Source organism: Streptomyces ruber, assembly GCF_014648075.1.
Lineage (GTDB): Bacteria > Actinomycetota > Actinomycetes > Streptomycetales > Streptomycetaceae > Streptomyces > Streptomyces ruber.
The window spans coordinates 1-57671 of record NZ_BMQK01000019.1 but is presented as its reverse complement, the minus strand read 5'-3'; the positions used below and the strand labels follow the sequence as shown (position 1 = coordinate 57671).

Annotated in this window: 43 protein-coding genes and 1 pseudogene (1 of these 44 running past the window's edge); 19 read left to right on the top strand and 25 right to left on the bottom strand. The window is 73.9% G+C overall.

The window, feature by feature from the left end; all coding sequences use genetic code 11:
- From IEZ04_RS29320 to IEZ04_RS29290, 7 genes are all read right to left on the bottom strand, one after another.
- Positions 1-157, bottom strand: partial view of an NADH-quinone oxidoreductase subunit B family protein gene (locus IEZ04_RS29320; RefSeq protein ID WP_189220012.1) — the start only. 638 nt of this gene lie to the left of the window's left edge; 157 of the gene's 795 nt are visible here — the first part of the coding sequence; the start codon lies at positions 155-157; the stop codon falls past the left edge of the window.
- A 1-nt stretch (position 158) separates the two neighbouring features.
- Positions 159-983: an FAD/NAD(P)-binding protein gene (locus tag IEZ04_RS29315; protein WP_189220011.1), complete on the bottom strand. Its 825-nt coding sequence runs from the start codon at positions 981-983 to the stop codon at positions 159-161.
- Positions 980-1435: a Crp/Fnr family transcriptional regulator gene (locus IEZ04_RS29310; protein WP_189220010.1), complete on the bottom strand. Its 456-nt coding sequence runs from the start codon at positions 1433-1435 to the stop codon at positions 980-982. The genes IEZ04_RS29315 and IEZ04_RS29310 overlap by 4 nt, the downstream gene beginning before the upstream one ends.
- On the bottom strand, positions 1432-2640 hold the full coding sequence (locus IEZ04_RS29305; protein ID WP_189220009.1) for a 4Fe-4S dicluster domain-containing protein: 1209 nt from the start codon (positions 2638-2640) through the stop codon (positions 1432-1434). The genes IEZ04_RS29310 and IEZ04_RS29305 overlap by 4 nt, the downstream gene beginning before the upstream one ends.
- A 155-nt stretch (positions 2641-2795) precedes the next feature.
- Positions 2796-3074, bottom strand: a complete 279-nt coding sequence (locus IEZ04_RS29300; RefSeq protein ID WP_189220064.1) for a HypC/HybG/HupF family hydrogenase formation chaperone — start codon at positions 3072-3074, stop codon at positions 2796-2798.
- A 5-nt stretch (positions 3075-3079) separates the two neighbouring features.
- A complete protein-coding gene (hypF, locus tag IEZ04_RS29295) occupies positions 3080-5389 on the bottom strand; it encodes a carbamoyltransferase HypF (RefSeq protein WP_189220008.1) in 2310 nt (769 codons plus the stop codon).
- On the bottom strand, positions 5386-5901 hold the full coding sequence (locus IEZ04_RS29290) for a hydrogenase maturation protease (RefSeq protein WP_189220007.1): 516 nt from the start codon (positions 5899-5901) through the stop codon (positions 5386-5388). Before IEZ04_RS29290 ends, hypF begins: the two co-directional genes overlap by 4 nt.
- 199 nt (positions 5902-6100) lie before the next feature.
- Between IEZ04_RS29290 and IEZ04_RS29285 the strand changes: the two genes are divergently transcribed.
- From IEZ04_RS29285 to IEZ04_RS29250, 8 genes are all read left to right on the top strand, one after another.
- Positions 6101-6985 carry a universal stress protein gene (locus IEZ04_RS29285; protein ID WP_189220006.1) on the top strand — a complete coding sequence of 295 codons (885 nt, stop codon included), beginning with the start codon at positions 6101-6103 and terminating at the stop codon, positions 6983-6985.
- A 2-nt stretch (positions 6986-6987) separates the two neighbouring features.
- Positions 6988-9372, top strand: coding sequence for a glycoside hydrolase family 65 protein (locus IEZ04_RS29280; RefSeq protein WP_373296377.1), 2385 nt, complete (start codon positions 6988-6990; stop codon positions 9370-9372).
- Positions 9373-9770: 398 nt separating this feature from the next.
- On the top strand, positions 9771-10106 hold the full coding sequence (locus IEZ04_RS35250; RefSeq protein WP_229821358.1) for a hypothetical protein: 336 nt from the start codon (positions 9771-9773) through the stop codon (positions 10104-10106).
- 154 nt (positions 10107-10260) lie between these two features.
- Positions 10261-11163: a universal stress protein gene (locus IEZ04_RS29270; protein ID WP_189220005.1), complete on the top strand. Its 903-nt coding sequence runs from the start codon at positions 10261-10263 to the stop codon at positions 11161-11163.
- Positions 11164-11253: 90 nt separating this feature from the next.
- A complete protein-coding gene (locus IEZ04_RS29265) occupies positions 11254-12150 on the top strand; it encodes a universal stress protein (protein ID WP_189220004.1) in 897 nt (298 codons plus the stop codon).
- A 1632-nt stretch (positions 12151-13782) separates the two neighbouring features.
- Entirely contained in the window at positions 13783-14013 is a 231-nt protein-coding gene (locus IEZ04_RS29260; RefSeq protein WP_189220003.1) for a hypothetical protein, read from the top strand.
- Positions 14010-14918, top strand: coding sequence for an XRE family transcriptional regulator (locus IEZ04_RS29255; protein ID WP_189220002.1), 909 nt, complete (start codon positions 14010-14012; stop codon positions 14916-14918). Before IEZ04_RS29260 ends, IEZ04_RS29255 begins: the two co-directional genes overlap by 4 nt.
- Positions 14915-15754 (top strand): hypothetical protein, encoded by an 840-nt coding sequence (locus tag IEZ04_RS29250; RefSeq protein ID WP_189220001.1) that lies wholly within the window; start codon positions 14915-14917, stop codon positions 15752-15754. The genes IEZ04_RS29255 and IEZ04_RS29250 overlap by 4 nt, the downstream gene beginning before the upstream one ends.
- 204 nt (positions 15755-15958) lie before the next feature.
- On the opposite strand, the gene IEZ04_RS29245 is transcribed toward IEZ04_RS29250, so the two are convergent.
- A complete protein-coding gene (locus tag IEZ04_RS29245; protein ID WP_189220000.1) occupies positions 15959-16600 on the bottom strand; it encodes a TetR/AcrR family transcriptional regulator in 642 nt (213 codons plus the stop codon).
- 106 nt (positions 16601-16706) lie between these two features.
- On the opposite strand from IEZ04_RS29245, the gene IEZ04_RS29240 reads away from it, so the two are divergent.
- Both IEZ04_RS29240 and IEZ04_RS29235 read left to right on the top strand, forming a co-directional pair.
- Positions 16707-17360 carry a CatB-related O-acetyltransferase gene (locus tag IEZ04_RS29240; RefSeq protein ID WP_189219999.1) on the top strand — a complete coding sequence of 218 codons (654 nt, stop codon included), beginning with the start codon at positions 16707-16709 and terminating at the stop codon, positions 17358-17360.
- A gap of 58 nt (positions 17361-17418) precedes the next feature.
- Positions 17419-18615, top strand: coding sequence for a macrolide family glycosyltransferase (locus IEZ04_RS29235; protein ID WP_229821357.1), 1197 nt, complete (start codon positions 17419-17421; stop codon positions 18613-18615).
- Between the two features lie 270 nt (positions 18616-18885).
- Here the strand turns inward: IEZ04_RS29235 and IEZ04_RS29230 are convergent, their stop codons facing one another.
- Entirely contained in the window at positions 18886-19863 is a 978-nt protein-coding gene (locus tag IEZ04_RS29230) for a helix-turn-helix transcriptional regulator (RefSeq protein ID WP_189219998.1), read from the bottom strand.
- A gap of 61 nt (positions 19864-19924) precedes the next feature.
- On the opposite strand from IEZ04_RS29230, the gene IEZ04_RS29225 reads away from it, so the two are divergent.
- On the top strand, positions 19925-20284 hold the full coding sequence (locus IEZ04_RS29225) for an epoxide hydrolase N-terminal domain-containing protein (protein WP_189219997.1): 360 nt from the start codon (positions 19925-19927) through the stop codon (positions 20282-20284).
- On the opposite strand, the gene IEZ04_RS29220 is transcribed toward IEZ04_RS29225, so the two are convergent.
- A complete protein-coding gene (locus tag IEZ04_RS29220) occupies positions 20235-21326 on the bottom strand; it encodes a saccharopine dehydrogenase NADP-binding domain-containing protein (protein WP_189219996.1) in 1092 nt (363 codons plus the stop codon). The genes IEZ04_RS29225 and IEZ04_RS29220 overlap by 50 nt on opposite strands.
- A gap of 91 nt (positions 21327-21417) precedes the next feature.
- Here IEZ04_RS29220 and IEZ04_RS29215 point away from each other — a divergent pair, with 91 nt between their 5' ends.
- Positions 21418-22347: an NAD(P)/FAD-dependent oxidoreductase gene (locus IEZ04_RS29215; protein ID WP_229821356.1), complete on the top strand. Its 930-nt coding sequence runs from the start codon at positions 21418-21420 to the stop codon at positions 22345-22347.
- Between the two features lie 53 nt (positions 22348-22400).
- Here IEZ04_RS29215 and IEZ04_RS29210 read toward each other — a convergent pair whose 3' ends face one another.
- The 11 genes from IEZ04_RS29210 to IEZ04_RS29160 form a co-directional block, all read right to left on the bottom strand.
- Positions 22401-24422, bottom strand: a complete 2022-nt coding sequence (locus tag IEZ04_RS29210) for a condensation domain-containing protein (protein WP_229821355.1) — start codon at positions 24420-24422, stop codon at positions 22401-22403.
- Positions 24419-25855: a class I SAM-dependent methyltransferase gene (locus IEZ04_RS29205; RefSeq protein ID WP_189219995.1), complete on the bottom strand. Its 1437-nt coding sequence runs from the start codon at positions 25853-25855 to the stop codon at positions 24419-24421. Before IEZ04_RS29205 ends, IEZ04_RS29210 begins: the two co-directional genes overlap by 4 nt.
- Positions 25852-27249: a class I SAM-dependent methyltransferase gene (locus IEZ04_RS29200; protein ID WP_229821354.1), complete on the bottom strand. Its 1398-nt coding sequence runs from the start codon at positions 27247-27249 to the stop codon at positions 25852-25854. The genes IEZ04_RS29205 and IEZ04_RS29200 overlap by 4 nt, the downstream gene beginning before the upstream one ends.
- On the bottom strand, positions 27227-28960 hold the full coding sequence (locus IEZ04_RS29195) for an ABC transporter ATP-binding protein (RefSeq protein WP_189219994.1): 1734 nt from the start codon (positions 28958-28960) through the stop codon (positions 27227-27229). The genes IEZ04_RS29200 and IEZ04_RS29195 overlap by 23 nt, the downstream gene beginning before the upstream one ends.
- Positions 28957-29814: an ABC transporter permease gene (locus IEZ04_RS29190; protein WP_229821353.1), complete on the bottom strand. Its 858-nt coding sequence runs from the start codon at positions 29812-29814 to the stop codon at positions 28957-28959. The genes IEZ04_RS29195 and IEZ04_RS29190 overlap by 4 nt, the downstream gene beginning before the upstream one ends.
- Positions 29811-30776, bottom strand: a complete 966-nt coding sequence (locus tag IEZ04_RS29185; RefSeq protein ID WP_189220057.1) for an ABC transporter permease — start codon at positions 30774-30776, stop codon at positions 29811-29813. The genes IEZ04_RS29190 and IEZ04_RS29185 overlap by 4 nt, the downstream gene beginning before the upstream one ends.
- On the bottom strand, positions 30773-32344 hold the full coding sequence (locus tag IEZ04_RS29180; protein WP_189219993.1) for an ABC transporter substrate-binding protein: 1572 nt from the start codon (positions 32342-32344) through the stop codon (positions 30773-30775). The genes IEZ04_RS29185 and IEZ04_RS29180 overlap by 4 nt, the downstream gene beginning before the upstream one ends.
- A 49-nt stretch (positions 32345-32393) precedes the next feature.
- On the bottom strand, positions 32394-39254 hold the full coding sequence (locus tag IEZ04_RS29175) for a type I polyketide synthase (RefSeq protein WP_189219992.1): 6861 nt from the start codon (positions 39252-39254) through the stop codon (positions 32394-32396).
- Positions 39251-43417 (bottom strand): non-ribosomal peptide synthetase, encoded by a 4167-nt coding sequence (locus IEZ04_RS29170; RefSeq protein WP_189219991.1) that lies wholly within the window; start codon positions 43415-43417, stop codon positions 39251-39253. Before IEZ04_RS29170 ends, IEZ04_RS29175 begins: the two co-directional genes overlap by 4 nt.
- A gap of 97 nt (positions 43418-43514) precedes the next feature.
- Positions 43515-44267, bottom strand: a complete 753-nt coding sequence (locus tag IEZ04_RS29165) for a class I SAM-dependent methyltransferase (RefSeq protein ID WP_189219990.1) — start codon at positions 44265-44267, stop codon at positions 43515-43517.
- A 1521-nt stretch (positions 44268-45788) separates the two neighbouring features.
- Entirely contained in the window at positions 45789-46409 is a 621-nt protein-coding gene (locus tag IEZ04_RS29160; protein ID WP_189219989.1) for a hypothetical protein, read from the bottom strand.
- Between the two features lie 676 nt (positions 46410-47085).
- Here IEZ04_RS29160 and IEZ04_RS35245 point away from each other — a divergent pair.
- The 3 genes from IEZ04_RS35245 to IEZ04_RS29145 all read left to right on the top strand — a co-directional run bounded on the left by IEZ04_RS35245 (position 47086) and on the right by IEZ04_RS29145 (position 49934).
- A complete protein-coding gene (locus IEZ04_RS35245; protein WP_229821352.1) occupies positions 47086-47337 on the top strand; it encodes a hypothetical protein in 252 nt (83 codons plus the stop codon).
- Between the two features lie 549 nt (positions 47338-47886).
- The gene (locus IEZ04_RS29150) at positions 47887-49371 is read left to right on the top strand and encodes an alpha/beta hydrolase (protein WP_189219988.1); all 1485 of its coding nucleotides are present in this window, start codon (positions 47887-47889) and stop codon (positions 49369-49371) included.
- A gap of 194 nt (positions 49372-49565) precedes the next feature.
- Positions 49566-49934: a hypothetical protein gene (locus IEZ04_RS29145; protein WP_189219987.1), complete on the top strand. Its 369-nt coding sequence runs from the start codon at positions 49566-49568 to the stop codon at positions 49932-49934.
- A gap of 63 nt (positions 49935-49997) precedes the next feature.
- On the opposite strand, the pseudogene IEZ04_RS35855 reads toward IEZ04_RS29145, so the two are convergent.
- The 3 genes and pseudogenes from IEZ04_RS35855 to IEZ04_RS29135 form a co-directional block, all read right to left on the bottom strand.
- Positions 49998-50604: pseudogene (locus IEZ04_RS35855) on the bottom strand (IS630 family transposase); the annotation flags it as partial.
- An 857-nt stretch (positions 50605-51461) separates the two neighbouring features.
- The gene (locus IEZ04_RS29140; protein WP_229821351.1) at positions 51462-51899 is read right to left on the bottom strand and encodes a DUF1203 domain-containing protein; all 438 of its coding nucleotides are present in this window, start codon (positions 51897-51899) and stop codon (positions 51462-51464) included.
- Positions 51900-52036: 137 nt separating this feature from the next.
- Positions 52037-52777 carry a GbsR/MarR family transcriptional regulator gene (locus tag IEZ04_RS29135; protein WP_189219986.1) on the bottom strand — a complete coding sequence of 247 codons (741 nt, stop codon included), beginning with the start codon at positions 52775-52777 and terminating at the stop codon, positions 52037-52039.
- Between the two features lie 225 nt (positions 52778-53002).
- Between IEZ04_RS29135 and IEZ04_RS29130 the strand changes: the two genes are divergently transcribed.
- Entirely contained in the window at positions 53003-53671 is a 669-nt protein-coding gene (locus IEZ04_RS29130) for a DUF4097 family beta strand repeat-containing protein (RefSeq protein ID WP_189219985.1), read from the top strand.
- Positions 53672-53713: 42 nt separating this feature from the next.
- Positions 53714-54490 carry an alpha/beta fold hydrolase gene (locus IEZ04_RS29125; RefSeq protein ID WP_189219984.1) on the top strand — a complete coding sequence of 259 codons (777 nt, stop codon included), beginning with the start codon at positions 53714-53716 and terminating at the stop codon, positions 54488-54490.
- Positions 54491-55032: 542 nt separating this feature from the next.
- On the opposite strand, the gene IEZ04_RS29120 is transcribed toward IEZ04_RS29125, so the two are convergent.
- Complete coding sequence (locus tag IEZ04_RS29120) at positions 55033-55563, bottom strand: GNAT family N-acetyltransferase (RefSeq protein ID WP_189219983.1); 531 nt, start codon at positions 55561-55563, stop codon at positions 55033-55035.
- A 72-nt stretch (positions 55564-55635) separates the two neighbouring features.
- Between IEZ04_RS29120 and IEZ04_RS29115 the strand changes: the two genes are divergently transcribed.
- On the top strand, positions 55636-56232 hold the full coding sequence (locus IEZ04_RS29115) for a TetR family transcriptional regulator (protein WP_189219982.1): 597 nt from the start codon (positions 55636-55638) through the stop codon (positions 56230-56232).
- A gap of 593 nt (positions 56233-56825) precedes the next feature.
- The gene (locus tag IEZ04_RS29110) at positions 56826-57614 is read left to right on the top strand and encodes an NsdA family TPR-like regulatory protein (RefSeq protein WP_487222068.1); all 789 of its coding nucleotides are present in this window, start codon (positions 56826-56828) and stop codon (positions 57612-57614) included.
- The last annotated feature ends 57 nt before the right edge of the window (positions 57615-57671 follow it).

Genomic DNA, 57671 nt, shown 5'->3' with positions numbered 1-57671 from the left:
CGACCGCGCCGGACGCCTCCAGGAAGTGGGCGATCCCGACGCGCCCGGTGAGGGCGAGGAGCTCGTCCTCGCAGTCGAGCAGGGTGAGCTGGCAGCCGTCGCAGGACGCCAGCTTGAACACCGCGAGCGTGGGCGCGGCCGGTGACGGAGCGGTCATGTCACAACTCCCTCACGGAGCACAGGGCTTCAGCCCGGTCCCAGCCGATCACCGGGCCGTCGCGGCACAGCAGGACGCCGCCGAGCTGGCAGTGCCCGCAGTGTCCGGTGGCGCAGCGCATGTTGCGCTCCAGCGACACCCGCACGCGCCGCGGAGGCAGTCCCCGGTGCAGCAGGTCCCGGGCGGTCGCCCGGATCATCACCTCAGGACCGCAGAGGAACGCCGTGGTGTTCTCCGGCGCGAACGCGGCGTGCTTCAGCAGGGCGGTGACCAGGCCCACGTGACCCCACCAGCCGTCCCCGTCCGCGGAGCGGTCGACGGTCACCGCGCAGTGCCGCAGAGCGCGCTGCGCCGTCCAGGACCGGAGCTGCCGGGCGTACAGCAGGTCACCAGGGGTGCGGGCGCCGACCAGCAGGTTCAGCCGCCCGTAACGGCTCCGGGCGGCGAGCGCCTGAAGCACCAGCGGCCGCAGCGGGGCCAGCCCGATGCCGCCCGCGACCACCAGGAGGTCCTGCCCGGCCGCCCGGCCGAGCTCCCAGCCGGTGCCGAAGGGGCCGCGCAGCCCGACCCGGGCACCCGGCCGCAGCGCGCACAGCGCCGCCGACACCGCGCCGACCGAGCGGACCGTGTGGTGGAGCGTCCGGCGGCCGATGCGGGACACCGAGACGGGGATCTCCCCGACCCCGAAGGCGTACACCATGGCGAACTGGCCGGGAACGAACGGCGCCGACGCCGCCGGACCGGCCGGCACGAGGGCGAGGGTGACCGTGTCGGCCGTCTCCCGGTGCACCCGGGTCACCCGGTACGGCAGGGGCACCTCGGTCATGGCCGGCTCCCGCTGCCGCAGGGCCCGTACAGGTCGAGCAGCCGGATCCGCGCCGCGCGCAGCCGGTCGGCGACCACCCGGCCGACCCACTCCGCGACCGCGCGGCCGAACGCGGCGTCCCGCGCGCACAGCTCCCGCACGGTTGCCGCGTCGAACTCCCACGCCCGCACCGGGCTCAGCGCCTCCGCGCCCAGGTGCCACACGTACGGCGGGACGTGCCAGGACCAGCCCACCAGTTCCCCGTGCCCCAGCGACTCCACGACGGCGGCCCGCCGGCCGGGGACGTGCACGTCGAGCACGACCGTCCCGGTGCGCACGATCCAGAACCGTTCGGCGCGCCGGCCCTCCTCGAACAGGCGGGCGCCCGCCGGGAAGGAGACCTCGCGGGCGAGCCGCATCAGCCGCTCGCGGTGCTCGGCCGGGAGGGCCGCGGCCAGGGTGGTGGAGGTCATCGCTCCGGCTCCTTCCGCTCGTACCGAACGTCCCGAACGCCTCGAGCGCCCCGTCCGCGCTGCCCGTCCTGCCGCAGCCGGGCGGCGAGCTCGTCGTGCAGGGCGGCGGCCTCCTCGGTGATGTCGATGCCGACCGGGCACCAGGTGACGCAGCGGCCGCAGCCCACGCAGCCGGAGCTGCCGAACTGCTCGTACCAGGTGGAGAGTTTGTGGGTGAGCCACTGCCGGTAGCGGCTGCGGGCCGAGGCGCGGACCGGGCCGCCGTGCAGGTGGGAGAAGTCCAGGTCGAAACAGGAGTCCCAGCGCTGCCACCGCTCGGCGTGGTCGCCGGTGAGGTCGGTGACCTCCTCGGTGGTGGTGCAGAAGCAGGTGGGGCACACCATCGTGCAGTTGCCGCAGGTGAGGCAGCGGGCGGCGACGTCGTCCCAGCGGTCCGCCTCCAGGCTGTCGCCCAGCAGCGTGCGCAGGTCGACGGGCGGCATGGCCCGGCCCATCCGCTCCCGTGCGGCATCCACCGCGCCGCGGGCCACGGCCTTGGTCTCCGGGTCGGCCGGCCGGTGGGGCACCTCGGCGAGGAGCTCGTCCCCGGCGTCGCTGCCCGCCCGGACGAGGAAGCGGTGACCGGCTTCGTCCACGACCTCGGTCAGGGCGAGATCGAAGCCCGCGTCGGCGCCCGGCCCGCCGCCCATGGAGACGCAGAAGCAGGTGGCGCCCGGTTCCGTGCACTCGGCGGCTATCAGGAGCGCTCCCGTCCGCCGCTCCTGATAGCCGCGGTCCCGGTAGCGGCCCCCGGCCAGCACCCGGTCCTGGACCGCGACGGCCCGCAGGTCGCAGGGGCGCACGCCCAGGAAGGCGTACGAGATGTGCGCACGAGGCGCCTCGGTGACCGACAGCTGCCCGTCGGCCGTCCGGTCGGCGTCCCACAGCTTCTCCCGCCCGGGGTGCAGGAAGGTCTTCCAGGACTGCGGTCCCGCGGTGTGCGCGAAGGCGGCGCCGTCCGCGCGGCGGACCAGCCGGTAGCGGCCCGCCTCCACCCGGGTGCCCCAGCCGAAGGGCAGCTCCTCGGCCGAGGAGAGCTCGGCCAGCACCACGGCGCCGTCCCGCACGGTCGGCCCGACGACGGTGCGCCCCCGTGCGCGCAGGGCCTGGACCAGGGCGTCGAGCCCGGTCCGCGCCAGGACGGCGGTCGTGCGGCGGTCCGACATCGTGCCCTCCCGAGAAAGGGGCCGGAAGGCTGCCGACTCCAGCATGGGCCCGCCCGGCACCGGGCACCACGGGCTGACCGGACCCGGCCAAGGGCCGAACGGCCCTCATCGGCCTCGAAGCCGCCGGAACCCCGCCGGCCGGGGGAGCCGACCCTTCAGCCGGGCGCTCCCGGACGAACCGGCAGCGGCTCCCCCAGTTCACCCGCCACCGTGTCCGCCATGGTCCGCAGCACCTCCAGCGTGCGCGCGGCCTCGGCCTCGTCGACCTCCGTGATGGCGAAACCGACATGCACCACGACGTACGCGCCGACGCCCGCCCGCGGCGTGCAGGCGAGGCACACCTCCCGGCGTACGCCGCCGAAGTCGACCGTGCCCATCCGCAGGCCCGCGTCGTCGCGGACGTCGAGGATCCGGCCGGGAATGCCCAGACACATCGCGCTCACCCCTTCCTGTCCTCGGCGAGCAGGGCGGACGCCACCGCCGCCTGCCCGTAACCGATGCCGCCGTCGTTCACCGGGACCGCACGGCCCGTCAGGACCCGCAGCCCCTGCGCGCGCAGCAGCCGCCGCACGTCGGTCAGCAGGCGCCGGTTCTGGAAGCAGCCGCCGCCCAGGCACACGGTGGGCGGGGCGCCGTCGGCCACGGCCCGTTCGACCAGTGCGGCGGTGACCTCGGCGACGGCCGTGTGGAAGGCGGCGGCGAGACGCGGCACCGGGGTGCCGTCCACGAGCCCTTCGAGGAGGGCGGTGAGGGTCGTGCTGGGGTCGTACACCCACAGACCGTCCACCCGCACCAGCCGCCACGGCAGCGCACCGGCCCGCAGGCCGCCCGCGGCGCTCTCCAGGGCGACGGCCGCCTGCCCCTCGTACGACACCGTGTCCCCGAGACCGAGCAGACTCGCCGCCGCGTCGAACAGCCGGCCCGCGCTGGAGGCCGGCGGGCAGTTGACCCGGCGCTCCACCACGGCCCGCACCAGAGGCGTCAGATGCGGGTCGAGGCGGTCGGTGAACGGCCGGGTGAGCCACGGCGCGGGCGGCGGGGCGCCCAGCGGCTCCGCGCCGAACAGGTAGCCGAGCGCCATCCGCGCGGGGTGCCGGACGGCGGCCTCGCCGCCGGGCAGCGGCGCCCGCGCGAAGCGCCCCACGCGGCGGTACCCCGTCAGGTCGGCGGCGAGCACCTCACCGCCCCACAGCGTGCCGTCGTCCCCGACGCCGAGGCCGTCGTAGGCGACGCCGACGAACGGCCCGGTCAGGCCGTGCTCGGCGGCGACGGCGGCCACGTGCGCATGATGGTGCTGCACCGGGACCCGGCGCTCGAAGGGCCCGGCGCGCGCCCACTGCGTGGACAGATAGCCGGGGTGCAGGTCGTGGGCGGCCACCCGCGGGACGATTCCGGTGAGGCGGCTCAGGTGCGCGTAGGAGGCCTCGAAGGCGTCGTACGTCGCCGCGTCCGCCAGGTCTCCCGTGTGTGCCGCGAGATGGGCCCGGCCGTGCTCGGCCAGCGCGAACGCGTGCTTGAGCTGGGCACCGGCCCCCACCAGCGGGAGCGGAGCGGGAACCGGCAGCACCAGGGGCGCGGGGGCGTACCCGCGCGCCCGCCGCAGCACGAGCACGTCGCGCCGTACGACGTGGACGACGGAGTCGTCGTAGCGGGCGCGGACGGGCCGGTCGTGGGTGAGGAAGCCGTCCGCGACCGCGCCCAGCACGCGCCGGGCTTCGGTGTCGTCCGTGGCGATGGGCTCGTCGGCGCGGTTGCCGCTGGTGACGACCAGCGGCCGGTCCAGCGCGCGCAGGAGGAGGTGGTGCAGCCCGGTGGTGGGCAGGAACAGGCCGACGCGCCCGGTGCCGGGACGCACCTGCGGGGTGACCGGCGTTCCGGCGCGCCGCGCCCGCAGCAGGACGACGGGCCGCTGCGGCGACGTCAGCACGGCCTCCTCCGTACGGCCGACGTACGCCAGGCGCCGGACGGCGTCGAGGTCGCGCGCCATGACGGCGAACGGCTTGGCGGGCCGGCGCTTGCGCTGCCGCAGCGCGGCCACCGCCGCCGGATCGGTGGCGTCGCACACCAGCTGGTAGCCGCCGAGCCCCTTCACCGCGACGATGCCGCCGTTCGCGACCGCCTCCACCGCCGCCCGCAGCGCCTCCTCCCCGGTCAGGCCGTCCCAGGCGAGCCGGGGGCCGCACGCCGGGCAGGCCAGCGGCTCGGCGTGGAAGCGCCGGTCGCCGGGGTCCGCGTACTCGGCCGCGCAGGCGGGGCACAGCGGGAAGCGGCGCATGGTGGTGCGCTCGCGGTCGTAGGGCAGGTCCTCGACGATGGTGGCGCGCGGACCACAGTCGGTGCAGTTGATGAACGGGTGGCGGTGGCGCCGGTCGTGCGGGTCGAGCAGCTCGCGCAGGCACGCGTCGCAGACGGCCGCGTCCGGCGGGATCTCCCGCGGCGCGGCGGCCGGGTCCGCCCGGCTGGGCACGACGGCGAACCCGCTGCCGGCGGGCGTCTCCTCACCGGGGAAGTCCGTCACCCGTACCCGGCGGACGACGGCGAGCGGCGGCGGATGCCCGCGCAGCCGCAGCACCAGCTCGTCGAGTGCGCCAGGGCTGCCGGCGGCGGCGAGTTCGACATGGCCGTCGACATTGCGGACCCATCCGTCCAGCCCGAGCCCGGTCGCCGCCCGGTGCACCCAGGGCCGGAAGCCGACGCCCTGGACGCGGCCGAACACCTCGATGCGCCGGGTCACACGCCGGCCCTTCACGACCCCTCCGCACCCGCGTCGTACCGTACGGCCTCCTCCACGACATCGCGGGCCAGCGCGTCCACGCGCGCCGCCACCGGGGCGGACAGGCCCTTGCCCGGCGACCGGTCGGCGCCCTCGACGGCGTACACCACGAGCCGGTCCGGCAGCCGGCCCAGGACCCGGGACAGTTCGACGGCGTCGCCCAGGCCCAGCCCGTGTGAGCTGGTCGCCGTGGCACTCCGGCCCGGCCGCGCGGCGTCCAGGACGAGCCGGTGGACGCGGCCGGGGCGGGACGGTTCGGCGCGCGCGGCGTCGACCACGACCGCGAGCCCGGCGTTCTCCCACAGCCCCAGCAGCCGCGCCGGATCGCCGTCGCAGGCCGTCAGCACGGTGCCGGGCGGCAGCGGTGGCAGCGGTGGCCGCCCGGCGGCGCGCTCCGCGAGGCGCGCGAGCACGGCACAGCCCACCCCGTCGTCGTGACGGAACTCGTTCCCGACGCCGATGACGACGATCCCGGAAGCCCCGTCCATGGCCTCGCTCCTTCACCTCGCATGCTTCGCACAGCACACAGGGCTGTGCGCTCACCCTGGGCGCCGACGGACGCGCGGCGGCAGGGGCCGAACGTCCCCGGCCGGGGCCGAACAGCCCCTCGCGCCCGGCCGCCCGCCGGGCCCACGGTGGGAGAGGAACGAGACCGCGGACGGCCCGACGACGAGGCGGTGGGGAACGATGACGCTGGAACTGCCCCTGGTCGTGGGCGTCGACGGCTCGGACGGCAGCCTCGCGGCGGTGGACTGGGCGGTGGACGAGGCCGCCCGGCACGGTCTCCCGCTGCGACTCGTGTACGCCTCCCTCTGGGAACGCTACGAGGGCATGGTGCCGTCGTACAGTCCCCAGCGCCCCGCCGAGCAGGTGATGGCCGAACACATCGTCGCCTCCGCCGCCGAGCGCGCCCGGCGCCGCAACCCCGAGGTGAAGCTCTCCACCGACATCGTCCCGGCCGCCGCGGCGGACGCCCTCCTCGACGCGGGCGACAACGCCACCGCCCTGATCACCGGGTCGCGGGGCCGCGGCGAGCTGGCGGGACTGCTGCTCGGCTCCGTCGGCCTGGCCGTCGCCGCCCGCGCGCACTGCCCGGTCGTCGTCGTCCGCGGCGACCGGCCCGGCCTGGCCGGCACCCACCGGCGCGTCCTCCTCGGTGCCGGAGACCCCGCCACCAGCGAGGACGCGACACGCTTCGCCCTCCGGGAGGCCGAGGCCCGCGGCTGCCCCCTCGACGCGGTCCGGACCTGGCGCTGCCCCGCGTACGAGACCGCCGCCGACGTGCCCGCACTCGCCGAACCACCGGCCCGGCACCACGAGGAGGAGGCCCGCACCCGCCTGGACGAGCTGCTCCGCGGCCCCCTCGCCGACCACCCCGGCGTGCAGGTGGACCGGACCACGGTCGAGGGGCCCGCCCGCAAGGTCCTGGTCCACCGCTCGGCCGCCGCCGACCTCGTCGTCGTCGGAGCACGGCGCCGGCACGGCCACGTCGGCCTCCAGCTCGGCCGGATCGCCCACACCCTCCTGCACCACGCCCAGTGCCCCGTGGCCGTCGTGCCGCAGCGCGTGTGAGCGTGACCGTGGCGACGGACCGGACCTGGGAGTACCACGGTTACCGTGCCGCGGAGGAGCGGCTGCGGGAGTCGCTGTGCACGCTGGGCAACGGATACTTCGCCACCCGCGGGGCGCTGCCCGAGTGCGCCGCGGACGACGTGCACTACCCGGGCACGTACGCGGCCGGCTGCTACGACCGGCTCACCTCCCACGTCGCGGGCCGCCGGGTGGAGAACGAGGACCTGGTCAACCTGCCCGACTGGCTGCCGCTGCGCTTCCGCCTCACGGGCGGCCGGTGGCTCACCCCGGACACGGCGACCGTCCTCGGCCACCACCAGATCCTCCACCTGGACTCCGGACTGCTGGAGCGCCGCACCCGGTACGGCATCGGCGGGGGAGGGGCGCTGTCCGTGCGGCAGCAGCGTCTCGTCCACATGGCCGACCCGCACCTCGCCGCCCTGCGTACCGAGTTCACGGCCGAGGGCTCCTCCGCTGCCGGTGAGCTGGAGATCGAGGCGGCGCTCGACGGGAACGTCACCAACGCCGGAGTGCCGCGCTACCGCGACCTGGACGGCCGCCACCTCACCCACGTGCACACCGGGACCGCCGCGCCCGGCACGGTGTGGCTGCGCTGCCGCACCCGCACCTCGGACATCCGGATCGGCATGGCCGCCCGGCTGACGGCCCGGGCGCCGGCCGAGGACGCCCCCGAGCCCTCGCGCGCCGTCCAGCGACTGCGCCTGCCCCTGCCACCCGGGCGGCCCGTCACCGTCGACAAGACCGTCGCCCTGCACACCTCGCGCGACACGGCGATCAGCGACCCGCTGCAGGCCGCCGTGGACCGGGCGGGCGCGGCGCCGGACTTCCGTGAACTGCTGGCCTCGCACCGGACGGCCTGGGGCCTGCTGTGGCGCCGGGCCGAACTGCGCGTGCCCGGGGAAGCGGGCCGCATCCTGCGCCTGCACCTCTTCCACGTACTGCAGACCCTCTCCCCGCACACCGCCGACCTCGACGTCGGCGTGCCGGCCCGCGGCCTGCACGGCGAGGCCTACCGCGGCCACGTCTTCTGGGACGAACTGTTCGTCCTGCCCTACCTGAACCTGCACTTCCCCGAGGTCTCCCGCGCGCTGCTGCGCTACCGCCACCGCCGTCTGGACCGGGCCCGCGCCGCGGCCCGGGAGGCGGGCCGCAAGGGCGCGATGTACCCGTGGCAGAGCGGCACCGACGGCCGGGAGGAGAGCCAGCGGCTCCATCTGAACCCGCGCTCGGGCCGCTGGCTGCCCGACCACTCCCACCTCCAGCACCACGTCGGCTCGGCGGTCGCGTACAACGTGGTGCGGTACTGCGAGGCGAGCGGCGACACCGAGTTCCTGCACACCGCGGGCGCCGAGATGCTGCTGGAGATCGCCCGCTTCTGGGCGGACTCGGCCACCTGGGACGAGCAGTTGGGGCGGCACCGCATCCGCGGGGTGGTCGGCCCGGACGAGTACCACGACGCCTACCCCGGCGCGGACCGGCCCGGCCTGGACGACAACACGTACACCAACGTCACCGCCGCCTGGGTGCTCCACCGCACCCTGCACCTGCTCCGCACCCTTCCCGAGCCGCGCCGCCGCGAACTCGCCGAACGCACCTGCCTGGACGACGCCGAGTTCGACCGGTGGGACACCGTCTCCCGCACTCTGCACGTGCCCTTCCACGAGGGCGTGATCAGCCAGTTCGCCGGCTACGGCGACCTGGCCGAACTCGACTGGGACGGCTACCGGAAGACGTACGGCGACATCCGGCGCCTGGACCGCATCCTGGAGGCCGAGGGCGACACCTCCAACCGCTACCGCGCGTCCAAACAGGCCGACGTCCTGATGCTCGGTTACCTCTTCGCCCCGGCCGAACTGCGCCGACTGTTCGCCCGGCTCGGCCACCGGCTCGACGAGGGGACCTGGCGGCGCACCGTCGACCACTACCTGGCCCGCACCAGCCACGGCTCCACGCTCAGCGGCCTGGTCCACGGCTGGGTCCTGGCCCGCGCCCGGCGCGCGGAGGCCTGGACCTTCTGCCAGGAGGCGCTGCGCGGCGACATCGCCGACGTACAGGGCGGCACCACCGGCGAGGGCATCCACCTGGGTGCCATGGCCGGCACCCTCGACCTCGTCCAGCGCGGACTGACCGGCATGGAGACCCGGCACGGCGCCCTCTGGCTCGACCCCGTGCCCCTGCCGGAGCTGTCCGCGTACGAGGTCTGCCTGCGCTACCGGGGACACTGGGGGATACGGCTGCGGCTGGAGCGCGGCCAGATGGAGATCGCCGTGCCGTCGTCCGACCGTGCGCCGGTCGACATCCGGCTGCCGGACCGCGCGGTCTGCGTCCGGCCGGGACGGACGTGCCTCCTGATGCTGCCCGAGTGAGGAGTGAAAGGCGCTGCGGAACCGGCCCCGACGCCGGGACCCGGCCCGTCCGGGCGCGTCGACGGAAAGCCGGGTAATGCGTGCGGTGAGGCGGTCTCGTGGCGTTCGGCCATGGACCGGCATGCCTGGCACGGCGACTACGACCGGACGGGCTCCCCCCTGGGGCGACGGCTGCGTGTCGTCCGGCAACGTGTCGGTGAGGCCCTGGACACCTGCCCACCGGGCCCGGCCAGGGTCATCAGCGTGTGCGGTGGGCAGGGACGAGACCTGACAGGTGCGCTGTCGCAGCACCCGAGAGCCGCTGACGTGCGCGCCCGCTCGGTCGGACCGGACCCGCGCAACGCTGCGGTGGCGCGGCGGGCGGCCGAGGCTGCCGGGCCGAGCGGGTCGAGGTGGCCGTGGGAGACGCGGCGTCGACGCATCTCTACGCCGGCATGGCCCCCGCGGACCTGGTCCTGATGTGCGGGGTGTTCGGCAACATCACCGACGAGGACGGCGAGACCACCGTGGACCACTGCACCGAGCTGTGCCGGAAGGGCGGTGTGCTCGTGTGGACCCGACACCGTAGGACTCCTGACCTGGTACCACGGATCTGTGAGTGGCTGGAGGCGCGCGGCTTCGCGCACCAGTGGCTGTCCGCACCGGACGCCGGGTTCGGCGTGGGCGCGCACCGCTGCGCGCGCGAGCCCCGACCGCTGACCATGGACGGCCATACGTCCACGTCCGTTCGGTGAGACCTCCCGCCGGCCTGCCGCCCGGGCCGGCGGAACTCGCGGGGCCCCGGGCCGGTCGGCCCCGGTACGAAGGCCTGACGGTCCCTCCCCGTGCACCGCGTGCGGCGCGAGGATGTCCTCGCGGGGATGAACCCGACGTTGGGGGGTGCACGCCATGCTGGAGCCCGTTGCCGCAGGAGTCGACGGATCCGCCGAGAGCCTGGCCGCCGCCGAGTGGGCGGCCCGCGAGGCCGCGCGCCGCGAGCGGCCGCTGATGCTGGTGCACGCGGAGAACTGGCGCCCTCGCCCGGACCATGACGAGGCGGCGCGGGCCGCGCGCCACTCCTCGGCGCGCCGTGTCCTGCGAGAGGCGGAGGCGCGGGCCCGGAGCGCGGCCCCCGGCATACGGCCGGCCGCCACGCAGGTCGAGGGCCCGGCCACGGCCGCCCTGGTGCAGGCGGCCGAGCAGGCCGAACTGCTGGTGCTGGGCTCGCGCGGGCTGACCGGCTTCACCGGCTTCCTGGTCGGCTCGGTGGCCCTCGGCGTGGTCGCCCGGGCCACGCGCCCCGTCGTCCTCGTACGAGCCGGCGAGGACGCGGTGGACGAACATCTCCCCGCGGAGGACGGGACTCCCTCCTCGCGCACCGGCTACCGGGACGTGGTGCTCGGCGTCGACCTGGGCGATCCGTGCGACGAGGTGATCCGGTTCGCCTTCGAGGCGGCACGGCTCCGTCGCGCGCGGCTGCGGGCCGTGCACGCCTTCCGCGCGCCGGGCCCGCTCGGCCTCGGCCCCGGCGACGTCGCCCTGCTCGACCCGCCGCGGCGGGCGGGGGAGTGGCAGGGGTTCCTGTCCGCCGTCCTCCAGCCGTGGCACGACAAGTATCCCGAGGTGGAGGTCCTGGCGACCGCGGTGGCGGACAGGGCGCCGAACGCACTGCTGCGGGCCGCGACCGGAGCGAGCCTCCTGGTGCTCGGGCGCCATCTGACGGAACGGCCCACCGGCCCGTGCACGGGTCCCGTCACGCACGCCGCGCTCCAGCACGTCGGCTGCCCCGTGGCCGTCGTCCCCCACGTGTGAGAGCCGCGGCGGCACGTACGGAACGCGCCCCGCACCGACACCACAACGGACACCGCACCCGACATCGCAACGACAGCGGAGGTGAGAACCATGACCAGGCCGGTGGTGGCGGGGCTGGACGGCTCACGCCAGAGCGTCGCGGCGGCCGACTGGGCGGCCCGTGAAGCCCTGCGCCGACAGCTGCCGCTGCGTCTGGTGCACGCCGGCGAGGGACTGCCCGACGACGGCGCCGAGCCGGCCCTGCCCGAGCTGCGCGTGCCGCGGGAGCACGCGCGCCACGTGCTGCACGCCGCGGCCGGACAACTCACCGAGCGGTATCCGCAGCTGCAGATCGCCGCGGACCGGATACGGATGCGGCCCGCTCCCGCGCTGCTCGCCGCCGCGGACGACGCCGAGCTGCTGGCCATCGGCAGCCGTGGCCCGGGCGGTGTCCGCGGCATCCTGTCGGGCTCGGTCGCCACGGCCGTCGCGGCCCGTGCCCGGCGCCCGGTGGTCCTGGTCCGTGCCGGCGACACGGCGGCACGGGAACACCTGCCGGACGCCTCCGGGCAGCCGTCGCCCCACACGCCCTGCCGCGACGTCGCGGTCGCCGTCGACACCGGCCGCCCCTGCGACGACCTGCTGGACTTCGCCTTCCATGCCGCCGCCCTGCGCCGGGCGCCGCTGCGGGCCGTACACGCCTGGCACGTGCCGCTCATGCGGGGCCTGCCGGACGCCGGGGAGCGCGCGCTCCTCAGGCAGCAGGCGCAACGCGACCTCGCAGCCCTGCTCGAACCGTGGCACGCGAAGTACCCCGACGTCTTCGTACGCGAGACGCTCGCCGAGGGACACCCGGTCCATGCCCTGGTACGGGCCGCGGCCGGAGCGGGCCTGCTGGTGGTGGGCCGCCGCAGGCACCGGGCCGCGGTGGGCCCGCACACCGGCCCCGTCGCGCACGCACTGATCCACCAGGTGACCGAACCGGTCGCGCTGGTCCCGCACGACTGACCACGGCGCACAGCGGCACGCGCGACGTACGCCGTGGCACCGAGAAGGCGAGCCTCGATGACGTCCCCGGAGGACGAGCGTGCCCAGTGACATGGCCAACCAGCCCCAGCCGCCCCGCGGCGACATCGACGGGACGAGGAGGAGTATCGGCGCCGGACGGCCGTCCTGCACGGGGAACGCAAGGACGCCGCCGGTCCGGCCCGCCGCGCGCCGTGACCTCTCGGCCGTCCGCCGCGCGCGGGGTCGGTGACGGCTCGCTGAGTCGACAACTCACCATGAGCGTCCCTTCGTTCGCCCCTTCACTCGTACGGGCCGGGACAGAGGGTGGTCTGCTGTCCGCAGTCGGGGGACGGAGTGCGCCGCGGGGTGCGCGGCGAAAGGCCGGAGGAAGAACCACGGGACCTGTCGAGATCAAGGGACTGCCCGCGCACGCACCGCTGGTGCACGCGGTGGTGGTGCTGCTTCCGCTGACCTGTCCGCAGCTGGTCGCCGGGGCTGTCTGGCGGCCCGGCTCCGACGGACGGGACCCGCGCTGCCCCTCCTGGCGGAGCGCCGACGGGACGCCGTACGCGGTGCTCGTCGCGGTCACCGGTCCGGGCGGGCATGTGATCACCGGGTCTACGGAATCCTCAATCCCGACGAACTCCTCAACCTGCCCGCTGGGGAGTGAGCCACCGGGGAAGGAGCCGACACTCGCGCGGGGGGAGCACGAATGCCGAGCCGGCCCAGCGACGACTGGGCCGGCCGCTCAAGCCCGAGGCCCACGGCACCGAAGGCGTGCTGCTTCGGCAGCCTGCGAAGGAGCAGCATCTTCGACGAGGCGCTCATCCCAGGCCGTCGACTACCGCACGCTCCCCGGGATCGGTGGAGTGGCGCGGCCTGTCCCGCGTTCTGCGGGATCGGGGTCGGGGGCCTGTACCGGGATGCGTGGAGCCGGGATGGCCGATCTCACGTACGGGTGTGGTGCGCAGTGCGTACCGCCGTTGATCGAGCAGCTCCCATCGGCCCTTGGGCCCGGTAGGCCGCCATCGGCGCGTTGCCGCACCGTTGCAGTACCGCCCCTGGGAGACAGCGGCCGGGGGCGGGCGCGTTCGGCGAAGGTTCAGGACTCCAACTCCTGGACCGCACCCGTGGCCGCCGGGGTTTCCCTGCGCCGGCGGAGCCGAGAGCTCGGGGAACGAGCCGAGAGCTCGAGATGTCCGTGTGGCGCGTCGTGTGGTGGAAGGGTCGGCTCCCGCCCGGCTCGGAGCCGGGCGGGAGCGGCGCGGTCCTCTCCGGTGGTTCCTCAGCACAAGAGGGCCGCGTGTCCTTCCAGACCAGGAAGGTGCGACGCCGGGGCAGGCGTCCGTCTTCCATGGTGCGCCATGCCCGCGGTGGTGCCGCAAGGAGAACTACGTTTCAAGCCGTCAAATGTACTCATTCAGGCATGGTTTGCCGCCCACGGTGACCGGGACCAAGCGGCTGGCGATCGTTCTTGCATAGGACACAGGTCTATTTGTTCCGAAACTCCATGATCACGTTGAGTGGCGGGTGGTCGACGGACCATGCTGGCGGTCCGGCTCTTCAGCGGCGCTTCAGCACCGCCGCAGAAGAGCCTTCCGGACCTGCTTCTTCGACGAAATGGAAGGTGAAATGCTCAGTAGGCAAGTGCTGGCCGTCGCCGTGCTGGTGGCGGTCTTCGCATGGAGCACGGTGATGACCGTGCTCGGGCATCTCGCGGCGGTGGCCGCGCTGCTGCCTTCGCTCGGACTGCTGGTCCAGCAGATCGTCGCCGTCCTCACCGGCACGGAGACGCGGCGGAACGCGGCAGCCGACATGGCGCCGGCTGCCAGAGCAGCCGGGTGTGAGGAGTCGCCGCGATGACACCGTCGCCCCTGCCCCGACAGCCCGGCGAAGAACCGCCGAGTCGACGCGGCCGCAGGCCGGAAGCGATCGAGGACCATGTCGGCGCCACCCACCGCGCGTGGCTGGAGCCGGTGCGCAGCCGGTTCTTCGCCAGCGGACTGACCCTCGACGACCTCGTCAAGTTATCCGGGTACTCCAAAGCCCGCATATCCGAACTCCTGCGCGGCAAGGGGTACTACCCGGGCTGGGAGATCACCTACAGCGTGGTCCGCGCCCTGGACATCCCCGTCTGGCCGCTGCGCCGCCTGTGGACGGCCGCCGCCCGCGACGCGAACAAGGACGACACCTGGATCCACAAGCGCATCCACGCAGTGCAGGTGCTGGAACCGGAGCAGCCACCCGTGGCCCACCGGGGCTTCAAAGAAGCCATGCGCCACCCCTACACCGCCTACGCCCGAACCCTCCTGCAGACCGACCGCCGTGCCCAATGGGTGGTCGCGCAGGCCTTCGACATCCTGTGGCTCGGCTGGGACGAAGCGGTGTCCAACTCCAACATGCCGCGCCATGCCTGGCGCATGCTGCGCTCCCGCGTCATGCTGCGCGCCGAGCACCACCCCGACGGACATCCCGATCTGCGTCCCGCCGCCTTCTTCACGGTCGCCCAGAACCGGATCGACGACCTCGACGCACGCTTCGCCCAGATCGACCGGCAGGCCGACTTCTTCGACGCCGTCGCCCGCCTGCCGCAGGACCAGATGGACGTCCTCGTCCTGCGATACCTGTGCAACATCCACCCGGACGCCATCCCCAACATCATCGGCCTGACCCCGGCCATGACACACACCCTCGACCACCATGCCCGAGGGGCACTGGAAGGCACCTACCTCCGACGTGACGCCCCGGGAGGGATCACCCCGCGATGACCGCCATCGACGACCTGCTCGCCCAGTCCCTCTTGCTGCAGGATCCACAGGTCCCGTCAGACACCATCGCGTACGAGGACACCGCCTACCCCGCTTCCACCGGTGAGGGCACATCCCTGTGGGACGGCTACGGCCACGATCCGGTGGACGACGCCGCCGCGCAACGCCTGCGCGCTCTGTGCGAGGCAGCGGTCGCCCACTGCGCACCCGGCCAGCTCGCCGACTTCATCACCGACCAACTGCCCGCCCCGCGCGGCGCCTGGATCCTCGGCTGCGTCCTGCAGCTCGCCGACGCCTCCGACGGCGCACGCTTCTGGTGGCAGTACGCCGCCGGAGCCGGCGACCCCGCCGCCTCCTACTGCCTTCATCTGCACCACCTCGCGTCCGGCGACGTCTACGCGGCCGCCTTCTGGCAGGAGCAGACCGGTAGCGAAGCCCAGCAGGACTCACCCGCCACCGGGAACGATCGGCCGACCTACGACCTCAACGCCAACACCAGCATCCCCACCGTTCTGCATGTCCTCAGCCGCCTTGCATCCGTCACACGACGCAAGCACACCGAAACCACCGCCGCGGTCATCGACTTCGTAGCCGCAGCCGTCGCCAGCGGCTACGACCTCAATCCCGACTGCGAGATCCCTACGCCCGGAGAGGGCTTCGCCGAACAACTAGAGATCATCATCGCTGCCACCCTGGCCAGCACCCCGTCCACCCGCCACAGCGAAACGTCGGCCAGAACCCTGCCCCACCGCCCCCCGCACATGCACGCCATCCGCAGCCTCAACGAGAAACGCGCCCAACAGCCAGAGACCTCGACCAGAAGGCACGCCCCATGACACCCCGCCCTCACACCTGAATCGGTGAGACACCACCAGGTGGCAGCAGCCCGGCCGTACCGCCTACGACACCGGCGACGAACGACCGGCGCGAGCGAACAGCAGTTGCGCGACAGCACCGGCCGAAGACCTCGGCGAAATGTACGTCCGCGACGGCGGCCGCCGCGCCCACGGCCACACCAGCTGGACGAGGATCACAGACCGTCAGGAGGGAGCGCCGGGATCACATGCGCTCCGGCGGGCGGAGAAGGCGCCCGCGGCAGCCGCCAGGACTGCTGCCTCCGCAGCCCGTTCCGGCAGTTGCGGGTCGGGATCGGCGCGCAGGAGCACCAGCTGGTGGTAGAGCGGCGCCGTGGCGGCGATCAGCAGGCTCCGCGCGTCCGTGAGCCGTGCGGGGAGCTCGCCGCGCGCGATGGCGCGCTCGACGACGATCTCGCACTGGGCATACCGGTCCGCCCATAGCCGTGTCTGGGCCCGCGCGGCCTGGTCGGAGTGGAACGAGGCGGCCATCAGGGCGACGGCGAACGACGGCTGTACGACCAGGGATTGCTGGATCTCCTGGTTGAGGGCCGTCAGATCGCCGCGCAGCGAGCCGGTGTCCGGCGGCCGCCAGTCGATCTCACCGGCGGCCTCGATGACGTCGACGAGCAGGCCGCCCACGTCGCGCCAACGCCGGTAGACCGTGGTGCGGTGCACTCCCGCGCGGGTCGCGACGCCCTCCATCGTGAGTCCTTCGTGACCGTTCTCGGCGAGTTCGGCGCGCACCGCGTCCAGGACCTGGGTGCGGACGCGGGCGGTGCGGCCGCCCGGACGGCGGTCCGGCGTGATGGCCGTCGGGTCTGTCATCGGGGATCCCATATCCGGTTGATCGCGTGCCTGGGCTGTGTCAGCATCTTAAAGCAACAGTTGTTGCAGTAGTGGCCCCGCCCTCCCGAGAGGAACCGCCTTCCCGATGCCGCTTGTCCCCGCCGACCCCACCGTGCTCCACCCGATGCCCGAGCACCCGCGCGTCGTCCTGCTCAAGCCGTTGGTGAAGTCGCCGCTGATCGAGGTCGGTGACTACTCGTACTACGACGATCCGGACGAGCCGACCGCGTTCGAGACGCGCAACGTGCTGTACCACTACGGGCCCGAGCGGCTCGTCATCGGCAAGTACTGCGCGCTGGGCGCGGGCACGCGGTTCATCATGAACGGCGCCAACCACCGCATGGACGGCCCGTCCACGTTCCCCTTCCCCACCATGGGGGGCTCCTGGGCCGAGCACTTCGACCTGATCACCGACCTGCCGGGCCGGGGCGACACGGTCGTGGGCAACGACGTGTGGTTCGGGCACGGCGCCACCGTCATGCCCGGTGTACGCATCGGTCACGGCGCGATCATCGCCGCCGGCGCCGTGGTCACCGGCGACGTCCCCGACTACGGCATCGTCGGCGGCAACCCCGCCCGGCTCGTCCGCACCCGCTACGACGCCGCGGACATCGCCCGGCTCCTCGCCGTGGCGTGGTGGGACTGGCCCGTTCAGCAGATCACCAGGCATGTACGGACGATCATGTCGGGGACCGTCGCCGACCTGGAGGAGGCCGCCGCACAGGCCGACCAGCCCTGACACCGCGTTCTCGCCGCACCGCCCGCACCCGTCCCGCGTCAGAAACGAGTGATCGCCCATGCCCCGTCGCCGCGCCCACATCGCGATGGTCGGCGTCCCCGTCGTCAGCCATGTCCTGCCCAGCCTCGCGCTCATCCGTGAGCTGGTGGCCCGCGGGCACCGGGTCACCTACGCCAACGACCCGTTCGTGGCCGACCGGATCGAGTCCGCCGGCGCGGAGCTGGTGCCCTGCACCTCCACGTTGCCCGTCGCGGACAACGACTGGCCCGCCGATCCCATCGCCGCGGCGAGCCTCTTCCTCGACGACGCCATCCAGGCGCTCCCGCAACTGCGCGCCGCCTACGACGCCGATCCGGCCGACCTGTACCTCTACGACATCGGCGCCTACGCCGCACGCGCCCTCGCCGAAGCGCAGGGCCGTCCCCTCGTGCAGCTGTCCCCGACGTTCGTCGGCTGGGACGGCTACCAGGAGGAAGTCGCGGCGCATCTGCGAAAGCTGCCGGGCGCCGACGCGTACCGGGACAGGTTCGCACGGTGGCTCGCCGACTGCGGTGCGACCACCACGGACGTGGACACGTTCTCCGGCCCGCCCGCCCGGGCCCTCGCCCTGATCCCGCGAGCGATGCAGCCGCACGCCGATCGAGTCGACACCGACACGGTGACCTTCGTCGGCCCCTGCTTCGACACCCGAGCGGACACGGGCGGCTGGACCCGCCCGGCGGCCGCGGACCGTGTGCTGCTGATCTCGCTCGGCTCGACGTACACCCGCCGGCCCGCGTTCTACCGCCAGTGCATCGCCGCCTTCGGCGACCTGCCCGGCTGGCACGTCGTCCTCCAGATCGGCAAGTACACCGACATCGAGGAACTCGGCACCATCCCGTCCAACGTCGAAGTGCACCCCTGGGTCCCACAGCGGGCGATCCTGGAACAGGCCGACGCCTTCGTCACCCACGCCGGGATGGGCGGCTGCGGCGAGGGGCTCCTCGCCGGCGTTCCCATGATCGCGGTGCCGCAGGGAGCCGAGCAGTTCATGAACGCCGACCGGCTCGTGGAGCTCGGCGTCGCCCGCCGCGTGGACACCGCTGACGCCACCGCTGAAACCCTGCGCGCGGCCCTGCACGACCTGGTCACGGATCCGGAGCGCATCGGACGGTCCCAACAGCTGCAGGCCGCCGCCCGGACCGAGGGCGGCACCCCGCGCGCCGCCGACATCCTCGAAAGCATGCTGGCCACCGCCGACGGCCCCGCGCTCTGAACACTGCCGCGTGCCTCGCCCGTCTGGCGCCGTCCCCATCCACGAGCGGGGTGACCGATCGGGGTGGGGCGTCACGGGTTCGGGGCCGCGATCAGCACGTCACGGCCGCACGAATCCCGCCCCGACCAGACTTGTGCGGGCTGGCGGCCGGCTGGTCAGGTATGCGGCTGGGGTGATCGGGTAGCTGGTGCAGTGGTGCAGTGGTGCAGTGGTGCAGTGGTGTGGGCCCGTGGATGCCGAGCAGCGGCTGCCGCGGCGGCGCCGCACGCGCTACCCGGCCGCCGCCGTGGTGTCGCCGGGCGTCGGCCGTGCCGCGTTCACCGCGTTGAGACAGCGGGTGCCCTGAACCCGCAGGGCCTCGGCGAGTTCGGGCGGTGCGTCGCGGAGGGTGAAGCGGGTGTCCACCGACGTGATCATCCAGGCGAGGTCGCGCGGGGTCTCGGCGCCCAGGTGCAGCAGACAGCTGTGCTCGTCGGCCGGCTCGATGACTCCCATGCCCGGCCACACCCGGTCGGTGACCGCCTGTGCGGACTCGTGCAGGACGACGGTGGCCCGGTAGGGCCAGGTCTGTGCCGACAGCCGGTGCGCCAGGTAGGTGGCCACGTCGTCGTAGGGCAGTGCACGCGGGTGGAAGTGCGGGCCGGTGGGCGTGCGCGGGGCGAGCCGGTCGGCCCGGTCGGTGTCCCAGGCCACCAGGTACCAGCGGCGGTCGAAGCTGACCAGGCTGTGCGGCTCGACGCAGCGCACGCCCGACCCGCCGCGCGCACCGCTGTAGTCGAAGCGCAGGCGCTCGCGGCGACGGCACGCCTCGGCGACGGCCATCAGGGTGTCCGGGCGCACCCGGGGCCCCGGGACCTCACCGGCCCGCACGGTGGCGGCGCGCAGGGCGGCGACCCGGTGCCGCAGCCGGGCGGGCAGCACCTGCTCCAGCTTGGCCAGCGCCCGCAGCGAGATTTCCTCGATGCCCGCGACCGAGCCGCCGGCCGCGGTGCGCAGCCCCACCACGACGGCGACGGCCTCCTCGTCATCGAGCAGCAGCGGCGGCAGCCCCGCCCCGGCGCCGAGCCGGTACCCGGCGGCCCCCGGGGTGGCGTGCACGGGATAGCCCAGCTCACGCAGTCGCTCGATGTCACGGCGTACGGTACGGCGGCTGACCTTCAGCCGTTCGGCGAGTTCGGCCCCGGACCGGTCAAGGTGGGTCTGCAGCAGGGCGAGCAGTCGCAGCAGCCGTGCGGAGGTCTCCGGCATGGCGCCAGCCTGCCGCATAGCTAGGACCGGACCTGACCCAGGTGGCCGTTGCGTCGGCGCCATGACCAGCGACACCCAGGGCATCAGCCCTTTCCGCCCTTTCCGTCCTTTCCGGATCGACATACCCCAGGACCGGCTCGACGACCTCCGCGCGCGTCAGGCCGCCACCCGCTGGCCCGGCGAACTGCCCGGCGTCGGCTGGACCCGCGGCGTCCCGGTGACGTATCTGCGCGACCTCGCCGCGTACCGGGGCACCGCCTACGACTGGCGGGCCCAGGAGGCGGCGCTCAACGCCCACCCCCAGTTCACGCGTTGCCCTTCCACGGGACGGGCCGGACACCCGGCGGGGCCGATGTCGCGTGAGGTCGCGCCTACAGGACCGTCAGCTCCGCTGCGGGGTCACGAGCCAGTGCCTGCGTGACCTGCGTGGCGTCCAGGACGTCGGCAGCGAAGTGCACGCCGGGGGCGATCGAGCCGTGGAGCAGGTGGAGAGCGGCGGTGGCGGTGAGGAACCCGCTCAGTTCGTACGAGTCCGCGGCACGCAGGACGAGCCTGGCGGTGGGCGGACCGTCGGCCGCACCTTCCCAGAGGTGGAATTCCTGCCCGTACCAGGCGCCGTGACGGTGTACGTCCTCGTCGGCCGCGGCCACCAGATCGGTGGTGTCCGTACTGTCCAGCGCCCAGGCCATGGCCAGTTCCTCGGCGAGGCGCTCGCCGCCGAAGACGGTGTACCAGCGCACATGGCCGACTCCCGTGTCCCGGGCCAGGCGGACGGCCTCCGTGGAGAGGAAGGGGAAGGCGCTGACGGGCCTGGGGAAGGCTTCCAGCCGTACATCCCGGCGGGGGGTCAGCGTGCGCTCGCGTATGCGGCCGTCCTGCCAGGCGGCCGCCGAGGTGCCGTGCTCGGGGCCGCGGCCGAGCAGGACGTCGCCGGCGGCCGCGGGGGTCAGCGGCGCGACTCCTCCCAGGTATGCGTCCAGCCTGGTGGCGCCGGGGGCACGAGCGGCCAGGGCGCGGGGCAGGAGTGCGGACAGACCCGGCAGCGCGCCGGCGGAGAGCACGGCCGTGCGTCCGCCCGCCGTCCACCGTGCGGCGCCGTCGCCGGCGCACAGCAGGTGGTGGACCGGGTCGTCGCCGGCGGCGTCGACGTAGTCCGCGCCGTGCCGCAGAGCCGCGACGGCGACGGTGTCCAGGATCCGGTAGGAGGGGCCGGCGCAGTTGACGACGAGCCGGCAGCGGGCGGCGAACCGGTCCAGGGAGTCGGGGTCGTCCAGGTCGACCGCCATGGTGTCGGCAGGCGGACCGTCCGCGGACAGAGCTTCGAGCAGTGCGTCGGCCTTTCCGGGGTTGCGTCCGGCTATGAGCAGGGGAGAGGGGACTTCCGCTTGGTGCAGCCGTCGCACGGCCGCGCTGCCGACTGCTCCGTAGCCGCCGATGACGCCGATGGCTGAGGTGTTGTTCACCGGGTTTCCTCGTGGTTCCGCACTGGATGAATGTTGAAAATGATAATTATTATCGTCGAGCCTTGACGGTCAACGACGGAAGAAATGACGGATGACGATGTACGACGTGATCGTGGTCGGCGGAGGGCCCGCGGGTCTCAACGCGGCACTGGTGTCCGGACGTCAGCGGAGAAGGGTCCTCCTGCTGGACTCGGGAAGCCCGCGCAACGCTCCGGCGGACGAGATGCACATGTTCCTCAGCCGGGACGGCTTCGACCCCGCCGAACTGCGCCGCATAGGCAGGGAGCAGCTGGGCGCCTACCCGAACGTGGCCGTGCGCGAGGCCACCGTCACCGACGCCGCGGCCGAGCAGGGCGGCTTCGCCCTGACGCTGGCCGACGGCACGGTGGAACGGTCCCGCAGGCTGGTGCTGGCCACGGGACAGGTCGACGTGCTCGATGAGCAGGTGGAGGGGTTGTCCGCGCTGTTCGGCAAGGGTGTGTACCACTGTCCGTTCTGCCACGGCTGGGAGACCAGCGGACTGAGCCTCGCCGTCCTGGGGCACGAGCTGCCGCAGGTCATGCAGTCCCTGTACGTCGCCGACCGTTTCAGCGGCGACGTGGTCGTGTGCACCAACGGGCACCCGGTGCCCGAGCAGGCCGCGGGCAGGCTCGCCGCCGCCGGGATCGCCGTGGAGGAGGCGGCCGTGACGCGCATCGAGGGCGAGGCCGGGGCCCTGCGCCTGGTCTTCGACGACGGCCGGGTCCTGGAGCGTCAGGCCGTGTACCACCGGGCGCCCACCCGGCAGCACTCCGGCCTGGCCGAGCAGCTGGGCTGCCACATCCTGCCGGACGGCTGCGTGCGGGTGGACGAGTTCCAGCGCACCTCCGTGCCCGGTGTGTACGCGGCCGGGGACACCGCCCGTCTGGAGGCGCTGCCCGACGCCCTCACCTTCGTGATCACCGGAGCGGCCGACGGCGCCCGCGCCGCGGTCTGGCTGGACCAGGAGCTGTTCCGCGAGGACGCCGGCCTGGGCGGCTGACCTCCGGCACCACAGGGTGCGGCGGGGACGGAGCCGTCCCCGCCGCACCCTGCTCACCGTCCGCCCGCCTCGCGGATCGCGGCGGCGAGACCCGCCACCGTCGGCTGCTCCAGGAAGCGGCGCGGCGCCACCCGGCCCAGCCCCTCCCGGTTGAGCGAGCCGAGCATGCGCATGGCGAGCAGGGAGTCGCCGCCGAGCGCGAAGAAGTCGGCGGTGCGCTCGTCCACGGGACGGTCCAGCAGCTGCCGCCAGTGGGCGGCGACGGCCTCCTCCACCGCGTCCCGCGGCGCTCCTGCCTCGGCGCCGGGAGCCTTGGCCTTCGTCGGGACGGACAGCCGCCGACCAGGACCCGTGCCGAGGCCGCCGGTGTCCTGGGCGTCCACCGCGTCAGGCAGTTCGACCACCGCCGACCAGCCGTCGGCCTGCACCAGCGACTCCACGGTGGCCATGACGTCCCGGAACATCCGGTCCACGTCCTCGGCCGCGAACAACTCCTCCACCAGCGAGAAGACGACCACGAGCTCTCCGCGCAACTCGAACAGCCGCACCTCCAGGGCGACTTGGGGCGTGCGCAGTTGCTGGTGGTGACTGAGCAGGTCGACCTCTCCCAGCGGTCCGGCCTCCTGGGGCACCTCGCTGCCCAGCGCCGCGTCCACGCCCAGGGTGGACTGGAAGACGACGGGGGCCACCGGGCGGTGGGTGCCCAGGCGGCGGCCCAGTTCGCGGGAGACCTCGACACCGGTGATCAGGTTGTGGGCGAGCGCGTCGCCGATGTCCTGCTGGGCGCGGGCGGCGAGGTCGGCGAAGACCGGGGCCGCGGGCAGCTCCACGGGCAGCAGCATGGTGGAGGAGAAGGCGCCCACCAGCCGGGACACGTCGGGGTGCAGCGGCAGCCGGTTCAGCTGGAGGGTGTTGAGCAGGAAGCGGCGGTGGCCGCAGGCCCGGGAGACGGCCGCGGCGAACGCGGCGAACATCGCCGCGGACGGGGTGACGCCGTGCTCGGTGCACAGCCGGCGCAGCGTCGCCCAGCGCTGCGGGTCCAGCGTCGCCTGCCGGGTGCCCATCAGGGTGGGGCGCACCTCGCCGGGGTCGGCCGCCAGCGGCAGGGCGGGCGGCAGGGGGAAGCCGTCGAGGCGGTCGTACCACCAGTCGCGGTCCTCCTGCCAGGCCCGGGTGCCGGGCAGTTCGCGCAGGGTGGTGACGTAGTCGCCGTAGTCGATGTCCAGGGGCGCGAGGACGGCGTTGTAGTCGGAGGCCAGGGCGAACAGGTCGCGGTAGAAGACGCTGGAGGACCAGCCGTCGATGATGAGCAGGCTGGTGGAGGAGTGCAGGCGGGCGCGGTCGCCGGGCAGCAGGGTCAGCCGCATGTCCAGTCCGCAGCCTTGGGAGGGGTCGGGGCCCTCGGTGCTCATCTCGTGCCGGATCTCCGCCAGGCGGGCGGCGGCCGTCTCCTCGTCGGCGTCGCGCAGGTCGGTGACCCGCAGCTGAGGTATCGCGTCCGGGTCGTCCAGGGGCAGGACGTGCTGCCGGCCGTCGGGCAGGACGCGGGCCCGCAGCACGGCCTGGTGCTCGGCCAGCCGCTCCAGGGCGTCCTGGAGCGCGTCGGGGGCCTCGTCGGCGTCGATGTCCTCCAGGCCGATGTCCACGTAGTGGTGGGCGGAGCGGTACGACAGCTCCCAGGCGTCCTGCTGGCCCACGAAGTAGCCCTGCTGGAGCGGGAGGAGCGGGAAGGGTGCCTCGGGGTCGTCGCGCCGGACGAGGTCCAGGGGCAGCGGGCGCAGGGCGCCGGTCCCGGTTCCGGTGCTGCGTTCGTGGACCAGGGCGGCGAGCTGGGCGGCGCTCTGCTCGACGCGGACGTCGGCCAGGGCGAGCGGCGCGCCGAGCCGTTTGCGGAGCATCGCGGCCATCCGGACGGCCAGGACGGAGTCACCGCCCAGGCTCAGGAAGCTGGCGTGCGGGGGGACGGAGGCGAGGTCGGTCTCCAGGGCGTCGGCCCAGACACCGCGTACGGCGTCGACCAGTTCGGCCGGGGCCGGCTGTGCGGTGGTGTTCTCGGTGGCGGAAGGAGAGGTCAACAGGGTGCTCCCGTCGGGGTGGTGGTGCGGATGACGCGGTCCACGGTGTGGACGCGGGGGAGGGGTGCGGCCGGCGGCAGCCGGTCGGCGAGCGCGGCGCGGACCCGGTCGGGGTCCGGCCTGCCGTGGCCGGGGCGGACGCGGCCGGCGACGACGCGCTGACCGGCGGCCGCGGCGAGCGGGTGCCCGTCCGCCGGCAGGACGGGCAGCGGGTCGAAGCCCGCGGCGTCCAGCTGCCGTGTCCACTCCTCGGCGGTGAGGAGGACCCGGTCCTGGCCGGCCCGCAGGTCGGTGAACCAGCCCTGCTCGTCGGGCGCGGGCGACATCAGCAGGTACATGGAGGTGAGGGCCTGGTAGTGCTCCTGGCACGACTCGACCAGGACCAGCAGCCCGCCGGGCACGAGCAGTTCCCGCAGGGCCGCCAGGGCCCGGCCGGCGTGCCGTGCGTTGTGCAGGACGTTCGCCGCCAGCACGACGTCCTGCGACGCGGGTGCGAGACCCTGCGCGAGCGGGTCGGCCTGGATGTCGAACAGGGCGTGGCGCAGCCCGGGGCGGGCGCCGAAGACGTCCCGGGCCGCTTGCAGGAAGAACGGGGAGACGTCGGTGAACAGGTAGTCCACGGGGGTGTCGCCGAGGGCTTCCAGGACGGTTCCGGTGGTGCCGCCCACTCCGGCTCCCGCCTCCAGGACGCGCAGCGGTCCGTGCGCGGCCCGGTGGCGGGCCTGGCCGGCGACCAGGGAGGCCGCGGCGTGGTTGGCCCAGCGGCTGGGGGCGCTGTCACGGTAGTTGCCCTGTGCGGTGTCCGTCCGCCCGTCGGGGAAGAGCACCTCCTGGAGGGAGGTGCGGTCCTGCAGCAGCAGCGGCAGCCGTTCGGCCGCGGCGCGGAAGAAGCGGGTCATCGACGGCGGGTAGCCCAGCCCCCGGCACGCCGCGTCGAGGCCGCGCAGCGCCCGGGCGTGCTCGCGGCGGTCGGGCACCTCAAGGCCGTGGTACCGGCCGGTCCGCGTGTCCTGGACGAGCCGGTTCTCGGCGGTCAGGGTGCGCAGCCAGCGCCGTACGAGCCAGGCGTGCCGGGGCGCGGCCGCCAGGGCCGCGAGAACCTCGTCGGCGTCGTGTCCGCGCCCGTCGCGGAACAGTCGGGTCCGGTCCAGTACGCGGGCCATCGTCAGCAGTGCGGTCTCGTCGAGCCGGCGCATCAGCGCGGGGAGCGGGGCCGGATCGGTGTCCTGTACCGAGTCGTCACCGGCGGCGGTCGCGCGGGCCGTTGCGTCCGTACTGTCGCCGCCCGGGACCGAGCTGTGCGAGGGCTGCCGCTCCGCGGCCGGGGGCGGGCCCGCCACCAGCAGGGTGCCGTGCGGGCCGCCGGGTACGAGCTGCCAGTCCGCCACCCCCGGCAGCCCGGTGAGGTCGGTGTCCGTGAGCGCCGTCGTCATGACCGGCCGTCCTCGGCGCCGTCGACCACGGTGATCACCGGTGCCGGGGTCCCGGGCTCGGCGCGGCGCAGGTGGTCGCGCAGCACCTCGGGCAGGCGGCGGCCGACGAACAGGGGGAAGGGCTCGTGGGCGGTCGGACCGGTGGGCGCGGGCGCGTCCTCGCAGGCGGCGGGGGCGCAGGACGCCGGTGCCGCCACGGCCAGCATCCGGGGGTCGGCGGTGTCGAGCAGGACGGCGGCGTCGATCCCGTCCAGGGCCCGGCGCAGGGCGTACGGGGTCATCGCCCCGGGCGCGTCGAGGAGCAGGGCGTTGGGGATGCCGCGCAGGACGACGGGGCCGTCACCGTCGAGCGCGGTGCGCACCGCCTCCGGAAGTGCGCCCTCCTGTCGTTCGTCCCAGGAAACGCGGCGCACCGGGCGGGTGCCGGGCGCGTCGGGGTGCGGGCCGACGCGCAGGACGAGGTCATAGCGGTAGCGGGTGAGCTCGGTGTCCTCGGCCATGGTGCGGGCGTGGACGCTCATGCGGACCGGGCGCGGCTGGGCGGCGCAGGCGGCACGGACGGCCTCGGGGGTGAAGGACAGTTCCTCGTCCGCCGCGGCGGCGGCCATGGCCCTGGCGGCGATCGTCTCCTCGTCCGCCTCGGGGTCGCGCGCCCGCTCCAGCCGGCCGAAGTGGTCCAGGAGGAAGTCCGAGTGCCGGTTGTCCCCGACGATCACGGTGCCGCCGTCCTCGACCGCGGCCAGCGCCCCGTGCAGGACGGCCGTCAGGTAGGCGAGGTCGGGGAAGCACTGGGTGACCGAGTTGAGCAGCACGCAGTCGGGACGCGTGCCGGGGCCGAGGACGGTGTCCACGGCGTCACGCACCTGCGAGGCGGTCGTCTCGTGGGCGGCGGCCCGGACGAACGCGGTGCGGGGCAGGGCGGCGGCGGTGAGCCGGTCCACCGCGACCTGGGCGACGTCGGTGCCGACGTATCCGTCCAGGTGCGGATGGAGGCGGTGGGCGAGCAGACCGGTGCCGCAGCCGAGTTCGAGCAGTCGGCGCGGGCGCTGGGCGAGGACGAGGTCCACGGTGCGCTCCACCCAGTCGCGCATGTGCGCCTCGGGCAGCGGCGCTCCGGTGTCGGAGGCCCGCCATCCGGACAGGTCCAGGTCGTCGGCGTGCCGGCTCTCACCCGTCTCGTACACGAATTCGTACACCTCGGCCCACTGTTCGAGGTGTTCGCGCAGCAGGGGGCCCGGTCCGGGCGTGGCCGCCACGGCGTCGGGGTGCGGGACGACGTGGATGCCGCCGTCGGGCGCGGGTCGGGCATCGGCCACCCAGGGGTGGGCGGCCAGCAGGGCCGTGATCCGGTCGGTGGACGCGGCTGTGCGGTCAGCCGTGGTGGGGTCGGACACCGGGGTGCTCCGTTCGTTCGTCGCGTTCGGCGTGGGGGTCTTCGGTGGCGTCGTGCCGGTGGTCGTCGGGCGGTGCGGCCGGTCGCGGTGTCAGCCGGCGTCCGGCCAGGTGCAGGACGCGGTCGGCGCGGGCGGCCGTGTCCGGGTCGTGGGTGACGGTCAGGACGGCCAGGCCGTCCCTTCTGAGCTTCTCGATCAGGTCGAGCACGGACCGTGCCGAGACGGGGTCGAGGGCCGCGGTGGGTTCGTCCAGCAGCAGTACGTCGGGGTGGGCGGCCAGGGCGCGGGCGAGCACGGCCCGGCGCCGCTGGCCGCCGGAGAGCGCCGACGGGCCGCGGCCGGCCAGTTCGTCGGGGAGTCCGACGGCCGCGAGCAGCTCCCGTGCCCGCTTGCGGCCGGCGGGTCCGCCCACGCCGTGGAACACTCTCAGCGGCCGGGCCACCGACCGGCCGACCGAGTGCGCCGGGTTGAGTTCGGTCGCCGAGTCCTGACCGGCCAGCTGGATCGCGCGCAGTGCCTCCCGGTCGCGCAGGCGGGCCGTGGCGGGCAGCGGGCGGCCGTGCAGCAGCACCCGACCGCCCGACGGCGGGCGACGGCCGGCCAGGGCGTGCAGCAGGGTCGTCTTCCCGGCACCTGACGCCCCGGTGACGGCCAGCCAGTCGCCCGCCGTCAGATCCAGGTCGCAGCGGTCGAGCAACGGTGTGCCGTCGGGGGTGCGCAGCTGCAGTCCGCGGGCCGACAGCACGGGCCCGGACACGGCAGCGGTGCGGCACCGGCCCGGGGCGTAGGGAAGGGCGTTGTCCCGCGGCGCGCGGACGGACGCGGGGCCGGCTTCGTGGCGTCGGGGGAAGGCGGACGAGTGCTCGGCCCCCGGCACTGAGACGTCGACGGCCGGGCGGGGGTCCTTCCCTGCGCCCGCAACGGCGGGAGCCGGATCCGGGGCGCGCCCGGCCCGGAAGCCCGGACGCGAGGGAGTCCTTGCGGATCCGGATGCCGCGACCGGATCGAGTACGAGGGTGCGATCGGCCAGTTCCGCCGCCAGCCGGGCGTCGTGGGTGACCAGGACGACGCAGCGGCCGGGGGAGCCGCGCAGGGATCGCACCGCTTCGGCGACCATGTCGGCGGAGGCGGCGTCGAGTGCCGAGGTCGGCTCGTCCAGGACGAGCAGGTCCGGGTCGGTGCACAGGGCGCGGGCCAGGGCGACCCGCTGGGCCTGTCCCCCGGAGAGCTCGCCCGCGCGCCGGGAGCCGAGTCCGGGCGCCAGCCCCAGCCGGTCCATCAGGGTGCCGACCCGTTCCGCGCGGGTGGCGGCGTCGCCGGTGAACTCCTCGCCGATCAGGCGGTCGACCCGCCACAGCGGGTTCAGGGCCGCGCCGGGGTCCTGTCCCAGCCAGCCGCAGTGGGCGCGCCGCCACCGTCTGGCCGCCCGCCCGGCGGGCACCGTCGTGCCACGCCAGCTCACGGTGCCCCCCGTACGGCGCAGCCCGTCCGGCAGAACGTCGAACAGGGCACGCAGCAGCGTGGTCTTCCCCGCTCCGGAGGCGCCGACGACGGCCAGGACCTCGCCGTCGCCGACGCTCAGACCCACCGGCGGCAGCACGGTGACCTCGTCGTGGACCCGCTGGACGGTCAGTCCGCCGGCCGCCAGCAGCGGCACGGCGGCCTCGGTGGCACCGGCCCCGGCGGCCGTGGCCTGCGTGTGCGCGGTCATCCGGTCTCCCCCGGTCTGCGGGCGGCGGCCCGGGCCGCCGCGGCGAACACCCAGGCGCAGCCCGCGAGAGGGATCGCGGGAGCCAGCAGTGCCATGGGGTTGAGCGCGGCTCCGGGCAGGTTCTCGCTGAGCATCAGGGCCCAGTCGGGCGTGGGCGGCTGCGGTCCCAGACCGAGGACGGCGAGGGCCGCCGCGATCTGCAGCGCCGTGACCAGACGGAGTCCGGCGTCGGCGGCGACCAGCCGGCGCAGGGCGGGCAGGACCTCGTGGACGAGGACGGCGGATGTGCGCTCGCCGCGTTCGACGGCGGCGAGCACGTGCCCGCTGTCGCGCAGGTGCGCGCACTGCGCGGTGACGATCCGTGCGGTCAGCGGCGCCCCGCTGAGCACCGCCGCCACGACGACCGCCGTGGTCCCGGGCAGTGCGACGGCCAGGACCAGGGCCAGGACGAGGGCGGGGACGGCCAGCAGCAGGTCGCACAGCGCGCGCACCGCGCGGGCGGTGCGGCCGCCCGTCCAGCCCGCGGTGAGGCCGAGCGCGGTGCCGCAGACGACGGCGGCGGCCGCGGCCAGCAGGGACACCGCGAGCAGATGGGTGCCGCCGGCCAGCACCCGGGACAGCACGTCGCGTCCCAGGGCGTCGGTGCCCAGCAGGTGTTGCCCGCCGGGTGGTGCCCAGGGCGCGGCGACCGTGCGCTCCGGCGGGTGCGGGGCGGCGTACCGGCCGAGCGGCACGCACACCAGCAGGACGACGGCCGCGGCGACGGGCACCGCACGGCGGACGGCCCCGGCGGTGACCGGCGGTGTACGGCGACAGGCGGCCCCGGCGGGGACCGGCACGGTACGGGGTGTCACAGGCTCCCTCCGGCGTTCTGCGGTACGGCGGTGCTGGTGCCCCTCGTGGCGTGCGGAGCCGAGGCGGTGCGGTGGGCGGCCAGGTCGGCGAGCAGCATGCCCAGCAGCAGGACGACGGCCGGGAGGAGGGCCGCGGCCTGGACCACGGGGACGTCGCGCACCGCCACGGCGGACACCAGCAGCTGCCCGGTGCCCGGGTAGCCGAACACCGTCTCCACCAGGGCCGTCCCCGCGACGAGACCGCCCGCCAGCAGCGCCGTCACCTGGAGCGCCGGCACGTACAGGAAGGGCAGGACGTGACGGCGCAGCACCAGCGGGGCGGGCAGGCCGCGCAGCCGCGCGTCGGTCACGTGCGGCCGGCGCAGCGCGTCGCCCAGCGCCCCGCGCAGCAGGGCGGTGGCGAAGGCGGCCGAGGGCAGGGCGAGGGTGAGCGCGGGCAGGACCAGGACCTCGGGCTCCGTCAGCGGCGAGGCGCCGGGCGGGAGCAGGGACACGGCGGGCAGCCAGCCCAGCAGCCCGGCGAACACCGCGCCGAGCACGGCCGCGTGGACCGGCTGCGGCACGGCGGCCAGACCGGTGGCGGCCGAGCCGCCCCGGCCGCCGCGCAGGTACGTGACTCCCAGGGCCGCCGCGGTCAGCAGCGCGGTGACGGCCAGCGCGGCCGCGGCCAGCACGGCGGTGGCGGGCAGCCGCTCGGCGAACAGCGCCGCCACGGGCCGTCCCCCCGACAGCGACCGGCCGAGGTCCCCGCGGACCACGCCGTACAGCCAGTCGAGGTAGCGCACCGCGGCCGGCCGGTCCAGGCCGAGCCGCTCGCGCTCCCGCGCGATGTCCTCCGCCGAGGCCCGCCCCGGCGTCCGGAGCTGCCCGGCGTCACCGGGCAGCAGTTCGGTCGCCGCGAAGACCACGGCCGTGGCGGCCACGGCCAGGGCCGCGGTACGGACGACGAGACGCAGGATCACCGGTCCAGCCACACCTGGTCGATGAACATGCGCTGGAAGCCGGGGCCGTCGGGCAGTCCGCGCACGCCGGGCGCGGCGAGGTCCAGTCCGTCACCGGTGCCCCAGACGACGTAGCCGCCGTCCTCCCACAGCTCCTTCTGGATGCCGGCGAGCAGTTCCTGGCGCTCGGTGTCGTCCGCGGTGGCCATGGCCCGGTCGAAGCCGTCGTCGAAGGTGTCGCTGCGCCAGGCGGTCTCGTTGGTGGGGGAGTCGGACAGCAGGCCGACGCGGGTGAGGTCGGTGAAGGAGATGCCGCCGTAGTAGCCGGTGTAGAAGGCCTTCTTCGCGTAGACGGCCGTCCAGTAGGTGTCGGCGGGTTCGACCTTCACCTCGGCCTCGACCCCGATGTCGGCCAGCTGCTGGGCGTAGAGGGTGGCCGCGGTGTCCATACCGGGGTAGGAGGTGGTGGTGTGCAGGGTGACGGACAGCCCGTCCTCGTGGCCCGCCTCCGCCAGCAGCCGCCTGGCCTTCTCCACGTCCCGGGTGCGCTGGGGCAGGTCCTTGGGGGTCGAGGGGTCGTAGGGGGTGGGGAGGTCGTTGGCGATCCTGCCGTAGCCCAGGTACACGGTGTCGACCAGGGCCTTGCGGTCGGCCGCCAGGCGGAAGGCCTCGCGGACCCTGGGGTCGTCGAACGGCTCGGTGTCCAGACGCATGACGAACGGGTACTCGGTGACGCCTTCCCGGCGCACCACCTGCGTCCTGGCCGAGGTTCCGGCGCTCTTGACGGCGGCCGGGCTGACGCTGCCGGCGACGTCGGCCTGTCCGGAGACGACGGCGTTGGCGCGTGCCTGGGGGTCGGCGACGGCCTGGATCTCGATCCGGTCCAGGTGCGGCCGCTTTCCCCACCAGTCGTCGTTGCGGGTCAGGACACTGGTCCGGGAGCTGGTCCCCTCGACCTTGTAGGGACCCGAGCCGGGAACGGGGCGGGAGAAGTCCTCGGTGCCCTCGGGCACCACGAAGCTGACGGACTCCAGCGCCCTGGGCGCGTCGGCCATCGGGGTACGGGTGGCCAGGACCACGGTGTGCTCGTCGGGCGCCGTGGACCCGTCCAGGTCGAAGTCGGCGAGCCGGCCGTAGTTCTCGGCGGCCTTGTCCGCGATGCGCCGCAGGGAGTACAGCACGTCGGCGGCGCGCACCCGGGTGCCGTCGGTGAAGCGGGCGTCCTTGCGCAGGGTGAAGGTCCAGCGGTCCAGGGTCTCGTTGGGCTTCCACGACGTGGCGAGCCGCGGGCGGGTCCCGCCGTCCTCGCCGGGGAGGGTCAGGACGTCGTAGACCAGGGCGAAGCGCAGGATGTCGGACTCGTTGCCGAGGCCGCCGTGCGGGTCGTCGCTGGCGGTGGCGGGGGAACCGGTGGCCGCGTAGCGCAGGGTGCCGCCGTCGGCCGGGGCGGCGGACGCCGACGACTCGGCGGACGCGGCGGAGCCGTCGGAGGAGGAGCAGGCGCTCAGCGGCAGTACGGCGAGCGCCGCGAGGGCGGTGAGGACCGATCTGCGGGACGCAGGGGCATGGGGGAACGAAGGCTGGGTCATGGTCGCTTTCCGCGGGGTCTGGTGGTGGCGGACGGTGTCGGGGCGGGGCTCAGCGGCCGGTGCGTACGGCGGCCAGGGCCTGGTCGATCAGGGCAGCGGTCCGCCGTACGGCCGGGTCGTGCAGCAGCGAGTAGTGGTGGCCCTCGACGGTGTGCGCGTCGACCGGGCCGCTGACGTGCGGCAGCCAGCCCAGGGCGGGCAGGTCGCCGGCGTCGTCGACGCCCATGCCGACGCCGGCGTTGTGCGGCGAGCGGCGGGACGCGGCGACGAGCAGCAGCCGGGTGGCCGGGTCGGTGAGGTGCCCGGCCCGGTGGTCCGCCAGCGCCCGCAGGTGGCGCTCGAAGACCTCCAGGCGCTTGTCGGCGGTGTCCTTCGGGCTGAGCAGGCCCGCCGCCCGCAGGCGTCCGGTCACGGCCCGGCGCACCTCCTCCGCGGGCAGCTCCCGCCAGGCGGCCCGTACGTCCCCGTCCGCGCCGAGTCCGAGGTCCAGGTCGAGGAAGGCCTCCAGCGAGCGCAGGTAGCGCACGGCGGCGAAGGCGGTGTCCTGGGCGCGGTCGGCGCCGCCCAGCGCCCGGATACGGTCGGGGGTGTTGGAGTCGATCATGATCAGGAGGTCGGTCCGCTCACCGCGCCGTTCGAGCTCGACGGCCATCTGGTGCGCGACCGTGCCGCCCATCGACCAGCCGCCCAGCAGGTAGGGGCCGTGCGGTTGGCGGGCGCGGACCGCGGCGAGGTAGCGGTCCGTCATCTCGGCGATGGTCCGCGGCCCCGTGCCGCCGGTCAGGGCGGGGTCGGTGAGCGCCAGGACGGGGCGGCCGTCGGTGAGGTGACGGACGAGTTCGCCGTAGCACAGCACGTCCCCGCCGGAGGGGTGCATCAGGAACAGCGGGCGCTCGCCCCGGCCGCCCCCGCCGGTGCCGCCGTCGTGCAGCAGCAGGACCGCGTCGGCGTCGGTGCCGGGCTCCTCGGACGGTACGGAAGCGGTCGCGGGGGCCGCCGCCCGGTTCTCCGGTGCGCGAGCCGCAGGGACTGGGGAGGCGGGCGCGGCGTGAGGTGCGCCGGGGGCGCCGAGCTCCCACTCCCGCACGTCCTCGGCCAGCCGCCGCACCCGCGCGGCGTAGGCCCCGAACGCCGCGTCCGCCTCGTCGGCGGGCAGCGCGTTCTCCAGTACGTCCCACTGCAGCAGAAGCGCACCGTGCTGCTCGATCACCTGGTGGTCCAGCCAGGTCTGCGGGGTGCTGCTCACGCCGTACACGGGTGTGCCGGCCCAGTCCAGGTCGTGTCCGCCGCCCAGCGGACCGGACAGCCCCAGCGCGCTGGTGAAGACGACGGGGACGGACTCGGTGCGCCCGGTGCGCGAGGACTTCTCGGCGAGCAGGTCCAGGGCGGAGAACTCCCGGTGGTCCAGGTCCTCGAAAAGGGTGCGCTGGGCCCGCGCGGCGGCGTCGGCGAAGCGGGTGCCGCGCGAGCGGTCCACCGCGTGCAGCATCAGCGAGGTGAAGTCACCGACCACGTCGTCCGCGCCGGGCAGGTCCGCCGGCCGGTCGAAGAGGGTCAGGGTGATGGAGAAACGGTCCTGCCGTGCCCAGGTGCCGAGGGCTTCGCCGTAGGCCGCCAGCAGGACGGCCGTGGGGGTCAGACCGCGCCGGGCGGCCTCGGCCTTCAAGGCGTCCCAGCGGTCCGGCTCCAGACGGGCCGTGCGGCGCGCGAAACGGGGCCGCTCGCCCGGCTCCTGGGGCCGCACGGGCAGCGCGGGGGCGCCGGGCAGGTCGTCCGCGTCCAGCCGGGCGCGCCAGTAGGCGGCGGCGCGGGCGAACCCGGGGCCCTCGGTACGGCGTTCGAGCGCGGCCACGCAGTCGGCGAAGGTGGTCCGCAGGGGCGGCAGCTGGACGCGGGGGTCCTGGTACAGGGTGCGCAGTTCGCGGTCCCAGATCAGGTAGCTGGCGGTGTCGCAGACCAGGACGTCGACGTTGACGAACAGGCGGACGACGTCGCCGGGCAGCCGGGCCGCCCGGATGTCGACCAGGGGCCAGCGGCCCGGGCGGGGTTCGCGGCGCACCATGCGCTCCCGGACGCGTTCCAGCCGCCGGGCGCGCTCGGCGTCGTCGTACCGGGTCAGGTCCTGGACGCGGATGCGGTAGCGGGGCACCCGGTCGAGGACCCGGTTGCGGCCCTCCGGCGAGACGACCGCGCGCAGCATCGGATGGCGGGCGATCACCGCGTTCCACGCCGCCTCGTAGCGGTCGGTGTCCAGGCCGGCGCAGTCGTACTCCAGGTGGAAGGAGCACGGGACGTCGCCCAGGCCGTAGCCGCCCGAACCGCCGACCCAGTAGGCGTGCTGCACCCGGGTGAGGGGGAATTCCCGCGGACCGTCGTCCGGGGCGTCGTCCTGTCCGTCACCGGGTGCGGTCGCGGCGCGCGGTGCGGCGGGCGACGGGCCGGCGTCCTCGGGCGCGCCGGACAGCAGCGGGGCCAGGGCCGCGATCGTCGGCCGGGCGAGCAGGTCCTGCAGCCGCAGGTCGGCGCCGTGGTCGTCGCGCAGCCGGGCCAGCATCCGGGTGGCCAGCAGGGAGTGACCGCCGAGCGCGAAGAAGTCGGCGTCGCGCTCGGTGACGGGGAAGCCGAGCAACTCCGTCCAGAGAGCGGCCAGTTCGGTCTCCGCGGCGGTGTGGAGCCCCGCACCGGTCCGCGGCTGTGCGGCGGTCCCGGCGGGAGCGGAGCCGCCGGGGGCGGGGACGACGGTGGCGACACCCGCGGTGCGGGGCGCGAGGTCGGCCGGGGAGACCGCGACGGTAGCCGGGGCACGGCCCTGGGCCGCCAGCGCGAGCAGCCGGTCCAGGGAGCGCATGCCGTCCGCCAGGCCGATCGAGTGCCGGGCGGCCACCGTGCGCTCGGTGAGGCCCGGGCCCACGCGCCAGGCGTCCCAGGCCACGCTGAGCCAGCGGGTCGCCTCCGGGTCCGCGCCGTGCTCGTGCTCGGCCAGCGCGTCCAGGTAGCGGTTGACCGCGGCGTACGGGGCCAGGCCCAGGCCGCCGACGAACGCCGTGGCCGAGGACATCAGCAGGACGGTGCCCGGCCGACGGCCGGCCGGAAGGGCTCGCACGGCGGCGCGCAGCGCCAGGGCGGCCGTGACCTTGGCCTGTGCGTGGGCGCGTACGGCCTGCTCCTCGGTGGCCCGCAGCGGTGCGATCGCCGCGGACGCGACCACGCCGGCGGCGTGCACGACCACGTCCAGCGGGCCGTCACGGTCGGTCAGTTCGCGCAGCAGGCCGGCGGTGGCGCCCGGGTCGGCGGCGTCCACGGCGCGGATCTCCAGGTCGGCGCCGGATTCGCGCAGGAGGCGTACGGTCGCGGCGCGCTCGGCCATGGTGCTGCCCGGTTCGGGGTCCGGGGCGAGTCCGGTGCGGCCGGTCACGACGACCCGCCGTCCGGAGCGGGCCAGGTGCCCGGCGAGGGCCAGGCCCACGTCGCCGAGCCCGCCGAGGACCACCGCGGTGCCGGTACCGGCACCGGCGTGCTCGTCCGTGTCCGCCACCGGCTCGGCCGGCCGCCAGGGGGCGATGCCCCGTATCCAGCGGTGGCCGCCGCGCACGGCGCTCTCCACGCCGCCGGGGGCACCGGACGCCAGGTCCGCGGCCTCCGCGCACACGGCGCGCAGGGCGGCGGCGTCCGGCGGTCCGGCCGGCAGGTCCAGGGCGCGCCAGCGCAGTCCGGGGAACTCCTGGGCGAGGACGCGGGGCACGGCGAGGGCCGCGGCGCCGTGGGCCGCCGGCCGGTCGGCGCTCTCCACCTGCTGGGCGTTCCGGCTGACGTGCAGCAGACAGGTCCGGTGCGCCCAGGCGGCGATCGCCCGGGCCAGCCGCGCGTAGCGCAGGACCGACGCGGTCACGGCCTCGGCGGGATCGGTCCCGTCGCCGTCGCACTCCATGGAAGCGGAGCCGTCGTACGAGTCGATCACGATCACGCCCGTGCAGGGTGTGTCCGGGGTGCGGGCGGCCTCGTCGAGGGTGACGGTGCTGGCCCCGGCGGCGGCGAGCGCGGTACGGATCTGTTCCTGCACCGGTGAACCCTGCGGGCCGTCGACGAGCCACCGGCCCGCCGGCTCCGGCCGGTGCGCGGCGGGCGGGGGCGTGCGCCGCCACATGGGCAGCTGGAAGGGCTCGGTCTCGTCGGGTGCGGCCGGTGCGGGGGTGGCACCGCCGTCGGCCGGGTCCGGTGCCCCCGCGGCAGGACGTCCCTGCGCGGGACGCGCGGCGGGCGGGTCGATCCACAGCCTGCGGGGGGCGAGGGGAAGGCCCGGCAGGGCGATCCGGCGGCGTCCCGGGCGGTGCAGGGCCGCGGCGTCCAGGTCGATCCCGTACGTCCACAGCTCCCCGGCGGCCGCGAGCAGCGCGGCGCGCCCACCGCGGGTCTCGTCACGGTCGGGGAAGGTGGCCACGGTGGCGGGCGGCCGGGTGTCCCGCTGCCCGCGGGCCAGTTGGAGCAGCGCGCTGCCCGGCCCGGCCTGCACCAGGACGGCCGGTCCCCCCTCCAGGGCGGTGGCCAGGGCGTCGGAGAAGCGCACCGTGGAGCGCAGGTGGGCCGCCCAGTGGTCGGCGTCGGGCGCGGTGTGCAGCCACTTCCCGGTGAGCGTCGTGGCGAGCGGGACGGCGGGAGTCCGCGGGTCGACGGTCTCGGCGGCCGCGCGCAGTTCGGGCAGGACCGGGTCGACCAGCCGGGAGTGCAGGGCCGCGTCGACGTGGAGCCGTGCGGTGCGCTCGCCCCGGGCGGTGAGGACGCGTTCCAGTGCGGCGACGGCCTGCGAGGGCCCGGACACCACGCAGGACCGCGGGCTGTTGACGGCGGCCAGGTCCAGGCCGGGGTGGTCGGCGAGCAGGGCCAGGGTGTGCTCCTCGGACAGCGGGACCGTCAGCATCGCCCCGCCGCCGGCGACCCGGGACACGCCGCGCGAGCGGACCGCCACCAGTTTCGCCGCGTCCGGCAGGGACAGGGCCCCGGCCAGCACGGCGGCCGCGTACTCGCCGAGGCTGTGGCCCACCACCGCGTCCGGTTCGACGCCCCAGGAGCGCAGGGTGCGCGCGGTGGCGAGGGAGACGGTGAACAGGGCGGGGAGGCCGAAGGCGGGGTCGCGCAGCAGCCGGCGCGCCCGGTCGTCGGAGGGAGCGGCCGTGATGAGCCCGGTCAGGCCGACGCCGGTGCCGTCGTCGAAGAGGCCGGCGCACTCGCGTACGGTGCGCGCGAACTCCTCCTCCTCGGCGTACAGGTCGCGGCCCATGCCCGCGTACTGCGCCCCGGCGCCGGGGAAGGCGAGCACGACCCTTGGGCGGGCGGGGCCGGGACGTCGGCGGGCTGCGGTGCGCAGGGCCCGGGTGTCGGTCTCCGTGTCACCGGTGAGGACCGCGGCGGCGCGGTGCGCCAGGGTGCCGCGGCCGGTGTGCAGGGTGTACGCGGCGTCGGCGGTGCCGGCCGCGCTCGTCCGCAGCGTGGTGGCGGTGGCGTCGGCCAGGCGTTCCAGGGCGTCGTCGCGGTGCGCGCTGAGCAGGGCCAGCTGCGGGCGCGGGTCGGCGGGCGGCTCGGGCCGTACGGGGGCGCTGCCCAGGACGACGTGGCAGTTGGTGCCGCCGATGCCGAAGGAGCTCACCCCCGCGTACCGATGCCCGGTCCAGGGCGTGGCCTCGTGGACGACGGTGAAGGGGGAGCCGTCCAGGCCGAGGTCGGGGTTGAGGGGCAGGGCGTCGAGGGTGGGCGGCAGCAGGCCGTGGTGCAGGGCGAGGACGGCCTTGGCGAACCCGGCGATGCCGGCGGCCGTGTTGGCGTGCCCGATGTTGCTCTTGACCGAGCCCAGCGCGCACCAGGCCGGGCCGGTGTCGCCGAAGACACGGCGCAGCGCGGCGACCTCGACGACGTCACCCAGGCGGGTGGCGGTGCCGTGGGCCTCGACGTAGGAGATGTCCCGCGGGGTGAGGCCGGCGACGGTGAGGGCCTCGGAGACGACGCGGGCCTGCCCGCGCGGCGAGGGGGCCGTGAAACCGGTGCGGTCGCCGCCGTCGTTGTTGACGGCGGAGCCGTGCACGACGGCCAGGACCGGGTCGCCGTCGGCGAGCGCGTCCTTCAGCCGGCGCAGCACGGCCACGCCGACGCCCTGGGTGTGCACGATGCCCGTGCCCTCGGCCGAGAAGGCGCGCACGTGTCCGTCGGCGGAGAAGATCCCGTCGGGGACGTGCAGGTAGCCCCGGCCCTGCGGGACGATCAGGGAGGACCCGCCGGCGAGCGCGGTGTCGCACTCGCCCGCCAGCAGGGACTGCACGGCCAGGTGCACGGCGACCAGGGAGGTCGAGCAGGCGGTGCCCACCGCGATGGCGGGCCCGGTCAGCGCGAGCCGGTGCGCGACGTGCAGCGGCAGGTAGTCGGCCACTCCCGCGAGGGCCGCCTGCAGACTGCCGACGGGGTCGGTCGCGGAGGCCGCGTACCGGTCGGCCAGGTTGCGGGTCAGGTAGTCGCTGTGGGCGGCACCGGCGAAGACGCCCACCGCGCCCGCCCCGGCGCCCCCGCCGTGCCCGGCGCTCTCCAGGGCCCGCAGGCAGGCTTCGAGGAAGAGTCTCTGCTGCGGGTCCATGACGGCCGCCTCGGCGTCGGTCAGGCCGAACGGCTCGGGGTCGAAGCGGTCCTGTCCGTCGATGAGTCCACTGACGGGTACGTGGGCGGGGTTGGCCGACAGCCGTGCGGGCACGCCGCTCGCGGCGAGTTCCCGCTCGGTGTGCCGGGTGAGTCCGCTGCGGCCGCCGGCCAGCAGGTCCCAGTAGGCCGGGGTGTCCGGAGCGCCGGGGAAGCGGCAGTCCAGGGCGGTGACGGCGATCAGGTCGTCGTTGACGGGCGGGTGGTCCGGACGGGGGGTGGTCGGTGCGGTCATCGCGTGGTCTCCTCGGCGAGGGCGCGTGCGGCGACGCGGGAGGTCCTGCGCGTGGGCCGTGCGTCGTGCGGGGGCGTCGACGGGGTGTCGTCGACGGTGGGGGCGGCGGTGTCCGTGGCGTCTGCGGTGTGTATGGCGCGTTGCGCGGTGATACGGGCGGCCAGGGCGGCGACGGTGGGGTGCGCGAACATGTCGGCCAGCGTCAGGCGGGGGGCGATGCTCTCGCGGAGTCTGCGGTGGGTGAGGACCAGGGTGAGTGAGGTCGCCCCGAGAGCGCCGAAGGTGCTGTCGGAAGTGACCGGCTCCTCCGTGAAGTCGCGCAGGATGACGGTCAGCGCTTCGAGTACGGTCGGGTCCACGGCGGTGGCGGAACCGTGCCCGCTCCCGCCACGGGAAGCGGTGGTGCGCCGGTCCGCAGCGACCGCGGGGCCCGGAGCCGGCGTTGCGGCCGGCAGCGGCCTGTCGGTGCACGCGGCGGGGGGCGCGGCGAAGGCGGTGCCGGGCGTCGCGTCGCTGTTCCCGCCGGGGCGGCAGACCACCTCGGCCAGCCCGTCGGCGGACAGGCGCGGTGAGGTTGTCGTTCCGTCGGTGGTGCGCGCTACGTTGCGCAGCCACCGGGCGGCCGCATCCAGGGCCTGGTCCGGGCGGAGCCGGCCGGGCCGTACCACGAGCGCGGCTTCCAGTCCCAGGGCGGCGGCCTCGGCGAGTGCGGCGGTGACCCACTCCTCGCCCACCGCGGCGGCCGTGGAATCGGAGCCGGGGGAGGAGAGGGAGGGAACGGCCGGGACCGTGCCGGTGTCCTCGGGAAGCTGGTCGGTGGGCGGTCCGGCGGGAGAGGCCGTGCCCGGTGCGGGCGCACCGGCCGATCGGGCGCCCGCCGGTGCGGCGGTCAGCGCCGCGTGGTCGATCTTCCCGTTGGCCGTGACCGGCAGCTGGTCCAGGACGACGAACCGTCCGGGGACCATGTAGTCGGGCAGGCGCTCGCGCAGGGCCTGCGCCAGTTCCCCGGCGGTCGGCGGGGCGCTCGCTCCCCGGGGGGAGAGATGGGCGACGAGCCGGGGCCGGCCGTCGGGACCGGGTACCGAGGACACCACGCACTGGCGGACCGCCGGGTGGCGGCCGAGCACCGCTTCGATCTCGCCCAGTTCGATGCGGTGGCCGCGGATCTTCACCTGGCGGTCGACGCGCCCGAGGAACTCGATGGTGCCCTCGGCGGTCCACCGGCCCATGTCCCCGGTCCGGTACAGCCGGCGGCCCAGGACGGGGTGGACGGCGAACCGCTCGGCGCTCTGGACGGGGTCGGCGGTGTAGCCGCGGGCCAGTGCGTCACCGCCGATGAACAGCTCTCCCGCCTCGCCGACCGGGCAGGGTGCCCCGTCCTCGTCGAGAACGAGGAAACTCTGGCCGCGCAGGGCACGGCCGTACGGGATGCTGCGCCAGCGCGGATCGACGCGCTCGACGGGATACGTGATGGACCAGATGGACGCCTCGGTGGCGCCGCCCAAACTCATCACGCGTGCCTGCGGGGCGAGCCGGCGCAGCCGGTCGGGCAGGTTCAGCGGGATCCAGTCGCCGGAGAGCATCACCAGGCGCAGGGTGCTCAGTGCCGTGGCGGCGGTGTCGGGCTCCATCTCCGCGTACTCGACGAGCATCTCCAGCAGGGCCGGGGCGGTGTTCCACACGGTGACGCCGTGGCGGCCGGCCTGTTCGAGCCAGTGCTCCGGGTCGCGCTGCCGTGCGGGGTCGGGCAGGACGAGGCTGCCGCCTGCGCCGAGGACGCCGTAGATGTCGAACACGGACAGGTCGAAGCTGAGGGCCGACAGTGCCAGCACCCGGTCCTCGGGGCCGATGGAGAACCGGTCGACGACGTCGTCGATGGTGACGCGTGCGGCTCGGTGCTGGATCTCCACGCCCTTGGGACTGCCGGTGGAGCCGGAGGTGAAGATGGTGTAGGCGAGATCGTCCGGGCGCGGCGTCACAGAGCCTTGTGTCGCCGGGCCGGCGGGGCGGGTGGTACTGCGGGCGGGGCGGCCCGCGGCGGTCAGGCGGTGCACGACGACACCTTCGGGCCACTCGACGCCCACGCCCCGGCCGGTCAGCGCGTGCCGGACACCGGCCCGTTCGCAGACGGCGGCGATCCGCGCGGCCGGCCAGGAGGGCTCGACGGGCAGGTAGCCCGCTCCGCTGGCGCTGACGCCGAGTACGGCGGTGATCTGCGCGGCGCTCTTCTCGCAGGCGACGGCCACCATGTCGCCGGGGCCCACGCCGTGAGCGGTCAGCAGGTCCGCGGTGGCGGCGGCGTTGTCCGCGAGGCGGCCGTGGGTGACCGTCGCGGTGGAGGTGCGCAGGGCCGGCCGGCGCGGGTGCCGGCGTGCCGCGTCGGCGGCCGGGTCGTGCAGCAGGGGGCCGGCGGTCGGGAAGGGCGTGGCGTCCAGGGGCTCTTCCGGGCGGAAGGAGGGGTCCCAGCCCAGCGAGGGGTCGCGCCAGGCGGTGGGTTCGGTCAGGGTGCGCAGCAGGCGTACGTAGGCGTCGAGCAGGGCCGGGATCCAGCCGTCGGGGAAGGCGCCCTCGACCGCGTCCCAGGCCAGGCGCAGCCGTCCGCCCTCGTCCCACACGATGTGGTCGAGCAGCACCTGCGGGGTCTGGGAGATGCCGTGGACCTCCTGGCCGATCCAGGCGGCCGGGGGCTCCCCGTCGGCGTCGAGGCCCACACCGCTGGTGAAGACCACCGGGTGGCTGGGGGCGCCCACCGGTTGCAGCGGCTGTCCCGGTCGCGAGGTCCGCGTCCGCAGTTCCCTGAGCACTTCTACGCCGGAGACGGACCGGTGGTCCAGGTCCTCCCAGAAGCGGTGGTTGACGGCGGCCGCGTAGTCGGCGAAGCCCTTCCAGTCGGCGGGGGTGAGACGGGGCGTGCCGACCAGGGCGGTGGTGGTGAAGTCACCTACGACGCCCTCGGCCTCGGCGGCGTCCTCCGGGCGGTCGAAGAGGGTGGTGTTGAGGCATATGCGCTCGCCGGCGCCCCACCGGCCGAGTACGACGGCGAAGGCGGCGAGCAGCGCGGCGGTCGGTGTGACCGCGTTCTCGGCGCACCGGGCGCGCAGTGCCGCCCAGGTGTCGGCGTCGAGCGCGGCGGCGGAGCGCACGAAGCGGGGCGGGGTGGTGTCGGCCGGGTCGCGCAGCACCGGAAGCCGCGGCGCGGGCGGCAGGGAGGGAGCCCGCTCGGCCCAGTAGGCACGGTCCCGGGCGCGCCGGGCGGTCCACTCGGGGTCCTGGGCCCGGGCGCGCAGGAGGTCGGGGAACCGCGCCGCCGGTTCGGGGAGGCGGTACGAGGGGTCCTCGACGAGGCGGCCCCACTGCCGCATGAGCAGCATCCAGCCGGCCAGGTCGGTCAGGAGCACGTCCACGCCGACGTGCAGCCGGATCCGTCCGTCGGGCAGCAGCGTCGCGTGGATGTCGAACAGCGGCCAGGAGCCGGTGGGCCGGTTCTGGTGGGAGCGTTCGCGACGCTGGGCGGACAGTGTTTCCTCGACCCGGCCGGCGGGTTCGTGACGCAGGTCGGTGACACCGATCCGGAAGGGGCCGGGGGTGCGGTGGATGTGCTGGAGGCCGCGGTCGTCCACCGTCATCCGCAGCATCGGGTGGTGCTCGACCAGCCGGTTCCACGCGGTTTCCAGCCGGGCCACGTCCGCGAGCGGGTCCGTGTCCTCGGGAGTGCGGTCGTACTCGTGGTAGTAGAAGGTGGCCACCCCGCCCAGCGGCAGGCCTTCGGCCCGTCCGGCCAGGTAGGAGGCCTGAATCGGCGTCAGGGCGAATCCCTCGCTCGTCTCCTCCTCGTCCCGCCGCGCCCCCGCAGGATCCGCGGGGATCCCTGCCAGGGCACCGGTACATCGGTCGGGCGAAGCGGTGCCGGGGCTTTGCGCGTCCAGCAGCCGGTCCGTGACCGCCCGGGCGGTGGCGGTGTCCCCGAGGAAGGCGGTCAACGGCAGGTCGTGACCGGTGCGTTCGCGGATTCGCCGCCTCAGCCGAACGGCGGTGAACGATTCGAGCCCCAGAGCCGCGAGCGGACCGCTCGGAGCAATCCGCTGCGGTGGTGTGCCGAGGACTTCGGCTATGCAGTCGATGACGCAGGTGAGGAGGTCGTCGCTCGGCACAGGCTGGTTCATCCGGTCTCCGTTGCAGCGCGGGGCAGGAAGGTGCTCCCCCGCTGCTGGGGCAGGGGGAGCTGGACACCGACGAACCTAAATGAAAATGATTTTCGAATCAACTAGTGGACAGGTCGTTGCCGCCGATCCGCGTCAGGACCCGCAGTCCGACGTCCGGGGCGCCCGTCGGCCGGAAGGACAGGCCGGCCCCGGCCGCCTCGGCCGCCAGCGTCTCCTCCGGAGCCACCCACCAGCGGTACTCCACCGACGCCTGCGTCAGCGGACGGCCCCGGCGCAGGGTCCGGTACTCCATGTGCCAGGTGATCTCATCCGCACCCGAGGGCCGTGCGCTCGCCCACCCCTCATACTCCAGCTGGCCGACGGCGACATGGGCCATCCGCACCCGCTCCACGGCCGTCGGCTCGAACGGCGGAGCGATGTTCACCACCAGCACTCCGCCGGGGGCGAGATGCCGGGCGGCGTGGGCCCACAATGCGCGCCTCTGTGCCGGAGGCAGGTGCCCCAGCATGTTCAGCGCCACCACGGCGCGCACACCGTCGGGCCAATCGAAATCCGCGCAGTCACCGGCGATCACCGTGACCCGTCGGCGCAGTTCGGGATCGTCGTGAACGCGCGCCAGCAAGACGGCGCGCATGGCGACGGAGGGCTCGACGGCCAGGATCGGCGTCCGGGGGAGTGCGTCGTGGATGACGCGCACGCCTCGGCCGGATCCGGCCCCGAGATCCACCACCGCTCCGGTCTTCGCCTCTGCGCCGGTCAATACGTCCGCCAGTGCCGGAGCCAGCGGCTGCCAGGCGTCGGCGATCATGATGTCGAGATACTCCGCGGACCGCTCGTAGGGGTCGCTCATCATCACTCCATGGATCGGGTGTCAGGACGCCCGCCGATGGGCGGGCGCGCGTACTCGGCGCTTCGGCCCGCCGTGGCCGAGGGCACGACCGGCGTCGCGGGTGCAGCCGATCCGTCGCATCGGGCGGCCGCGTCCACATCGCCGACATCGCCCGATGCCGGCCGCTGCTCGTGCGGACCGCGCGGCCGTGCACCTGTGGTGGCCGGGGCGTCCGGCCCTCCTCGGGATTCACGCAGCCGGGCTGGTCCGGCAGTACTCGCCGCTTGCGGGGCGGGTCGTCCGGTCCCACTCCTGTGGGGAGCGTGAGTCCGACGTGTGAGCGGCCGAAGCCCGGCCGAGACTACCTTTAATGAAAGTCGTATTCAATAACTCGGTCGCTCTGCCGCTTCGGTCTCTCGGTTGGGTCTGTCATCCCTGATGGAGCTCTCGTCCTGGTTCCCGGACGTCTCCGGACGGCGTTAGCCGAGGCACGGGGCCGATGACGTTGTGGCGAGGCCGTGCCCGGTTCCACTCGAATCCGTTGCACCGAGGCCGGGATCACGCAGTTGTCTGTCGTGCCCCAAGGGTGTCGTCGTGGTGTGGGCAGGCTCGGCTGCCGGTCATCCCTTCACAGGCGCGTGGTCCGGCCTTCAGGCACGGATCGGCCTTGGCGTGGGGCGCTCCGCGACGACCGACGGGATCGATCGGACGAACGACCGCGCCGCCGAAGCGGGTCCCGGACAGGCAGCGATCACGCGTCGGCCGTGTTCCGGCCTGCTCATGCCGTGGCCCGAACCGCTCCGATTGCGGAGTGCCTGCGCTGGTGGCTGTAGAAGCTGAGCCAGCGAAAGATCACGAGCCAGCCTCGTGCGTCGGCCGGCCGCGCCGGTTGGGCCGGGCATCCCGCCCGAGCGAGGCGAAGAATGTCTCCGCGGCGGCGTTGTCCGCGGAGACGCGAGCGCCTCCCGGACCGCAGGATCCCGGCGCGGTGGCTGGCGTCGGCGAACGCCTTCGACCCGTACTGAGCCTTGTGATCGCTGTGGAGATTGACGCTGTCCACCTGTCCGCAGCAAGTCCGGCCGGCCGCGTCGGGCGCGTCGATGACAGGCTCGGCACACTTGTCTTCGGTAATGGCGGCACACTCATACGATCAACTCGAGCGCAGCCGCATGCCCCGCAGGACGAGCCACCTCCATCCACTGATTCCGTCGGCGTGATGTCGTCGGGAGCTGACGACGGATGAAGGCTGCGGTATGTCCGGACCACACGGTGTGCAAGGTGTCGGTCTGAAGGGGGCGATCAGTTGCCGGCCTACTGATCGAAGGAACCCGCTGGCCAGTGACACGGAGGAAGCCCACGACTCCGACCGGGCCGGGCGCCGTGTGCTTCTGCCCTTGTCGGCCGGTGTCGGCTCACCTCGGACGGTCCCGGAACAGCCCGGTGTCTCGTTCTCCCGAAGGGGCGGCTACGCTCAGCCAGAGGCCAAAACGCTGACCGCCTGGCTCCCCGAGCTCTGGCCGGGTCCTGACGCGTGAGCCGGCCTCAGGGGCGCTGTGCGTTCTGCAGCCGCTCGACCTGCCGGCCGACCAGATCGGCGGGGAAGGACGCGCTGCCACCGACGTTCAGCTTCTGGAACGTCACGATCGTGTTCCCGGCCCGCACCACGGTGAACTGTTCGTTGCGCTCCCCGGGTTGCTCAGGGCCCATAGGGATGGTCTCCCTGAATCGCACGGCTTCGTCCCCGACGTCCGGGGCCTGCTCCATCGTCAGCGTGGACTTGAACTTCCCCACCCAGCCTGTGCCTTCGTACGAGCGGCAGGAGCCGAGTGCCTGTTTGAGCTGAGCGAAGGCCTGCCGGGCCTTTCCGTCTTCGTAAGCGGCAAGCGTCGAGCCGCCACCCCAGGCGTCACCCTTCCAGTTGAAGACCTGGAAGACGACGGTCGACGCGCGCTCCCCGTCGCGGATGTCGAGCACAGTCTGGCACGTGGGGTCGGACACCGGCGGAAAGGAGCGCTGTTCCTCTCTCGGCTCAGGGTCCCGCACCGCGATCCCGCCCTCGTGCGCCCCCGCGACCTCGCCCTCCTTGAAGGTGAGCGCCCGCAGCTGCGCCCGCGTCAGAGGCGCTACGGCGGTCTTGGCCGATGCGGTCGCCGGCGGCTCCACCGTATCTGTTCCTGCAGCCGGCCCCGCGGAGCACCCGGAGGCCATCAGGACCCCGGCAGTCACCGTGCCGAGTGCCGGCATAGACCGCAGCGCGCGGACGTCCATGGATGTCCCCCAAGGACCCGTGAGAGTGGAGACGTTGACGGTAGCCGTGTCGGGTCGCTCATGACCAGGAATTTCCGACGAAACCACGGGCGCAACGGCCACTGGGATGTGCTGAGCCGGCCAGTGACCGCGCACGCGCGGGAATGATCGGCTGCAGTCGTGCGTCAGTCCCCGACGACATCACGCCCGACGGACTCAACACTCCGGTTCTCCGGCCTTCGGCACTTGCATCGGATGCATCTCGGCTCGAATGCGGTGCGGGCGGACAGGGTTCCTCCACCGTCCGGCCTGGTCACGGACGACATCGACGGCGACCTCCAGCACGACGTCGGGTGCCACCAGAACCACGTCGAGGGTGCGCTGGATGCCCCGGCCGGCGAAGAACGTCCACCCCCCGACCACGGATGCGCGCCCGCGGGCGGGGGCATCGGACAACTGGGCCGCCCGGCCGCCAAGGCATGGAACGCGATCGGACCGCACTCGCTCGCCACCAACGACAAGCCCGCTGGCAGTGCGGACCGCATCGCCAGCATCGTCACCGCCGACACCGGACCGGGACCGCCGGGTGGGCATGGGGCTCGTCGAGGACACCGGCTTCGCCGCGCTCGACGCCGGGACGCTGGCGGACTCATGGCGCCGGCAGCCCGGTGCCCCCTGCCACGGCACGGACCTCACCCGCGAGGAAATGCCGGGCGCGCCGGCGGCGGCCGAGGCCGGGCGCCTGCCGACACGGCGCGACCTGGCAGTTCGCCCGATCCAGGAGAGGGTCGGGGACAGCGTGACGAACCCGCCCCCACGTCCCCCCGCTTCCTCGAAGGCGTGAGCGCCCCGCGAAGAGCCGTGGGCCGCAAAGCCACGGGACATCGCGAATAGGCCCCGGCCGGCTCATCGTGAGCTGGGAGGCAGTGAAGGGTACGCGTGAGACGGCGACTCGGTGAGACCCGGAGACAGGTCACATGACGCCGCCGGGCCCGGTGTCCGCCGGCAGCTGGGCGAGGGCCGCCGCCCGGATCTCAGGGAACGCCGGTGTCATGGCGGTGCCGTTTCTCGGGCGCAGCAGCACCCGCCCGCCCGCGTACACGGCGAGTCGGGCGCGCCGTGTTGACTGAACTAACCGATGAACATCCCGCACGACAGGTGGGGTTCGGCCTCGCGACTGACGGGCCGACCGAGACTGCGAGGGAGGGCTCCCCTGACCTGAACACTGACCGTTCCCCGGCCTGCGTCCTGATCGCCCCTGAGGGGTCCCCGACCCGACCCGGAGAAAACCCTGACAGGGGCACCACCGGGGAGGCAGTGCATCTACCGTGGCGACGGTGCCCCGGCCGGGTCCGCATGTCTTCCGCATCCGCTGTCTTCACGAGGAGGGTCCATGCCGTTCAGGGGCAGATCCGCACTGCGGCGCATCCCCGCGCGGGGCACGGCCATGGCCGTGGGCGCCGCCATGGCCGTCATCACCGGCCTCGCCGCCGCTCCCGCCGTCCACGCGTCGCCGTCTGCCGGCGAGGCCCTGCGGTGGGCACCGTGTGACGACCCGGCACAGCCGGGAGCCGAGTGCGCCACTCTTTCGGTGCCGGTCGACTGGGCCCGCCCGGGCGGGCCGAGACTCGACCTGGCCGTGGCCCGCCGCCAGGCGACCGACCCCGGCGCACGCGTCGGCTCGCTGGTGTTCGGCCCCGGCGGGCCGGGCGACTCGGGGGTGGAGATGGTGGTGGGCCGTGTCGGCCGGTTCAGCCCCGAAGTCCGCAGCAGGTTCGACATCGTCGGCTTCGACCCGCGCGGCGTGGGCGGCAGCAACCCGGTGACCTGCTCCGGCGACCTGCTGGCCGAGCGGCCGTCACCGGAGTTGAGGAGCCAGGCGGACTTCGACGCCACCGTGGTGTACAACAGGCGGCTCCGTGCGGACTGCCGGGCCCGTACCGGCCCGGTGTTCGACCACCTCGACACCGCCCAGACGGTCCGGGACCTGGACGCCCTCCGAGCCGCCCTCGGCGAGCGGGAACTGACCTTCCACGGCAGCTCGTACGGCACGCTGCTCGGTGCGCAGTACGCCGAGACCTACCCGCGCCGCGTGCGTGCGATGGTGCTGGAGAGCGTCATGGACCACAGCGTCCCGACCGCCCGTGCCTTCCTGCAGGCCGAGGCGGCCACGGCACAGGATTCGTTCCAGGAGTTCGTGAAGTGGTGCGACGGTGCCGCGGACTGCGCGCTGCAAGGCCGCGACGTCCGCGCCGTCTGGCAGGGCCTGCTGGCCCGGGCCGGGCGCGGCGAGCTGGAGGACCCGGCGAAACCGGGCACCTCGCTGTCGTCTTCGGACCTGGTCAACAAGATCGCGTTCCGGAGGTTCTACGAGGCCGACTACGCGGGCCTGGCCACGGCGATCGCGAGGATGGAGGTGAGCAGGCCATTGCCCGCGTCGCCCACCTCGACAGCGCCGCTGCACCCGGCGACCCCGGTCTTCTGCTCGGACTGGCACCTGCCAGTGCGCGACTACCGGGAGTACGCCTCGCTCGTCGCCATGATGAACAGGACCGCGCCCGACCTGCCGTACCTGCTGCCGCTCCACATGGTGGCGGCGTGTCAGGGCGCGCCGACCGCCAACCCGCAACACCGCCTGCACGTACACGGTGCCTCTCCGATCCTGGTGTCCAACGCGCTGCACGACCCCGCCACCGGCTACCCGTGGGCGGTCTCGGTGGCCCGGCAGCTCGGCCGCAGCGGCGTGCTCCTCACCTACGAGGGCCAGGGGCACGGCAGCGTCACCCGCGGTCCGTGCATGGAGGACGCCGTGGACAGCTACCTGGCCGACCTGGCAGTCCCACCACGGGGCACCAACTGCCCCGCCGTGCCGTCGTGACACGCTCGCCGATCCGAATCCGTCTGGCTAGGAACACTGACCCGGGTGCTGTGACCGGAAACGATCACCGGGGCTGCTGCCGGCTCACTGCCGAGCCTCGAATCGTCATCACCTAGGGGACAGACCTGATGCGGCGCTGCTCCGTGCTCATTACCGTCGGAGTCGCGGAGCGGTGCCGGCAGCTTGAGGGAGACGTGACGGCTGTGGATGAGCCTGGGACGTACGAGATCCGAATCCATGGATGCCTGAGCGCGCAGGAGGCGTTGGTGCTCAAGGAGCCGGTCACGCGTCTGCTGTGTCCGGACCCCGACCACGCGCCGCCATGTGACGTGCCGTGGAGTTGCTTCACCGCGGGTGACGACGAGCGGGCTGACGACGGCAGCGAGGCCACGGTCCTTGTCCTGGGCGTCTACGCAACAGCCAGGCGGGCCGCGCAGGTGGCCGACCAGGTGCGCGGTGTTGTGGGCGAGACCCGGCCGGTCACGGTGAGCGCGGCTGCTGCCGGACAGTTCGAGGAGCTGGCGGAGCAGTATCGAATCGAACGCGCTGTCCGGCAGAGCTGAACGAGCAGGGCGCTGGTCTGGAGTGTCCAGTGCTGTGATCGCGTGGATTCGCCGGGTTGTCCAGGCTGCGGTTCTGAGAGGGCGTCCGCCCCAGCGGACGCCCTTCTCGCTGCGGATGCGGCCCCTTCTTTGCGTTCGGCGGCCAGGACGTCGCGGTGGCGGGCGTTGGCGTTGCGCCAGCGCAGGTGGGCGTGCAGCGTCCGGTCTGCTCGGTGTGGTTGGGGTGGTGGGAATTGGCGATGGTGGACTGCCTCAGCGGTCCGGAGTGCGCAGCGATCGCGTTCGCCCAGGAGGCGTAGGTCGGCGTGAAGCGCAGTTCGACCTTGTTCTTCTTCGCCCAGCAGCAGCGGATGTCGCTGTTCTCGTGGCCGACCAGGCTGCCGAGGATGACGTCAACGGGTGCGCCGTCGGATCGGGCGGCGCGGGGCGACTTCAGCGCGGCCAGCGTGTTTGCGGCGCCCTTCCTGCGGTGGTTGACGCCCCACAGGCGGTCGTGCCCGACCGGGCAGCAGCCTCGGAAACTGCGCGCACCCCGCGGGTGCGGTGCAAGATGGCGGGCACCCGGTCAGGGCGTTCGGCGGGAGATCCCGCCGGAGCCGGCGGTAGGTCGGATACCGAGTGGGCCGAACTCGTCGAAGGCGAAGACCCAGTCGGGGAAGTGGTCCAGCACGTAAGAAGGCGTCTTCAAGATGCAGTTGCTGCCGATCGGCACGATTCGTCGTCCACGAATCGATGACCCACTGGAACGGCGTCCGTGCCCCCGGGCCCGAGAGCCGTTCCCGGCGCTCTTCACCACGCGGCGCGCCCCTGACCGCCGCGCATAGCGTCCTCGCGTCCACGCCGGCCGGGAGCGGGGCATTGCCCACCCGTCGGCTGTACAGACGCCGTACCGGCACTTCTCCTCCCGGCTCACCGGAAGGTACCCCGCTCCTGGTCGACACCACGCATGGAAGTTCACGCGTTCCGTCGGCCTGCTGAGCTTCTCGAAGGTTGCCGGAGGCAGGTTCGAGCGCACCGGGCAGCAGCCCAACGGCGCGACACCTGGGTGAGAATGCCCGGCCCGCGGTTGAGCGATGCTGATCGTGAATTCCGCGCTTCGGCAGTCCTGCGGGGAATCGTCTGCCGGAATCGACGCGGCATACCGCCGCGTCTGCTCCTCGGCGGGCGCGTGCCGGGTAACCAGCAGCTCATAGGGGTAGCGGGCGGGTGACTCATGGGCATTGCGGGCGTCGCTGAAGTACACCTCGACCGCTTCGGGTTCCCCGGACCGGGGTCTCACATTCCTCACAGAATGCAATCCCACCGTTCGAACCAGCCACTGTCTGTCAGAGCCGGTTCGAGCAGCCGGGCTACGGTGTCGACCGGCTCCTCCCAGCCGTGCACGGCCGGACTCCGGGCCAGCACCTTCTCCAGCTCAGCTCGGCGAACCGGTCACCGGTCGGCTTCGGCAGTTCCGGCGGTCCCGCGGAGGCCAGGGCGGCCGTGTCGCCCTCGCGCCAGGCCCGCCGCCGGCGCTCCACCGACCGCTCACTCACCCGCAGCTCCTTCGCGTTCGCCGCGTTCCTCTCGCGCCGCGCGAACCTGCAGCTGCACCACGTCCGGGACGGCGAGCAGCTCGGTGATCACCGTTTCCGGTTCCTGGCCGTCGTGCACCGTGGCCGCGTCGTGGATCCAGCCGCGATCGTCGTAGGCCCACAGCACCTGCGGCCGTCCCCGCCCGTCCGGCTGATACCCGACGATCCCCGCGGGGCCCGTGCAGGGATCGGCGTGCGCGAGCACAGCCCCGACCTTGCGGTAGGGAGGGGCGGGAAGCGGCGGCAGGTAACCGAAGAGAAGCAGCTCGTCCCCGGACCCGGCGTCGCGCAGGCAGCATCGGAAGGGCTCGCGCCCTCGGTGGTGATGCGCTCCGCCCGGTGCCCCGAGGCATCGACTCCACCCGCCCGTGGCCGGGCTCTGTTCGTCCATGTCGCCCGGTGTGGTTCCGGACGGTGGGCTGTCGCCCCGAGTGCCCGGCGGAAGGGCACGCACAGCGGTGAGGTGTCGCGTGTGGGGGCCGGCTGCTGTCCTTCCGGTACGACGCGGTACGGCGGACGCGCAGGTTTTCACCCTCGGGTCGTGCCGTCCGAGGCGGCTTCGGGTTTCATGTGGAGGATCTCGCGGGCCTGTTCGGCGGCGCGGGTGGTGCTCTCGCTGACGAAGTCGAGGAAGCGGGCGGCGTTCTCGAGGCGGGCGGCGGCCGGGGTGCCGGATCCGAGGATGGTGACGCCCTGTCGTGCGGTGGTGACGACCTGGGTGAGTGCACGGGCACTGGCCATCATGGACTGGTACCAGACGTCGTCGTCGACGATGTAGCGCTCGCGGCGGCGTTCGTTGCGCTCCCGGCGGACGAGGCCCTGCTCCTCCAGGAAGCCGATCGCCTTGGAGACGGTGGCCGGGCTGACCTCGAGGCGTGCGGCGAGTTCGGCTGCGGTGAGGCTGCCGGAGTCGGTGGTGTAGAGGCAGGCCGTCACCCGGGCCGTCATCCTGGGCAGGCCGGAGGCCATGAAGACGGTGGTGAGCGTCTCCTCGTACGCGCGCACGGCCTCGGCGTCACGTCCGTGCGGCTGCGGGACCGGCTGCGCCGCCCGGGGCGAGGCCGGCCTGCGCCGGTGGGCGCGGCGTTCGGTGGCGCGGTGGGCCAGGTCGGCGCGGTAGGAGAGGGGGCCGCCGTTGCGCAGCACCTCGCGCGTGACCGTCGAGGTCGGGCGGCCCAGGCGTCTGGCGATCTCCGCGTAGGCGAGGCCGTCGGCGAGCCCCGATGCGATGTGCTGCCGTTCGGTCTGGGTGAGCCTGCCTCCCGGCATCGCGGTCTCCTTCGTGCTGCTCCTCGGGTGTCGCCACTGTAGCGTCCACCTGTAACCCATTGCAATGAACCTCTGGTTGCTATTGCTTTCCTTTCATCGATGTTGCAACGATTTCTCACCTTTGACCAGCCCTTATGTCGGCAGCGCGCAACGTAACCATTGCTGGATTAGTGAACGCAACGTAGCGTTGCCGGTGTCGGAAACAAAGCGCCGAAGGAGAGCACGATGCAGAGGTTCGACACACCCGAGCCGGTCTCGGCCGTCCTCGACATCCCCGCGGGACGCATCCGGTTCATCGCCGCCGACCGGGTCGACACCACGGTCGAGGTACTGCCCGCGGACGCCACGAGGGGCCGCGACGCGCAGGCGGCGGAGCGAATCACGGTCGAGTACGGTGACGGCGTGCTGCGGATCGCGGCCGATCCCTCGAGAAGCCGGCTGCTCGGCCCCTGCGGAGCCGTCGAGGTCACCGTCCAGCTGCCCGTCGGCTCCCGCGTCGAGGCCAAGACAGGCGACGCCGAGCTGAGGGGCGTGGGACGCCTCGGTGAAGTCACCTTCGAGAGCGCGCACGGCTCGGTCAAGCTCGACGAGGCCGTCAACGCCCGCCTCGTCCTCCAGGCGGGCGACGTCTCGGTCGGCCGCCTGGCCGGCGCCGCGCAGATCCGCACCGCGAAGGGCGACATCCGCATCGCCGAGGCCGTCCGCGGCACGGTCACGCTGCGCACCGAGACCGGCGGCATCTCGGTCGGCGCCGCCCGCGGCGTCTCCGCCTCCCTGGACGCGGGCACCGCCCACGGACGGATCCACAACGCGCTCAGAAACGACAATGGCGCCACCGGCCTGGAGATCCACGCGACCACCGCCCACGGCGACATCACCGCCCGCAGCCTCTGAAGCAGCGCTCCCACCGCCCCTCGACCATCCCGGAGGACACCAATGTCCCGCCACCTCAGAATCAGCGTCGCCGACACCGAGCTGGACGCCAACGACACCGGTGGCCATGGCCACCCGGTGTTACTGCTCAACGGCATGTACGCCACCCAGCGCTACTGGAAGGCGGTACTGCCCCTCCTGACTGACCGGTATCGCGTGGTCACCTTCGACGGACGCGCGCGCGGCAGGTCGGGTGTCTCCAGCGACTACTCCTTCGCCGGCTGTCTGGACGACATCACCGCCGTCCTCGATGCCACCGGCCTCGCGCGGCCGGTCCTCGCCGGCTGGTCGCACGGCGCGGCGCTCGCCGTCCGGTATGCCGCCCGGCATCCGGAGCGGGTCGGGGGAGTGGTCTGCGTCGACGGTGCTTACCCCATGGCACCCATCGACGACGCCTTTCGGGAACGGGTCCGCAAGCTGTTCCGTCGGAACGCGGTCCCCATCAGGATCCTGGCCGCGCTCGGCCTCGGTGCCCGCATGTCGGCGGCACAGGCGGCCGAGGCGAACATCGAGTTCAACGAGGTGCTCGCCGGGTTCGCCGCCGACTACGCGCAGATCAGGTGCCCGGTGAAGTTCATCAGGGCCAGCGGGAAGCACATGGGTGCCACCGACGAGGAGGTGCGCACGATGCGTGCCGGACTCGATCCCGTCGTCGCGAGCAACCCCCACGTCACCGTCTTCGCGACCGTGCCCTCCAACCACAGCCGGATCGTCGCCCGGCACCCCGACGTCATCGCTGCCGCCGTCGACGCCGTCGCGAACCAGACCCGCCACCACTGACCCGCGAGGCGCAAGCGGGGCGTGGGCGGTGGGCTGATGCCCCGGCATCGGGCATCAGGCGTCGAGCTCACCGGTCGGCTGCAGCGTGGCCTGCTCCTCGCCGCGCAGGAGAGCGAACCGTGAATCGGATACCCGCTCGGACCATTCGATGTCTCATCCGCCCGTACTCGGCGCCTGTACTTGCCCGGCAGCGTGAGGCCACGGCCGGACGCGCGTCTGGCCTTTCGCATACACCGGCCCGCCCGCCGGCGCCCCGATGTACTGGGCGGGCCCGCGGGGGCGAAGCGGAGAGGCGGTGGCAGGGCGCGGGCGACGTCGATCAGGGCTTCCAGCGCGCGGGATCTCCACACCGTACCGACCCGGACCACGTCGAGCCCCCGGCGACCGCTGCGGACCCGGCCCGGCCACCACCGCTTCTGGGGAGCGGACCCGTCACTGCTGTGGTCCTCGCGTCGTTCGGAGGCGATGGCACGAGCGCGACCCGGCACGGACCTGCCGGTGCCGGCCCATACGAACGGGTCCGGTGTCGCGCGCAGACGCGGTCACCCTTGTCGCGCAGGGCTGCCGTGGAGGTCGAGAATCCAGTTCTGGCCGACGAGGTCGTGGCCGAACCCGCGGTGAGGCGCCTCGTCGGCGAGGGCGAACCCGAAGTGTTCGTAGATACGGCGGGCGGACACCAGGTTGTCGGTGGTCCACAGGGTCACGCGCCGGTATCCGGCCGCACGGGCGAAGGCGAGGGACTGCTCGACGAGGCGGGTGCCCAGGCCGAGGCCCCGGGCGGCCGGGGTGACGAGCAGGACGCGCAGCTTGGCCACCCCCGGTTGGTCACCGGCGACCAGGAACACACAGCCCACGCGTTCGCCGTCGATCTCGGCGATCCAGCCCGCCTCCGCGGCAGGCGAGTGCTTGGCCGCGTAGTCTCCGACGATCTTGGCCACCAGGGCCTCGAAGTCGGCGGTGAAGCCGAACTGCCGGGCGTACAGCTCGCCGTGAGTCATGATCACCCAGCCCAGGTCACCGGGGCGGTCGGCATGGCGGATCAGAACCTGTCGCTGCGCAGCTTCCTTCGGCATCGCGTACTCCCCGAGACTGTCCGTGACGCGCTGTTACTGACACGATCGTGTCAGTTCCCTTAGGCTAGATCCATGTCCTCGAAGACCGCAAACCCGTCCGCGCGGCAGACCCAGTTGCTCGAGGCCGCCTACGAGTACGTGCTCGCCCACGGTCTGGCCGATCTGTCGTTGCGCCCGCTGGCCGAGGCCATCGGCTCCAGTACACGGGTGCTGATGTTCCTGTTCGGCAACAAGGACGGGCTCGTGCGGGCGCTGCTGGAGCGGGCCCGCGCCGATGAGCTGGCGCTGCTGGCGCGCCTCCGTCACGCCGACCGCCCGGCCGGCCTGGCACAGGCGGCCGAGCAGGTGTGGGCGTGGCTCGCCGCCGACGAGCACCGTCCGCTGCTGCGGCTCTGGGTCGAGGCGTACGCCCGTTCCCTCGTCGAGCCCGACGGCCCCTGGGCCGGGTTCGCCGGGACCACCGTGGACGACTGGCTCGACGTCCTGGCCGCCTGCCAGCCGCAGCCGGAACGGGACGGCGAAGACGGCGCCGCCCGCCGCACCCTGGTGCTGGCGGTGCTGCGAGGGGCGCTGCTCGATCTCCTGGCCACCGACGACGAGCGCAGGGTGACTGCCGCTGTCCACCGGCAACTGGCACTCCTGCGCCGCGAGGACCGCGGCAACGCGTGACTGCGGTACGGCTGACCGGGCGGTCGACGGCAATGCGTCACCCGACGTCCAGTCACTGGTCCGTGCACGGTCCGACGCGGCCACCAAGTGATGCCGCGCCGGGCCGCTGACGGCGAGCGCCGCCTCGGACAGCGGCAGTACGACGGACCACGGCACCCGCCGGACGCCCGCGCCGTCCGTACGGGCGGCCTCGTCCAGCTCTTCCGGGATGCCCCGGAAGGGCCGCGCAGCACGGCGAGGCCGTATCCTCGCCCGGCAGCAGCACGAGCAGCGCTGCGAGCAGTGCCAACATGTTGAGCAGCGGGGCCGGCAGAGGCGCCGGGAGCTGCCCGGCCAGCGGCGCGTAGGCGCACAGCAGCCTTGCCATCAGCCGGGCCGCAGGCCGTGCCCATGGCGCCGTCCGCCTGGAATTCCACGGACCTGCCCTTCGCGTACCGCCGGGCGTCCCACGACGCGTGTTCATCTGCCGTCTCATTATTTCGGCCCACCCTTCAAAAACGTATTCCCGTCGTTCTCCACCGGTTCCTGAACAGGGGATCGCATGAGCGTGAAGGATCGGCAGGGCTCATGAGGGGGCTCATGAATCGCCGCCCATGCTCACGCCAACTCGGCGCCGCTATGCTCCTGTTGGAGCACTGGCCGGCTTCCGGAGGAGGTGGCGCGTGACCGAACCGGCAGCGGGGAAGCAATCCCGACCGCGACGGAATGTCCGGCTCGAAAGTCTGATCGAGGAATCAGGCATGAGTCACAAGAGACTCGCCCACCGCCTCAATCACATCTGCCAGTCCCATGGAATCACCAGCGAATACACGCACACGTCCGTCGCCAACTGGTGCCGACGCGGGGTACGGCCGCGCTGGCCCGTTCCCCGGCACCTGTGCGACGTCCTGTCCGAGGGACTGGGCCGGCCGGTGAGTCCGGAGGAGATCGGTATGGACCGGCCCGGCCATCTGGACCAGGACTCCGGTCTGGACTTCCCGCGGGACCAGCGCGACGCGATCACCGAAGCCTCGTCGTATTGGAGCACCTTGAACCGGCGGACCTTCCTCGCCAGCTCGCCGTTCGTCGCCTCGGCCTTCTCGGATCCCGTGACCCGCTGGCTGGTCAACCCGACCGAGCCCCTCGCGCCGTCTTCCGGCCGCATCACCGTGGGACCGCTGCACATCCGGGAACTGCGGGCCGCGGCCGACTCCGCGCGACTGTGGGACTCCCGCTTCGGCGGGGCGACCTGGAAGTCACCCTCCCTCACGGCGTACCTCTACGAGCGGGTCACCCCGCTGCTCGGCGGGCGCTACACCGAGCGCGACGGCCGCGACCTGTTCTCGGTGACCGCAGAGATGGCCCGCCTAGGGTCTGTTGCGAAAGTGGATCTTGTTCGTTGATGATCACGTCCTGTGGGACGTGGGGATCTGACAAACGACCAGTGGGCCCGGCTTGAG

Bases quoted from the DNA above. Each gene is read 5' to 3' on its own strand.
- IEZ04_RS29140 (WP_229821351.1), bottom strand. From the start codon at position 51,899: ATGGACGAACAGAGCCCGGCCACGGGCGGGTGGAGTCGATGCCTCGGG.
- IEZ04_RS29240 (WP_189219999.1), top strand. From the start codon at position 16,707: ATGCCGCTTGTCCCCGCCGACCCCACCGTGCTCCACCCGATGCCCGAG.
- IEZ04_RS29245 (WP_189220000.1), bottom strand. From the start codon at position 16,600: ATGACAGACCCGACGGCCATCACGCCGGACCGCCGTCCGGGCGGCCGC.
- IEZ04_RS29285 (WP_189220006.1), top strand. From the start codon at position 6,101: ATGACGCTGGAACTGCCCCTGGTCGTGGGCGTCGACGGCTCGGACGGC.
- IEZ04_RS29150 (WP_189219988.1), top strand. From the start codon at position 47,887: ATGCCGTTCAGGGGCAGATCCGCACTGCGGCGCATCCCCGCGCGGGGC.
- IEZ04_RS29270 (WP_189220005.1), top strand. From the start codon at position 10,261: ATGCTGGAGCCCGTTGCCGCAGGAGTCGACGGATCCGCCGAGAGCCTG.
- IEZ04_RS29130 (WP_189219985.1), top strand. From the start codon at position 53,003: ATGCAGAGGTTCGACACACCCGAGCCGGTCTCGGCCGTCCTCGACATC.
- IEZ04_RS29235 (WP_229821357.1), top strand. From the start codon at position 17,419: ATGCCCCGTCGCCGCGCCCACATCGCGATGGTCGGCGTCCCCGTCGTC.
- IEZ04_RS29125 (WP_189219984.1), top strand. From the start codon at position 53,714: ATGTCCCGCCACCTCAGAATCAGCGTCGCCGACACCGAGCTGGACGCC.
- IEZ04_RS29260 (WP_189220003.1), top strand. From the start codon at position 13,783: ATGCTCAGTAGGCAAGTGCTGGCCGTCGCCGTGCTGGTGGCGGTCTTC.
- IEZ04_RS29250 (WP_189220001.1), top strand. From the start codon at position 14,915: ATGACCGCCATCGACGACCTGCTCGCCCAGTCCCTCTTGCTGCAGGAT.
- IEZ04_RS29265 (WP_189220004.1), top strand. From the start codon at position 11,254: ATGACCAGGCCGGTGGTGGCGGGGCTGGACGGCTCACGCCAGAGCGTC.
- IEZ04_RS29255 (WP_189220002.1), top strand. From the start codon at position 14,010: ATGACACCGTCGCCCCTGCCCCGACAGCCCGGCGAAGAACCGCCGAGT.
- IEZ04_RS29170 (WP_189219991.1), bottom strand. From the start codon at position 43,417: ATGAACCAGCCTGTGCCGAGCGACGACCTCCTCACCTGCGTCATCGAC.
- IEZ04_RS29110 (WP_487222068.1), top strand. From the start codon at position 56,826: ATGCTCACGCCAACTCGGCGCCGCTATGCTCCTGTTGGAGCACTGGCC.
- IEZ04_RS29215 (WP_229821356.1), top strand. From the start codon at position 21,418: ATGACGATGTACGACGTGATCGTGGTCGGCGGAGGGCCCGCGGGTCTC.
- IEZ04_RS29165 (WP_189219990.1), bottom strand. From the start codon at position 44,267: ATGAGCGACCCCTACGAGCGGTCCGCGGAGTATCTCGACATCATGATC.
- IEZ04_RS29180 (WP_189219993.1), bottom strand. From the start codon at position 32,344: ATGACCCAGCCTTCGTTCCCCCATGCCCCTGCGTCCCGCAGATCGGTC.
- IEZ04_RS35245 (WP_229821352.1), top strand. From the start codon at position 47,086: ATGGGGCTCGTCGAGGACACCGGCTTCGCCGCGCTCGACGCCGGGACG.
- IEZ04_RS29290 (WP_189220007.1), bottom strand. From the start codon at position 5,901: ATGGACGGGGCTTCCGGGATCGTCGTCATCGGCGTCGGGAACGAGTTC.
- IEZ04_RS29300 (WP_189220064.1), bottom strand. From the start codon at position 3,074: ATGTGTCTGGGCATTCCCGGCCGGATCCTCGACGTCCGCGACGACGCG.
- IEZ04_RS29305 (WP_189220009.1), bottom strand. From the start codon at position 2,640: ATGTCGGACCGCCGCACGACCGCCGTCCTGGCGCGGACCGGGCTCGAC.
- IEZ04_RS29205 (WP_189219995.1), bottom strand. From the start codon at position 25,855: ATGACGACGGCGCTCACGGACACCGACCTCACCGGGCTGCCGGGGGTG.
- IEZ04_RS29195 (WP_189219994.1), bottom strand. From the start codon at position 28,960: ATGACCGCGCACACGCAGGCCACGGCCGCCGGGGCCGGTGCCACCGAG.
- IEZ04_RS29310 (WP_189220010.1), bottom strand. From the start codon at position 1,435: ATGACCTCCACCACCCTGGCCGCGGCCCTCCCGGCCGAGCACCGCGAG.
- IEZ04_RS29225 (WP_189219997.1), top strand. From the start codon at position 19,925: ATGACCAGCGACACCCAGGGCATCAGCCCTTTCCGCCCTTTCCGTCCT.
- IEZ04_RS29230 (WP_189219998.1), bottom strand. From the start codon at position 19,863: ATGCCGGAGACCTCCGCACGGCTGCTGCGACTGCTCGCCCTGCTGCAG.
- IEZ04_RS29315 (WP_189220011.1), bottom strand. From the start codon at position 983: ATGACCGAGGTGCCCCTGCCGTACCGGGTGACCCGGGTGCACCGGGAG.
- IEZ04_RS29120 (WP_189219983.1), bottom strand. From the start codon at position 55,563: ATGCCGAAGGAAGCTGCGCAGCGACAGGTTCTGATCCGCCATGCCGAC.
- IEZ04_RS29175 (WP_189219992.1), bottom strand. From the start codon at position 39,254: ATGACCGCACCGACCACCCCCCGTCCGGACCACCCGCCCGTCAACGAC.
- IEZ04_RS29135 (WP_189219986.1), bottom strand. From the start codon at position 52,777: ATGCCGGGAGGCAGGCTCACCCAGACCGAACGGCAGCACATCGCATCG.
- IEZ04_RS29115 (WP_189219982.1), top strand. From the start codon at position 55,636: ATGTCCTCGAAGACCGCAAACCCGTCCGCGCGGCAGACCCAGTTGCTC.